50 protein-coding genes and 2 pseudogenes (1 of these 52 cut by a window edge) are annotated in these 55741 nt (G+C 74.4%); 17 read left to right on the plus strand and 35 right to left on the minus strand.

Annotated features, from left to right (window positions below; genetic code table 11):
* A pseudogene (locus IEX99_RS15905) lies at window positions 1-707 on the plus strand (phage tail protein); the annotation flags it as partial.
* A gap of 12 nt (window positions 708-719) precedes the next feature.
* Window positions 720-2549: a glycosyl hydrolase family 28-related protein gene (locus tag IEX99_RS15910; RefSeq protein WP_188902068.1), complete on the plus strand. Its 1830-nt coding sequence runs from the start codon at window positions 720-722 to the stop codon at window positions 2547-2549.
* Between the two features lie 35 nt (window positions 2550-2584).
* On the opposite strand, the gene IEX99_RS15915 is transcribed toward IEX99_RS15910, so the two are convergent.
* From IEX99_RS15915 to IEX99_RS22765, 8 genes and pseudogenes are all read right to left on the minus strand, one after another.
* The gene (locus IEX99_RS15915; RefSeq protein ID WP_188902070.1) at window positions 2585-5908 is read right to left on the minus strand and encodes an error-prone DNA polymerase; all 3324 of its coding nucleotides are present in this window, start codon (window positions 5906-5908) and stop codon (window positions 2585-2587) included.
* Entirely contained in the window at window positions 5905-7455 is a 1551-nt protein-coding gene (locus tag IEX99_RS15920) for a Y-family DNA polymerase (protein WP_188902072.1), read from the minus strand. The genes IEX99_RS15915 and IEX99_RS15920 overlap by 4 nt, the downstream gene beginning before the upstream one ends.
* The gene (locus tag IEX99_RS15925) at window positions 7452-8222 is read right to left on the minus strand and encodes an ImuA family protein (protein WP_188902074.1); all 771 of its coding nucleotides are present in this window, start codon (window positions 8220-8222) and stop codon (window positions 7452-7454) included. The genes IEX99_RS15920 and IEX99_RS15925 overlap by 4 nt, the downstream gene beginning before the upstream one ends.
* 86 nt (window positions 8223-8308) lie before the next feature.
* Entirely contained in the window at window positions 8309-8503 is a 195-nt protein-coding gene (locus IEX99_RS15930; RefSeq protein WP_188902076.1) for a hypothetical protein, read from the minus strand.
* Between the two features lie 555 nt (window positions 8504-9058).
* The gene (locus IEX99_RS15935) at window positions 9059-9958 is read right to left on the minus strand and encodes a plasmid partitioning protein RepB C-terminal domain-containing protein (protein WP_188902078.1); all 900 of its coding nucleotides are present in this window, start codon (window positions 9956-9958) and stop codon (window positions 9059-9061) included.
* Between the two features lies 1 nt (window position 9959).
* Complete coding sequence (locus IEX99_RS15940; protein WP_188902080.1) at window positions 9960-10850, minus strand: plasmid partitioning protein RepB C-terminal domain-containing protein; 891 nt, start codon at window positions 10848-10850, stop codon at window positions 9960-9962.
* The gene (locus IEX99_RS15945) at window positions 10850-11953 is read right to left on the minus strand and encodes a recombinase family protein (RefSeq protein WP_308421500.1); all 1104 of its coding nucleotides are present in this window, start codon (window positions 11951-11953) and stop codon (window positions 10850-10852) included. Before IEX99_RS15945 ends, IEX99_RS15940 begins: the two co-directional genes overlap by 1 nt.
* A gap of 133 nt (window positions 11954-12086) precedes the next feature.
* Window positions 12087-12344 (minus strand): annotated as a pseudogene (locus IEX99_RS22765) (recombinase family protein); the annotation flags it as partial.
* Window positions 12345-12544: 200 nt separating this feature from the next.
* Here IEX99_RS22765 and IEX99_RS15950 point away from each other — a divergent pair.
* Window positions 12545-12931: an XRE family transcriptional regulator gene (locus IEX99_RS15950; protein ID WP_188902082.1), complete on the plus strand. Its 387-nt coding sequence runs from the start codon at window positions 12545-12547 to the stop codon at window positions 12929-12931.
* A 30-nt stretch (window positions 12932-12961) separates the two neighbouring features.
* On the opposite strand, the gene IEX99_RS15955 is transcribed toward IEX99_RS15950, so the two are convergent.
* From IEX99_RS15955 to IEX99_RS15965, 3 genes are all read right to left on the minus strand, one after another.
* Complete coding sequence (locus tag IEX99_RS15955) at window positions 12962-13384, minus strand: type II toxin-antitoxin system VapC family toxin (protein ID WP_188902084.1); 423 nt, start codon at window positions 13382-13384, stop codon at window positions 12962-12964.
* On the minus strand, window positions 13381-13671 hold the full coding sequence (locus IEX99_RS15960; protein ID WP_188902086.1) for a hypothetical protein: 291 nt from the start codon (window positions 13669-13671) through the stop codon (window positions 13381-13383). The genes IEX99_RS15955 and IEX99_RS15960 overlap by 4 nt, the downstream gene beginning before the upstream one ends.
* A gap of 387 nt (window positions 13672-14058) precedes the next feature.
* Entirely contained in the window at window positions 14059-14847 is a 789-nt protein-coding gene (locus IEX99_RS15965) for an HsdR (protein ID WP_188902088.1), read from the minus strand.
* A gap of 15 nt (window positions 14848-14862) precedes the next feature.
* On the opposite strand from IEX99_RS15965, the gene IEX99_RS15970 reads away from it, so the two are divergent.
* A complete protein-coding gene (locus tag IEX99_RS15970) occupies window positions 14863-15099 on the plus strand; it encodes a hypothetical protein (RefSeq protein ID WP_188902090.1) in 237 nt (78 codons plus the stop codon).
* Window positions 15100-15114: 15 nt separating this feature from the next.
* Here IEX99_RS15970 and IEX99_RS15975 read toward each other — a convergent pair whose 3' ends face one another.
* From IEX99_RS15975 to IEX99_RS16050, 16 genes are all read right to left on the minus strand, one after another.
* Entirely contained in the window at window positions 15115-16518 is a 1404-nt protein-coding gene (locus IEX99_RS15975; protein WP_188902092.1) for an outer membrane protein, read from the minus strand.
* 44 nt (window positions 16519-16562) lie between these two features.
* Window positions 16563-17771: a sigma-54 interaction domain-containing protein gene (locus IEX99_RS15980; RefSeq protein WP_229678072.1), complete on the minus strand. Its 1209-nt coding sequence runs from the start codon at window positions 17769-17771 to the stop codon at window positions 16563-16565.
* A 629-nt stretch (window positions 17772-18400) separates the two neighbouring features.
* Window positions 18401-18745 (minus strand): hypothetical protein, encoded by a 345-nt coding sequence (locus IEX99_RS15985; protein ID WP_188902094.1) that lies wholly within the window; start codon window positions 18743-18745, stop codon window positions 18401-18403.
* Between the two features lie 569 nt (window positions 18746-19314).
* Entirely contained in the window at window positions 19315-19947 is a 633-nt protein-coding gene (locus IEX99_RS15990) for a hypothetical protein (RefSeq protein ID WP_188902096.1), read from the minus strand.
* A gap of 19 nt (window positions 19948-19966) precedes the next feature.
* Window positions 19967-20716, minus strand: a complete 750-nt coding sequence (locus tag IEX99_RS15995) for a C39 family peptidase (RefSeq protein ID WP_188902098.1) — start codon at window positions 20714-20716, stop codon at window positions 19967-19969.
* A gap of 24 nt (window positions 20717-20740) precedes the next feature.
* Window positions 20741-21076: a hypothetical protein gene (locus IEX99_RS16000; RefSeq protein ID WP_188902100.1), complete on the minus strand. Its 336-nt coding sequence runs from the start codon at window positions 21074-21076 to the stop codon at window positions 20741-20743.
* 95 nt (window positions 21077-21171) lie between these two features.
* Entirely contained in the window at window positions 21172-22173 is a 1002-nt protein-coding gene (locus IEX99_RS16005) for a hypothetical protein (protein WP_188902102.1), read from the minus strand.
* Between the two features lie 636 nt (window positions 22174-22809).
* Window positions 22810-23628, minus strand: a complete 819-nt coding sequence (locus IEX99_RS16010; RefSeq protein WP_188902104.1) for an ABC transporter permease — start codon at window positions 23626-23628, stop codon at window positions 22810-22812.
* A complete protein-coding gene (locus tag IEX99_RS16015; protein WP_188902106.1) occupies window positions 23625-24800 on the minus strand; it encodes an ABC transporter substrate-binding protein in 1176 nt (391 codons plus the stop codon). The genes IEX99_RS16010 and IEX99_RS16015 overlap by 4 nt, the downstream gene beginning before the upstream one ends.
* Before the next feature lie 14 nt (window positions 24801-24814).
* Entirely contained in the window at window positions 24815-25579 is a 765-nt protein-coding gene (locus tag IEX99_RS16020; protein ID WP_188902108.1) for an ABC transporter ATP-binding protein, read from the minus strand.
* Complete coding sequence (locus IEX99_RS16025; protein WP_188902109.1) at window positions 25576-26658, minus strand: acyl-CoA dehydrogenase family protein; 1083 nt, start codon at window positions 26656-26658, stop codon at window positions 25576-25578. The genes IEX99_RS16020 and IEX99_RS16025 overlap by 4 nt, the downstream gene beginning before the upstream one ends.
* 5 nt (window positions 26659-26663) lie before the next feature.
* Window positions 26664-27236, minus strand: coding sequence for a carboxymuconolactone decarboxylase family protein (locus IEX99_RS16030; protein ID WP_188902111.1), 573 nt, complete (start codon window positions 27234-27236; stop codon window positions 26664-26666).
* 584 nt (window positions 27237-27820) lie between these two features.
* The gene (locus IEX99_RS16035; RefSeq protein WP_188902113.1) at window positions 27821-28270 is read right to left on the minus strand and encodes a TonB-dependent receptor domain-containing protein; all 450 of its coding nucleotides are present in this window, start codon (window positions 28268-28270) and stop codon (window positions 27821-27823) included.
* A 941-nt stretch (window positions 28271-29211) separates the two neighbouring features.
* On the minus strand, window positions 29212-29724 hold the full coding sequence (locus IEX99_RS16040; RefSeq protein WP_188902114.1) for a universal stress protein: 513 nt from the start codon (window positions 29722-29724) through the stop codon (window positions 29212-29214).
* A gap of 5 nt (window positions 29725-29729) precedes the next feature.
* Window positions 29730-30515: a TIGR02186 family protein gene (locus tag IEX99_RS16045; RefSeq protein WP_188902116.1), complete on the minus strand. Its 786-nt coding sequence runs from the start codon at window positions 30513-30515 to the stop codon at window positions 29730-29732.
* Entirely contained in the window at window positions 30512-31420 is a 909-nt protein-coding gene (locus IEX99_RS16050) for a sulfite exporter TauE/SafE family protein (protein WP_188902118.1), read from the minus strand. The genes IEX99_RS16045 and IEX99_RS16050 overlap by 4 nt, the downstream gene beginning before the upstream one ends.
* Window positions 31421-31640: 220 nt before the next feature.
* Here IEX99_RS16050 and IEX99_RS16055 point away from each other — a divergent pair, with 220 nt between their 5' ends.
* Window positions 31641-33290, plus strand: a complete 1650-nt coding sequence (locus tag IEX99_RS16055) for a bifunctional metallophosphatase/5'-nucleotidase (RefSeq protein WP_188902120.1) — start codon at window positions 31641-31643, stop codon at window positions 33288-33290.
* A gap of 132 nt (window positions 33291-33422) precedes the next feature.
* On the plus strand, window positions 33423-34391 hold the full coding sequence (locus IEX99_RS16060; protein WP_229678073.1) for a hypothetical protein: 969 nt from the start codon (window positions 33423-33425) through the stop codon (window positions 34389-34391).
* Between the two features lie 242 nt (window positions 34392-34633).
* On the opposite strand, the gene serB is transcribed toward IEX99_RS16060, so the two are convergent.
* Window positions 34634-35527: a phosphoserine phosphatase SerB gene (gene serB / locus IEX99_RS16065; RefSeq protein WP_188902122.1), complete on the minus strand. Its 894-nt coding sequence runs from the start codon at window positions 35525-35527 to the stop codon at window positions 34634-34636.
* Window positions 35528-35553: 26 nt separating this feature from the next.
* Between serB and miaA the strand changes: the two genes are divergently transcribed.
* The 5 genes from miaA to IEX99_RS16090 all read left to right on the plus strand — a co-directional run bounded on the left by miaA (window position 35554) and on the right by IEX99_RS16090 (window position 41960).
* Window positions 35554-36525 carry a tRNA (adenosine(37)-N6)-dimethylallyltransferase MiaA gene (miaA, locus tag IEX99_RS16070; RefSeq protein ID WP_188902124.1) on the plus strand — a complete coding sequence of 324 codons (972 nt, stop codon included), beginning with the start codon at window positions 35554-35556 and terminating at the stop codon, window positions 36523-36525.
* Window positions 36526-36611: 86 nt separating this feature from the next.
* Window positions 36612-38408 carry an acetolactate synthase 3 large subunit gene (locus tag IEX99_RS16075; protein WP_188902126.1) on the plus strand — a complete coding sequence of 599 codons (1797 nt, stop codon included), beginning with the start codon at window positions 36612-36614 and terminating at the stop codon, window positions 38406-38408.
* A 79-nt stretch (window positions 38409-38487) separates the two neighbouring features.
* Window positions 38488-39012: an acetolactate synthase small subunit gene (gene ilvN / locus IEX99_RS16080; protein WP_188902128.1), complete on the plus strand. Its 525-nt coding sequence runs from the start codon at window positions 38488-38490 to the stop codon at window positions 39010-39012.
* 33 nt (window positions 39013-39045) lie between these two features.
* Window positions 39046-40062, plus strand: coding sequence for a ketol-acid reductoisomerase (gene ilvC, locus IEX99_RS16085; RefSeq protein WP_188902130.1), 1017 nt, complete (start codon window positions 39046-39048; stop codon window positions 40060-40062).
* Between the two features lie 314 nt (window positions 40063-40376).
* Window positions 40377-41960 carry a 2-isopropylmalate synthase gene (locus IEX99_RS16090; RefSeq protein ID WP_188902132.1) on the plus strand — a complete coding sequence of 528 codons (1584 nt, stop codon included), beginning with the start codon at window positions 40377-40379 and terminating at the stop codon, window positions 41958-41960.
* 140 nt (window positions 41961-42100) lie between these two features.
* Here IEX99_RS16090 and dapB read toward each other — a convergent pair whose 3' ends face one another.
* Window positions 42101-42880, minus strand: coding sequence for a 4-hydroxy-tetrahydrodipicolinate reductase (gene dapB, locus IEX99_RS16095; protein WP_188902134.1), 780 nt, complete (start codon window positions 42878-42880; stop codon window positions 42101-42103).
* A 177-nt stretch (window positions 42881-43057) separates the two neighbouring features.
* Window positions 43058-43498 carry a PRC-barrel domain-containing protein gene (locus tag IEX99_RS16100; protein WP_188902136.1) on the minus strand — a complete coding sequence of 147 codons (441 nt, stop codon included), beginning with the start codon at window positions 43496-43498 and terminating at the stop codon, window positions 43058-43060.
* 417 nt (window positions 43499-43915) lie between these two features.
* On the opposite strand from IEX99_RS16100, the gene IEX99_RS16105 reads away from it, so the two are divergent.
* The 5 genes from IEX99_RS16105 (at window position 43916) to IEX99_RS16125 (ending at window position 49152) form a co-directional block, all read left to right on the plus strand.
* Complete coding sequence (locus IEX99_RS16105) at window positions 43916-44887, plus strand: lysophospholipid acyltransferase family protein (RefSeq protein ID WP_188902138.1); 972 nt, start codon at window positions 43916-43918, stop codon at window positions 44885-44887.
* Between the two features lie 189 nt (window positions 44888-45076).
* Window positions 45077-46510: a tRNA (N6-isopentenyl adenosine(37)-C2)-methylthiotransferase MiaB gene (miaB, locus tag IEX99_RS16110; protein ID WP_188902141.1), complete on the plus strand. Its 1434-nt coding sequence runs from the start codon at window positions 45077-45079 to the stop codon at window positions 46508-46510.
* 134 nt (window positions 46511-46644) lie between these two features.
* On the plus strand, window positions 46645-47628 hold the full coding sequence (locus tag IEX99_RS16115) for a PhoH family protein (protein ID WP_188902299.1): 984 nt from the start codon (window positions 46645-46647) through the stop codon (window positions 47626-47628).
* Window positions 47629-47662: 34 nt separating this feature from the next.
* Complete coding sequence (gene ybeY, locus IEX99_RS16120; RefSeq protein ID WP_229678074.1) at window positions 47663-48145, plus strand: rRNA maturation RNase YbeY; 483 nt, start codon at window positions 47663-47665, stop codon at window positions 48143-48145.
* The gene (locus tag IEX99_RS16125) at window positions 48145-49152 is read left to right on the plus strand and encodes a hemolysin family protein (protein WP_188902145.1); all 1008 of its coding nucleotides are present in this window, start codon (window positions 48145-48147) and stop codon (window positions 49150-49152) included. The genes ybeY and IEX99_RS16125 overlap by 1 nt, the downstream gene beginning before the upstream one ends.
* A gap of 247 nt (window positions 49153-49399) precedes the next feature.
* Here IEX99_RS16125 and IEX99_RS16130 read toward each other — a convergent pair whose 3' ends face one another.
* Together IEX99_RS16130 and IEX99_RS16135 are read right to left on the minus strand one after the other, a co-directional pair.
* A complete protein-coding gene (locus tag IEX99_RS16130) occupies window positions 49400-51610 on the minus strand; it encodes a protein-disulfide reductase DsbD family protein (protein WP_229678075.1) in 2211 nt (736 codons plus the stop codon).
* A gap of 207 nt (window positions 51611-51817) precedes the next feature.
* Window positions 51818-52690 (minus strand): isocitrate lyase/PEP mutase family protein, encoded by an 873-nt coding sequence (locus tag IEX99_RS16135; protein ID WP_188902147.1) that lies wholly within the window; start codon window positions 52688-52690, stop codon window positions 51818-51820.
* A 146-nt stretch (window positions 52691-52836) separates the two neighbouring features.
* Here IEX99_RS16135 and IEX99_RS16140 point away from each other — a divergent pair, with 146 nt between their 5' ends.
* Window positions 52837-53121, plus strand: coding sequence for a hypothetical protein (locus tag IEX99_RS16140; protein ID WP_188902149.1), 285 nt, complete (start codon window positions 52837-52839; stop codon window positions 53119-53121).
* Between the two features lie 125 nt (window positions 53122-53246).
* On the opposite strand, the gene IEX99_RS16145 is transcribed toward IEX99_RS16140, so the two are convergent.
* The 3 genes from IEX99_RS16145 to IEX99_RS16155 form a co-directional block, all read right to left on the minus strand.
* Complete coding sequence (locus IEX99_RS16145) at window positions 53247-53843, minus strand: hypothetical protein (protein WP_188902151.1); 597 nt, start codon at window positions 53841-53843, stop codon at window positions 53247-53249.
* Window positions 53844-53907: 64 nt separating this feature from the next.
* On the minus strand, window positions 53908-54999 hold the full coding sequence (locus IEX99_RS16150; protein ID WP_229678076.1) for a malate/lactate/ureidoglycolate dehydrogenase: 1092 nt from the start codon (window positions 54997-54999) through the stop codon (window positions 53908-53910).
* A gap of 92 nt (window positions 55000-55091) precedes the next feature.
* Window positions 55092-55741: the 3' portion of an SDR family oxidoreductase gene (locus tag IEX99_RS16155; protein WP_229678077.1), read on the minus strand. 124 nt of this gene lie beyond the right edge of the window; 650 of the gene's 774 nt are visible here — the last part of the coding sequence; its start codon lies off the right edge, out of view — the gene reads right to left on this strand; it ends in the stop codon at window positions 55092-55094.

The following is a 55741-nucleotide window of genomic DNA, read 5'->3' on the forward strand; positions in this document are numbered from 1 at the left end:
ACCGGGTCGGGCCCTTCCCGGCGCGGGTGACGGGCTGGCGGCTGTCGCCGGACGGCGGCGTGGACCTGACGCTCGCCGAGGAGGACGCGGCGGTTTGGGACTGGGACCCGGCGGTGGACGAGCGCGCCACCGGCGACAGCCCCTCCGTCGTGCTGCCCAACCCCGGCGTCATCGCCGCGCCGGCGGCCATCACCGTCGAGACGCCGCTCGGCAGCGGGTTCGCCGCCCTGGCGGTGTCCTGGGCGGCGGTCCCGAGCGCGCACCTCGCCGGCTATGAGGTCGAGTTCCTGCCCGCCTCGGTCGCCACCTGGCAGGGCTACGGGGCGGGGCTGGGCGCCACCGCGGCCGCGATCCCCTCCGCCGAGCCGACCGCCGTCCGGGCGCGCGCCGTGGCCCGAAGCGGGGCGGTGTCGGGCTGGCGCACCGCCCCGGTGCCGGCCACCGTCTCGGTGCCGACGGCGACCGGCATTGCGGGCGGGGTGCGGATCTCCGGCGGCTTTCCGGCCGACGCGGTGAAGCTGCAGATCTTCGAGGCCGCCTCGAACAGCCTGGCCGCCGCCAACAAGCTCCCGACCGAGCCGAACAGCCTGTTCTTCGACCGCACCGGGCTCACTGCCGGCCAGACCCGCTGGTACTGGCTGCGCGCCGTCTCGGCCGAGGGGAACGTCTCGGCCCTCGCCGGGCCCGTCTCCGCCACCGCCCTCTGATCTGGAGGCGCCATGCCCGCCCGCATCGACGACCTGCTGGTGCTGAACCAGCACATCTCCAAGACCGAGCTCGGAAAATACCTGCGCGACCGCGAGGCGGTGCTGCCCCGCGACTTCGGCGGGCTCGGGGACGGCGTGGCCGACGACCGCGCCGCCATCCAGGCCGCCTTCGACCGGGCCGCCGCGGACGGCAAGATGGCGGTGATCCCGCCCGGCACCTGGAACGTCTCCGGCGGTGTCACGCTCGGCGGCGGCGCCCGCGGCCTGATCATGCGCGGGGTGCTCCGCTACACCGGCACCGCGCCCGCGACGGTGCTGACCCTCGGCGATGGCGGCACCATCCGCAACGGCGAGAAGCTCTATGCCAACCTGCAGGTGGTGCGGCAGACCCAGTCCGACTGGAGCAGCGAGGCCGACATCGGCATCCTGGCCCGCAACCTGGATGCCAGCGTGCTCGATGTCCGCCTGGTGCAGGGCTTCACCATCGGCCTGCGAACCCTCGGGGACGGCCGCGGCTTCGAGGACAGCACGCTCCATCTGCACCGCTTCCTCAACAACAGGATCGGGCTCGACGTCCACTGCGCGACCGCGACCGCCTGGAACACCTCGGTCCGCTACTACGGCGGGCACTTCGCCTGCGCGACCGGCATCAACCTCAGCCTGGACCGCTTCGGCATCCGCCTCTCGGCGGAGCCGGGGGCCTACACGAACCACAACCGGCACGTCTTCGACGCGCCGAACTTCGAGCTGCGCCAGCTCGATCCCAATATCGCCATCCCCTTCCTGAACGAGACCAATGGCAGCGCCATCATCGGCCGGGCGCTGCGGATGGAGGCCTGCTCGCCCATCGTCGCCCGGCACACCGGCGCGGCGCAGGACTGCGAGTACGAGGTCGCCTGGGCCAACACCTATCAGGTCGGCATCGACTACGCCGCGACCGCCACCCGCTGCGGCAACGCCGTCCTCAACCGCCACCGCGCCCCGGCCTCGCGCCACCTCCGCCTGCTCGGCGGCGTGCCGAACCTCCGCGCCGCCGCCTTCCGCCACAGCGCCACCGAGGTCGGGGTGGAGGGCCTGGCCGCGGTTGCCACCTCGACCACCGCCGCCACCACCCTGGCCGGGCTGTCCTTCAACGGCCTGGACGACATCACGCCGACCGGCCGCGGGCTGCGGCTGGAGGCGCAGCGGGGGCTGGCCTTCGTGGTGGACTGCTCGCAGGCGAAGGAGTTCGCGCTCGCCCACTGGCTGGTCGGCGGCGCCGATGGCGGGCGGCTGTTCGTGCGCTGCTTCGACGCCGGCATGGCCGTCCGGGAGAACATCGCCGGCGACGTGCTGGCCTCGCTGACCACCATGCAGTGGAACACCCCCTCCAAGGCCTGGACCGGCGGCGCGGTGATGGCGGACGCCTCGCTGAACCGGCGCATGACGGTGCGCCTGGCCGAGCCAGTCGCCTTTGCCCAGATCGGCATCGTCGGCTTCGACGGCCAGATCGAGCTCGAGGCGCTGCGCCTCTACGGCCTGCCGGAGCACGCCCCGGCGCTGCTCTGCGGCACGCCCGCCCTGCCGGTCGGACAGCGGGAGTTCGTCGCGGAGACCAGCTGGGACCTGCCCTCGCTCGCGCCGGGTGCAACCAGCCTGCTCGACGTCACGATCACCGGCTGCCGGCAGGGCGACCTGGCCGACGCGGCGCTGGCCTCCTCGACGCGCTTCATCGAGCTCGACGCCGCCGCCTGGACCACCAACACGGTCCGGGTGATGGCGCGCAACATCTCGCCCTCCGCCACCTTCGACCTCACCGCGGCGACGCTCTCCGTCGCGGTGACGAAGCGGCGGATGCCGTAGCCGGCAGTCACGCCCCTGGCCCTCTCCGGCGACCACTACCGGAAGTCGCGGCTCGCCGGCAGCCTGGCGCGGGGTGGCCGGCGCGCGCCGGGCTCGGGGCGCCGGACCTCGTCCGCGCGCCCCAGGCTGCGCGCCGCCCAGGCGGCGTCCCCGCGCTCCGGGGCCTCCTCCCCCTGCGGCAGGCCGTCCAGCAGATCGGAGCGGTCGGTCAGCCGGCGGACGATGAGGTGGATGATCGGCACCTCGGCGTGCTCCGCCTCCCGCTCCACCCGCCCCTCGACCAGCAGCAGGCGGGCCGAGACCAGCGCCGCCCGGTCGCGCGCCGCCACGTCCGGATAGACGACGAGATTGCCGATCCCGTGCTCGTCCTCGACGGTGACGAAGACGATGCCCTTCGCCGTGCCCGGCCGCTGGCGGATCAGCACCAGCCCGGGCAGCCGGAGCCGCGCCCCCGGCCGCGCCGCCTGCAGCCGCCGCGTGTCGGCGCAGCCCAGGCGGTCGAGCATGGGCCGCAGCAGCGCCAGCGGGTGCCGCCGCAGGCTCAGCCCGGTGGCCAGGTAGTCGTCCACCACCGCCTCCCCCTCGGACTGGGCGGGCAGGGTGACGGCGGGCTCCGGGAGCAGCGGGGAGCGGTCCGCCATCGCCGCCTCCGCCGCGCCGCCGGCGATGGCGAAGAGCGGCAGGTCCCGCGGGCCGCCGGCCACGCCGCGCGCCTCCCACCCGGCGCGCCGGCGGTCGGCGCCCAGGCCGGCGAAGGCGTCCGCCGCGGCCAGCGCCTCCAGGGCGCGGCGGCCGACGCCGGCGCGCAGGGCGACCTCCTCCACCGCGCCGAAGGGCACGCCGTTGCGCGCGCGCCGGGCGGCGACGATGGCCCGCGCCTCCGCCTCCGGCAGCCCCGCCACCAGCCGCAGGCCGAGCCGCAACGCCAGGCCGCCGGCGCTGTCCGCAGCGTCCTCCAGCGTGCAGTCCCACTCGCTGGCGTTCACGTCCACCGGGCGGACTTCCACCCCGTGCGCGCGCGCGTCGCGCACGATCTGCGCCGGCGCGTAGAAGCCCATCGGCTGGGAGTTCAGCAGCGCGCAGGCGAACACCGCCGGGTGGTGGCACTTGATCCAGGCCGAGGCGTAGACGAGGTGGGCGAAGCTCGCCGCGTGGCTCTCCGGGAAGCCGTAGGCGCCGAAGCCCTCGATCTGGGCGAAGACCCGCTCGGCGAAGGCCGGCTCGTAGCCGCGCCGGACCATGCCCTTCACCAGCTTGTCGCGGTAGCGGCTCACGCCGCCCGCCCGCCGGAAGGTGGCCATCGCGCGGCGGAGCTGGTCGGCCTCCTCCGGCGTGAAGCCGGCGGCGACGATGGCCAGGCGCATCGCCTGCTCCTGGAACAGCGGCACGCCGAGCGTCTTGCCGAGCACCCGCTCCAGCTCGTCGGCCGGGCCATGCTCCGGGGCGGGGGATGGGTAGTCGGGCTGCTCCAGCCCCTGCCGCCGACGCAGGTAGGGGTGCACCATCGCGCCCTGGATCGGCCCAGGACGGACGATCGCCACCTCGACCACCAGGTCGTAGAAGGTCTCGGGCCTGAGGCGCGGCAGCATCGCCATCTGCGCCCGGCTCTCCACCTGGAACACGCCGAGGCTGTCGGCCCGGCGCAGCATGGCGTAGGTCGCGGGGCAGTCGCGCGGCAGCGCGGCGAGGTCGAGATCGAGCCGCGCGTGCCGCCGCAGCAGGTCGAAGGCGCGGCGCAGGCAGGACAGCATGCCGAGGCCCAGCACGTCCACCTTCAGGATGCCGAGCGCGTCGATGTCGTCCTTGTCCCATTCCAGGACTGTGCGGCTTTCCATCGCCGCGTTCGTGACCACCGCCAGCTTGGTGAGAGGGCCGCGGGTGATGACGAAGCCGCCGACATGGGTGGCGAGATGGCGGGGGAAGTCGAGCAGCTCCTCGGCCAACTCCAGCGTCATGGCCAGGCGCGGATCCGCGACGTCCAGCCCTTCGGCTTTGGCCAGTGCGGCGAGGCTCATCTCCCGCCCCGGTCCCCAGCTCGCCTTGGCGAGGCGCGCCGTGATGTCCTCGGTGAGGCCCATGGCCTTGCCGACCTCGCGGATGGCGCTGCGCGGGCGGTAGCGGATGACGGTGGCGCAGATCGCCGCGCGGTCGCGGCCGTAGCGCTCGTAGAGGTGCTGGATCACCTCCTCGCGCCGCTCGTGCTCGAAGTCGATGTCGATGTCGGGCGGTTCGCCGCGGGAGGCCGAGACGAAGCGCTCGAACAGCAGGTCGTGCCTGGCCGGGTCCACCGCGGTGACGCCGAGGACGTAGCAGACGGCGGAGTTCGCCGCCGAGCCGCGGCCCTGGCAGAGGATGCCCCGCGTCCGCGCGAAGCGGACGATCTCGTGCACGGTCAGGAAGTAGGGCGCGTAGCCGAGTTCGCGGATGAGGCGCAGTTCGTGCGCGACGCGGCCACGGATGTCCTCCGGGGCGCCGTGCGGCCAGCGTTCGGCCAAGGCCTGCTCGACCCGCGCCTCCAGCGTCTCCTGCGCGCTGCGGCCGGGCTCCAGCACTTCTTCTGGGTATTCGTAGCGCAATTGATCCAGCGAGAAGCCGGACGCCGCCTCCAGCACCCGCAGGGTGTTCGTCACGGCCTGCGGGTGCCGGGCGAAGAGCCGCGCCATCTCGGCGGGCGGCTTCAGATGCCGCTCGGCATTCGGCTCGGCGGCATGGCCCAGCGCGTCCACGGGGGTGCGCAGCCGAATGGCGGTGAGCACATCGGCGAGCCGCCGCCGCGCGGGGTGATGGTAGCGCACATCGCCGGTGGCGAGCAGCCAAGTGCCGGCCCGGGCTGCCATCTGCGCCAGCCGATCCAGCCGCCGCTGGTCGTCCCCCCGGTAGGTGCAGGCGACGGCCAGCAGCAGCGGCAGGGCCAGGCGGCCCCGCAGCGCCATGGCATCGGCGCGCAGCCGGACGGCGAAGGCGGCGTCCGGCTCCGCGGGCGGCACGGCCGCCAGCGCCCAGCCCGCGGCGGCGGCGAGCAGGTCGTCGCGCCCGAGCCGGCATTCGCCCTTGGGGGCCTGCATGCGCCCGTGCGAGAGCAGGGCGGTCAGCCGGCCATAGGCCGCTCGGTCCGTGGGCCAGGCGAGCCAGGTGCTGCCGTCCCGCAGGACCAGGCGGCAGCCGACCACGAAGCGCAGCCTGGCCGCCTTGGCGGCGACATGGCCGCGCACCACCCCGGCCAGCGAATTGCTGTCGCAGAGCCCGAGCCCGGCGAGGCCGAGCGCCTGAGCGGTCTGCACCAGCTCCTCCGGATGCGAGGCCCCGTCGAGGAAGGAGAAGTTGGAGCGGGCGGCGAGTTCGGCAAAGGCGATGGTCATGGCAGGTGGCCATGCAGCAGCCAGCGCGCCGCCTCCGGCGGACCGGTGCGGCAGACCCAGAGCCGCACACCGGAGGCAAGCTCCACCCGGTAGTAGTCGCGCCGCCGCAGATCGGGGCGAGCCCGCCACCACTCCGGCTCCAGCCGCAGCGGCCCTTCCGCCCAGTGCAGGCGGTGCGCCATGCCGCACCAGCGCAGCAGTGAGGGCGGATCATCCGACAACAGGGCCATGGCCTCCAGCGGCTCCGGCTGACGCCGCAGCAGGACTGGCAGCCCCGGCGTTGCCCATCCCGCCGGCATGGCCGGGACGGGCGCGTGCGGGTCGAGGGCGGCGACCGCGCGTTCCGGCCAATGGCTGGCGACGGGCGCGACCCGGTGCACCCGCAGCCGCTGCGCCAGGCGATCGAGCAGTTGCGCCAGGGCCTCGGCCATTGCTGCCGCATCGTGCCGGCCGCCGATCTCGAGACCAGTCTGCGTGCCCGCCGCCATCGGCTCCGTCGCCCGCGCCTCGAGCATCATTCGCTCGAAGCCGAGACCGGGCTCCAGCTGCTCCAGCCGCTCGGCAAAGAGCCGGCGGAGATGCGCCGGCGCACGCGTCGGCTGGCCGGTGCCGATCGCCACCTCCTGCACCACGCCATCCACCCTCCAGGCCGAGAGCACGATGCGCCGCGCGCCCAGCCCCGTCTGCCGCAGCCGGGCGCAAAGCGCCGCGAGCAGCCGGTCGAGCACCGCGTCGATGCTGGCGCGGGTGATGATCGGCTCCAGCAGATCCCGGGCGACGGTGAGGTCTGGCGGTGCGGTCGCAGGCCGGATGGCGGTCCGCCGCTGCCCGGTCACCGCATCGAGCCGGTCCATCAGCTCCGGCCCGAAGCGCCGGACAAGCGGGGCGCGGGGCTGGTCGAGCAGGTCGCGCACCCGGCGCAGGCCCAGGCGGGCGAGGTCCGCCAGCATGGCCGGGGGCAGCCGCAGGGCAGGCCCGAGCGGCAGCGGCGCCGCCACCGCTGCCTCGATGCCGGAGACCACCACCGGATTGTCCAGCCGGGCCCGTGCCAGGGCGGCGCTGGTCGCGGCGGCGCCGGCCACCGCACCGCGGGTGGCGATGCCCGCCCGCTGCAGCCGGGCCAGCGCGTCGCGCAGCAGGTCTGCCTCGCCGCCGAGCAGATGGGCGCAGCCGGTGATGTCGAGTAGCAGCCCATCAGGCGGATCAGTGGCAGCGAGCGGGGTATAGCGCCGCGCCCACAGCGCGAGAGCCTGCAGCGCCTGGGCATCGCCATCCGGGTCGGCAGGACGGAGCACCAGATCGGGCGCGATCGCCTCGGCATCGGCCAGCGCCTGCCCGGGCCGGAGGCCGATGGCTGCCGCGGCTTGGTCCACGGCCACCAGCACGCGACGGCTGCCGGAGGCCGCCCAGGTGGCGAGCGGCTGGTCGGTGGGCAGATCCGGCTCTGCCCGGCGGATCCGGTCGGTGGCGAGGCAGGGCAGGTGCAGCGCCAGGAAGCGGCGCGATCCCGGTCCGCCCGCCGGCAGAAGGCAGGGCTGGCCCGTCATGCGGAGGCGCCGCGGCTGGCCCTGGCGGCGGAGGCCGTCTCCTCCCGCTCGAGATCCAGCCGCCCCTCGGCCGCGCGCCAGGTCACCGCCCAGGGGCCGCCCGGCGTCCCGCCGCGGACCCGCAGCAGTTCCAGCTGCCAGCGCGGCTCATCCAGGCCAGCCCCAGCCTGCGCCGTGGGCAGCGGCCCGATCCGCCAGCGTGTCACCGCCGCGGTGGGCGCCGGATGGGCGGTGTCCGGCCGCAGCAATAGGCCGAGCGCTCCGCCCGCCTCGGCCGCCAGTTGCAGCCGGCGGGTCGCCGTCAGGTCCAGCCTATTGTCGCCCTCCGGATTTGGCTCCCAGGTCAGGGCCAGCACCGCGCCGGTCACCGCGGGGCAGCGCAGCGCCTCCTCCATCGCCCAGAGCGCGTCCGGCCATCGCTCGGCCCGGACCAGGATCAGGTTGGCAGGGACCAATCCGCAGCGCGCGAGGCCCGGTGGCCAGGCCAGCAGTTCGTCCCTCCTGCCGGCGATCCAGAGGACGGTCCCGCCGGTGCGGGCCAGCAGCAGGGCGCAGAAGGCAGCGCCGCAGCCCGGGGCCATGGCCAGCACCTCATGCACCGCGGCGCGCGCCAGCCCGCCGCCGGGCAGCGGCAGGTCGTCGCAGACCGGGATGGGGCGGGCCTCCTGCGGCGCTCGGCCCGTGCCTTCAAGTCGCGCCACGCGAGCGCGCAGGGTGGCGAGGATGGCAGCCTGATCGAGCGGGGCGTCGGGGGCGGCTGAGGACATCGGTGGTGCGTCCGCGAGGCCAGTGCGAATCTCCCGGCAGGATGAGGCCAAGCCTGTCGCCGCCTGGTGAGCGAGCGGGAAGCCGTCTATCCGGCGCCGTGCGGCGGCTGCGGTGCCTTGCGCATGACCACGAAATTCGCCCGCTCCAACTGCGCCGCGAGCTGCTCGGCCAGCAATGCGGCGGCCATCTCCCACACGCTGCCTCGGCGCGGCCGGCCCCGCTCGTCGAAGCGGAGCGCATAGGCCAGGGCCGAGGCGACGTCCGCTGGGTCCGCTGGCACCAAGGGCGTTGTCAGCGGGCCAGGAGCCGCAACCGTGCTGCTGCCTGGGGGTGGTTCGGGGTCGGGAGAATCGGACGGGCGCATGGCGGCCGACGATGGCGAAGCAGAGCGAACGAATCAAGAACAAACCACCGCGCCGCTGTTGCTCGCGAAGCAGACTGCATACTGAATCGCTTTGCTGGGCTGAGTGGGAGCGTATGGGGGCACATCTCACCATCATGAACAGCAGCAGTGGGAACCTTCAGCAGGACGGCCTGGTCCAAGCATGTCCTCGAACACGTCAGCGGCCATCGGCTTCTGGGAAGAGGGCGTGCCGACACTCGGCCGTGCTGGGGTTCGTGGCATGGCACCGGCACGCCCTTCTCACCCGGGCCTGCCGTCTCATGGCAGCCCGCCGGCCGGGCCTATGCCGCCCGGCCTGGTGGGCTCCGCGCGGGTTCGCCGCCATCCCCACCACCGCGCTTGATCCGTCCCTCGTGCGGCGTCTCCCGCGGTCCCCGCGCTTATCGGGTCCGGGTCCCCATCCTGATGGCCGGCCCCGCCCGACCAACCGGCTCAGGCCGCGGCGATGTCCGTCTCCGCGATCTTCCGGAACTCTGTCAGCATCTCGGGCTGATGCTGCTGAAGCCAGCGCGCGACGCGGGCATTGGCCACGAGCTTCGCCACGTAGCCGCGCGCCAGGACGAGCCGCAGGTGGTCGGGCCCGTAGGACTGCTCGGCGGCCTTGATCTCGCGGTCGAGCTGCGCCGTCTCCCGTTCCATCAGCGCCACCTGCTCGGCGCTCAGGCCCTTGACCGCCTTCGGCTTCGCGTCCGGCACGAGCTGCGCCTCCGGCGTCGCCGCGAGGATGGCCCGGACGTAGCCCTTCGAGTAGCGGTTCATGCCCGCCATCGTCTCCGCGGCCTCGATCTGCCGCAGCGGAACCATCCGCTTCAGCAGCGCGAAGACGCCGAGCGAGACCGGCTTGTCCTTCAGGATCTCGATCGCCTCGGGGCAGACTCCGTGGAGGGCACGCTTCTTCTGCCGCAGCGTGCCGATGTCGATGTTGAGGGCGCGCGCCAGCCGTTCCTCCGGCACCTTGCGGTCGATCGCCTGCAGGATCATGCGGTGTTCCTGCACCGCCGCCAGCCGACTGATGCGCTTGTTGTAGGTGAAGGCCTCGTCGTCGGTCGCGATCAGGCAGAGCACGTCCGTCTCGCCCCCGTCGCGCAGGACCTCGACGCGCAGATGCCCGTCGAGCAGCAGGAAGCGCCCGCGCTCGGTCGGGTGCCGGGCCACGACCGGCGGCTCGATGACGCCGACCTCCGCGATCGAGGCTGCGATCTGGGCATACTTCGACGACCGTCGGGTCTTCGCGCCGACCACGCGGAGGGGCTGGATGCGGTCGAGCGGCACGCGCAATCCCGTTGCCTCGAAGGCGCTTCCGACCGTGCGGCGTTCTTCCTTCCCGCCCATGTCAACCGCCTCCTGCACCGCTCCCGACGCGCTCGGCCAGCTTGGCCGGCATCGTGAGCAGGCCCTCGGCGCGCAGCAGCGTCACGAAGCCCTCGTCGGCCATCAGGGCGCGCAGCGCCTCCACCACGAAGAGCAGCCGCCCCCGGGTCGCGGCCGCGTCGCGCACGATCAGCCGCTTCTTGTCGACGTCCTGGCGGTAGGTCCGCACCAGCGCGTCCACGGACAGGGGCCGGGCTTTCCGTCCATCGGCCGGCTTGACACGCCGGCCCTGGCTGCGCCGCACCTCGATCAGTCGCTTCGCGGCGAGCAGGCTCTGGCCGCGCAGCAGGTTGCGTTCATAAGCCTCATGCAGAACCTGCTGCACATCGGCGTCTTCCGCCTCGGCGATTTCGACCGCGACGCTCACCGGGATCTGGCCCACCTCCACGGCGCGGAGCAGGCGCGTCTCGCCGCCCGTCAGCAGCCGCAGGACGCCCTTCACGTATTCCAGGGAAAGGCCGGTCTTGCGGGCGATGTCGGCATCCGAGTGGCCGCGCTGCCGCATGCCGTCGATGTCGTGCAGCAGGTCGAGGGCCTGGTGCTGCCGTCGGGCCACGTTCTCGACGAGGCTCATCACCAGGCAGTCCTCGCCGGCGGCCTCGATGACCACGGCCGGAATCGTCGCCTGCCCGAGCTCCCGGAACGCCTCGAGGCGGCCCCGGCCGCAGACGAGGTCATAGCGCAGGCCCTCTGGCCCCCGGCGGGCCGCGACGGTGATCGGCCGCTTGAGGCCGACGGCGGCGATGCTGTCCACGATCTCCTGGAACACCCGGCGATTGCGGGCACGGGGGTTCACGACGTCGATGGCATCGACCGGGATATGCTGGACCGTGGGGACGGGAGCATGGGTCATCACGAGGCCTCCAGGATGTCGGTGCGGGCGGCGAGGTCGAAGAGCGCGTCCAGGCCATCGAAGCGGAAGGCGTCGAGGAGGAGGCCGTTGACCTCGCCGAGCCGGAGCCTCGGCAAGGACGCGTCCCGGCGCGGCAGGAGGCAGTAGTCGCGCACCGCATCGTTGCCTGGCGCCATGCGGATCGCGACCGTGATGTCCGGCGCCAGTCCTGTGTCCATCCGGATATGCCAGCGTAGGGAGCCGGCAGCCGTCTGCTGGCAGCGCGCCAGCACCACCGAGGCGGTGAACTCACCGTTGACCGTCAGGAGGTCGGTGGCGGGATCCTGGACCACCTCGCCACCGGCACGGCGGATGCCTTCCACCGCCTCCGCGACGATGCCGGGGTGCAGCGCCCGCAAGGCGCGGTTCACCTCGATGTAGCGGTAGTCCCGATCCGGGGTGAAGCCGACGAGCTGATAGGCGCGCAGCAGGCTGCCGAAGCGGGACTGGTAGGCCCCGCTCGAGGGCGTGTCCTCGGCCTCGTCGATCACCAGCCCGGACAGGTAGCCGCGGCGCGCGAGCAGCCGGCGAAGGGCCTCCAGCATCTCCTCGTTCGTCAGGCGCCGGGAGCGCTCATGGATGATCACCTGCGCCGCGTCGAAGAGAAGCCGGTCCACCACCGCCTCGAAGGCACCGTCCCGGCGCACCCACATGTCGCGGCCGTTCCGCACCCGCGCACCCTGCAGCTTGCAGGAGACGCGGTTCCAGACATTGTCCCCGGCGTATTTCTCGTTGATCAGCACCTGGTGCACGGTGCCACGCGTCCAGGGCCGACCGAGGTCGGTGCGGATCCCGCGGCCATTCAGGATGTCGGCGATCTCGCGCTCCGGGCGCCCCTCTTCGACGAAGGCGCGGTAGATCCAGCGCACCGTCTCGACCTCCTCGGGTGGCCCGGGCACGAGCACGACGCGGTCGGTCTGGATGCTCTTCTGCTCGCCGCGGGACAGGTCGCCCTTCGGTGCGCCCGCGCCGTCGACCAGACGTCGGCGCAGCCCGTAGCCGGCCGGCCCGCCTTGGCGGAAGCCGAGCTCGATGAGACGGCACTGCCCGGCGAACACCCGCACGGAGAGCAGACGGCTGGACTCGCCGGCGAGGGCACGCTTGACCCCCCTTCACGATCGTCGCGACGGGGCTGCCGTCGTTATCGAAGCCGTCGATGCAGTACTCGACGGAGATGCCGGCGCGCCGGCACTGGTATTCGTAGAAGGCGCTCTCGTCGGCGTCCTGGAACCGCCCCCAGCGGCTCACGTCGTAGACCAGGATCACGCTGAAGTCGGCGCGGCCCGAGCGCACGTCGTCGAGCAGGCGCTGCAGGCCGGCTCGTCCCGCGATGCTGAGGCCACTCTTGCCGTGGTCCGCGTAGGTGCGGACGATCTCGATGCCGCGCGCCTCGGCGTAGCGCCGGATCGCGTCCGACTGGTTCTCCGTCGAATAGCGCTGGTGGTCGGTCGACATCCGGACGTACTCGGCGGCGCGACCGGCCCGCTCCTTGGTTTACCCGCAATGCCGGCCGGTTGTCGTCCCACGCGGCTGCCCTCTCGCTGGCGAGCCGCGTCGCGCTCCAGTGCCGGCCTTCCCCGCCCGATCCAGGGACGGCACTGCGGCGCCATCCGTGCCGCACCCTACCGCGCACCCTACAACGGCGGAGGCGGCGGGTGCGGACGAAAAAGGGCAGGATTCTGCACTCGAAGGGCAGAAAACTGCCCTTCAACGGCGAGGACATGGGACCGCCGGTGGACTACGCTGCTGAGTTGGCTGCGGCCCTCCGGCGCGAGATGGAGAGGCGGCGTGTGGCGGCCAAGACCGTCATGCGCTGGACGGGTGCGAGCGAGCGGACGGTGAAGGCATGGCTGAGCGGGATCAGCGTCCCGAGCGGGGAGCGTCTGATCGCGCTGATGCGCCATTCGGACGAGGTGTTCGTCACCGTCCTGCGACTTTCAGCGCGGCTCGACGGCGAGTGCGCTGGGCATCTCGACGACGTCCGGCGTCACCTTGCCGCAGCCTCCACATCGCTTGAGAAGGCGAGATCGTGGTTGAAATGATCCGGGTATCCTCGGAACCCTGAACGCAGGTCAGGACGAGGCGGACTCGAAGGGATTCAGCACCCGGACCCCGAGCCCCTCGACGTCGGTGGTGTTGCGGGTGACGAGCACGAGATCATGCACGCGCGCGGTCGCCGCGAGGAGGGCATCGACGACGGGAACGGACCGCAGCGCCGACATCCGGCCCCAGGCCTCGGCCACCGCCGTGTCGACGTCGAGCACGCGCGGTCCGAAGGCCTCGGCGACCTCGGCGAGCCAGCCTTCCAGCGCGGCGGCCTTCGCCGGGTCGCGGGGCCGGATCCCCTCGACGCCCTTGCGGATCTCGCCGAGCGTGAGGGCGCTGAGGAACAGGTCCCGGTCCTCGACGCCCGCCCACCAGGCGGCGACGGCGGGGTGGCAGCGAGGTCCCTTGCGGACCTCGGAGATGATGTTGGTGTCGATCAGCCAGGTCACAGGTCGACGGCGCGCCCGAGATCGCGGGAGCGATCGAGCTCGACGCCGTCGAGGGGGGCGGAGGCGAGGAGCTCCTTCAGGCTGCGCGCGGGCGCGGGGGCGAAGCGGCCGCGCAGCAGCGCGCGCGCCTCGGCCGCCCGCTCGGGGTCGGCCAGCGCCGCGGCCACGGCGCGGACCAGCGGCGCGTCCTCGCCACGCACCTGCACCTCGACCCGCTGCAGGCCGCGGCTGCGCAGCCGGCGGCGGTGCTCCGCGAGGGCAGACCTGGGCTTGGGCTTCGTCGGCACGAGCAGGCCTCCGATGAAGATTTCCGGAAACATATCCGGAAATCTGCTTGGTTTTCAAGTTGGCACGCGGCCACTCGCGCCGGCCCCAGAGAGCGTTCCTTCCCGGTTCCCTTTCCTACGCCACTTCCATGCACCGCGAATCGTCTCCCTGCTGGTGGGCCGCGCCGTGAGGCGCAGGTTTTCCGCGGTTCTCGCGCATAGGCTGGCGCCGAGCGGTCCTCGAACGCCCCCCGAAACCCTCTCTCGCAGGCCGGATTTCTCTGAACCTGGCGACTTCCCCGATTATGCCGCCAGCCCGAACGCTCGCCTCTTCAAGGGCTTGACAGGCAGCACCCGACCGCGAGTTGGTGAACCCGACGCCCCACCAAAGGTTGCCCGACGCCGAATCTATCGCGGATCGGCACCAGCCCCCGGCTCCTCCCCCTTCCGCAGCCCCTCCCACAGCGCTCCCGGACCGAGCAGCACGGCCAGCAGCCCGGCCTGAACCGCCTCCGAGTTCAGCGCCTGACGGCTCATGCTGCCGTGTGCCTCCATCGTCGCGATGATCGCGTTCAGCAGCTCCTCCCGCAGGTTCGGCGAGTTGCCGAACTGCTCGCGCGTGTTCGCCGCCGCCTGGGCGCGCAGGGTGGCGCTCTCCATCATCTTGGACCGGATGCTCTCGGCGAAGGCGACCCGGTCGCCGTCCGTCAACTCACCCTCGAAGAGATCGTTCAGCGCCCGGATGATCTCCCCGAGCCGCTGCTTCTGCCGGTCCTGCACCTGGCCGGAGCCGACATCGGTCGGCGGCTTCAGCCCCTCGGCGGGCTCGCCGCCGGCAAGGTTCAGCCGCTGCTGGCCGAGGTCGCGCATCCGGTGGTGCGTCAGCCGCAGCGCCGAGAGGTCCACCCCCTCCCGCTCCCGCCCGTAGTCCAAGAGCGGCAGCAGCAGCTTGCCGAACAGGTAGAGCTTCTCGAACTCGGTGTTCCCGTAGTCGAACATCTGCCCGAGGAACTCGTACAGCCGGACATAGCTGCCGAGGTCGCGCTTGAAGAGCAGCAGCACATCCATCTCGGCCTTTGCCGCCTCGCGCGCCTTCGTCCCGTCCGCCCCGGCCCGCCAGGCCTGCTGCGCCTGCCGGAAGCGCGTCAGCAGCCGGTTGCTCACCGGACCGATGGCGGCGTCCAGATCCACGTCCACTTCACGCCGACCTCGTTGATCCCCTTCGGGGCTCAACCCTGGATCAAGGCCGTCGAGGGCCTGTTCGCCACCCTGACCAGGCGCCGCCCGAAGCGCGGCGTCTTCCGCTCCGTCATCGAGCCGAGCCAGGCCATCCGCGCCTACCTCGACGCCCACAACGCCGACCCGAAGCCCTTCCGCTGGACCGCGCCCGCCGACACCATCCTTGCCAAGCACCAGCGCGGGAAACGTCTGCTGGAATCGCTCCATTAGGCGGTGTGGCGGGCGTCAGAGACTGAAGCGGATAGGCACGCGCAGGATGATGCGCGCGCTCGGGGCGTTCTCCGTCGCGCCGACGCTGGCGCCGAGGCTGACGCTGACGCGATCGGACGCGCGATAGGAAAGGCCGAAGTTGAACGAGCCGATGTCCAGCCCCGAACCGGGAATGGAGCGACCACCGGCACGGGACGACAGGACGAACACGTGATCATAGCCGAGGCTGAGCGAGGTGCGCTCGTTCAGGGCAAAGCCGACGCCGAAGTTCAGGCCGATGCCGTCGCCCGGATCGAGGCTGGTCGGCACGGCCGGGCCGCCCGTCGGATCCTGCAGGCCGACGGTGCGGCCGATGTTCCAGATGTAGCGCGCGCCCCCGAAGAACACCGCCGGGTCGGAGGCCCAGGCGACGGTGATGCCCGGCTCGATCGACCAGAAGCCGGTCCCCGTGGGGAGTTCCCGCTCCAGCCCGCGCAGGAACCCGCCCCGGGGATCGCTGACGAGGTAGATCGGCACCTCGAAGGGGCTGCGGCCGGTATCGCTCTTGACCCGGAGGTTGGCGACGAAGACCGGCCAGTCGTCGAGGCCGGAATTGAGCTGGTAGCTCGCGCCGAACTCGATGTCGCCGAGGCCGCTGCCGGTCGGGCCGATGGTGATGGGCGAGGCGCTGATGTCGGCGGGCGCGGTCTGGATGGTGTCGCTCCGGTAGACCCACGGGATGCGCGCGTTGACCTCGAGGCGGTCGGTGATGCCGTAGCGCAGCGTCAACGCCGCGATGGCGGTGCGCCGCGTGGCGCGGCGGATGTCCACGGTGCCGAAGGTGATGCCGGGGATGATGGAGAAGCCGTTGACCACGGCCTGGGTGCTCTGCGCGTAGTTGTATTCGAGCGACGTCTCGACCGAGACCATTCCGCGCGGGGTCAGCACGCCGCCAACCCGCGCCAGGGTGGGATCGGTCGCCAGCACGCGCTGCTCCTCCCGCCGTCGCGCGGCGGCGGCCTCCGCGGCGGTGGAGGGCGCCTGCGGATCGCGCGGGGCAGCGGTCACGGCCGGCGGTGCAGCGGGCGCCGCCGGCGCAGCGACGGTGGGCGCCGGCGGCGGGGAGGGAGAGGCGACCGCAGACGGCCGCGGGGGCGCGGCGGCGCGCGCCGGCGCCGGGAGGGCGCGCCGTAGCCCTTCGATCTCGCGCGCCTGCGCCTCGATCAGACGCTGCTGGCGGACCAGCTGGGCGCCCTGCTCCTCGAGCCGGCGGCGTTGCTGTTCGAGCATCGCCCGCAGCTCGTGCAGGGCCTCCGTCGCGACGGCATCCTGTGCGCGCGCGAGCGGCGACGCGACGACCAGCGAGACGACGGCGATCCCCAGCGCGAACGGCCGGACGAAGCGGTCGCGGGCCGCGCGGTGGCGGGCCGGCGCGGGCATCGGTTCCCGCTCCCGAAGGAGCGCGCGCCCTTCGACAAGGCGGCTCATGCGCGCGCACCGGTCATCCGGCGCGGGGGCGCGATCCCGTTGCGCCGAAGCATGCGGTACAAGGTCACCCTGGACACTCCGAGGATGCGCGCCGCGGCCGCGACGCAGTGGTTGCCCTGCTGCAGCGCCGAGGCGAGGAGTTCCTTCTCCTCCTCCGAACCGACCGCCGGGCTTCGTCCGCCTCGCCTGGCCGGGAGCGGCGCATCGTTGGCGGCGGCGTCGGCCGGATCGAGCGCCAGGTCCCGGAGGCGGATCCGAGGCCCGTTCGCCATCACCACCGCCCGCCTGATGACGGCCACGAGCTGGCGGACGTTGCCCGGCCAGCGGTAGGTGCGCATCGCCTCCAGCGCCTCCGGCTCGAAGCCTTCGATCCCGCGCTTGGTCTCGCCCGCGATCCGACGCAGGAACGCGTGGGCGAGCAGCTCGATGTCCGACCCGCGGGCGCGCAGCGGCGGCAGCTCCAGGGTCAGCACCGCCAGGCGGTAGTAGAGGTCCTCGCGGAAGCGGCGCTCGCGGATGGCGGCGAGCAGCGGCACGTTGGTGGCGGCGATGACGCGCACGTCCACCGCGATGGGCTCGCGCCCGCCGACCCGTATCACGCGCCGGTCCTGAAGGAAGCGCAGGAGGTGTCCCTGGATCTCGAAGGGCAGGTCGCCGATCTCGTCGAGGAAGAGGGTGCCGCCGCGCGCCATCTCGATGTGGCCGATGCGGCGCTCCACGGCGCCGGTGAAGGCGCCCCTCTCGTGGCCGAAGAGCTCGGCGCTGACGAGGCTCGGCGGAAGCCCCGCGCAGTTGATGGCGACGAAGGGACCCGTGGCCCGCGCGGAGCGTTCGTGGATGGCGCGTGCCGCCAGTTCCTTGCCGGTGCCGCTCTCGCCGCAGAGCAGGACCGGCGCATCCACGGTGGCGAAGCGGCGCAGCTTCTCGAACACGTCGAGCATGACCGGGCTGGCGCCGATCATGAATTCGTCCTCGCCGACGGGCTCGGCCTCGGCCGAGGGATCGGCCACCGGCCGCTTGCGCCGCGGCGTGTGGTTCCGCAGGGCTTCCTCGAGTTCGCGGAGCAGCGCCGCATCCTTGCGGGCGGCGGAAACCAGCATGTCGGCCAGCAGGCGCCGCGGCAGCCATTCGACGACGGACGCATCGACGTCGGCGAAGGCGGCGCTGGCCGCCGAACGCACCGGGAGAGCGGCGGGGCTCGGCAACACGTTCCTCCAGACGCATCCGATTCGGTGGGGCCCAGTGGTATCGCCGATCCCGGCGCCCCCTCGCGGGTCGTGCCCGCCGTTCAAAACGTTACTCGGCGACGCCCAATCGCACAAGATGAACACATTCCTAACAAGAGTGCTGCCGCGGTAACCAAACCGAGAGGCGATATCACTCGTGAATTTTCGAACGGGGCTTCTAACTTTTGTTATTAACTTTTGTTGGGGTGCGCCGCGCGGCTTCCGGCCCGCTCGTGCCTTTGTGGCCGAGGATCACGCAGCGACCTGGAAACGCCGGCACGACGCTGACCCCGTGCCCTCCCCGGACGCGCCGGTGGCGGAGTGTCCCCCGCGAGCGCGCTGACGCCGGCAATGGACATCGCCATCCCCGCGACCTCCTCCGGCTCGAGGAACCGCGTCGCGGTCCCGTCAGGCAGCCGGAACGGGCGACGCCCCCCTGTCCTTCGCGCCGCTGCCGCACGAGTGGCCATGCGCATCTTGCGGGACGGCGCGCCCTCCTCGTCGCGGCAGCGCGGTTCTCGCCGGCCGGCATGCCAGCGGACGGGCCGGCCCGCGCGGTCGAGCGGCGCTCCCCGACGGGGATGGCGCCCATACCGCGATGCCGCGCCTCAGATGCGTTCTGGGTTCCCGGGCAGAAGCTCGAAGCGGGTCGGGCTGATCGTCCCCGACACGTCGATCGCCACCAGGGATTCGCCGAGCCGGAACCAGGCGAAGCAGGTCGGCCGGCCTTCCTGGATCCTCTCCCAGCTCGAGCAGACCTCGTCGCCCTGAAGGACGAGCCGCCCGCGGTCGGTCGCCGCCTGGCCGTCCACGCCCACGAGCCGCAGCCGCTGCGAGCCGTCGGCAGCGACGTGCATGGTCAGCCGGCTGCCGTTCGGCAGCCGCCGGTCGAGGGTGTTCCCGAATACGAGCTGGCGGAACTCGTCGCCGGAAAGGCGGCGGCCTCCGACCACCTGGGGGACCGGTCGCGACGGGCGGGCCGGTGCGGCGGCGACCGCATCCGGCACCTCGGATGTGGCGGGCCGGGCGGCCGAAGCCGTGCCCGGCTCCGGCGGCGCGGCGCAGCCGGACGCCGCAAGCGCAAGCGCGCCGCTCAGCCGAAGAAGGAAACGGTGCATGGCCTCATTGGTCTCCTGGGGTCATCGCAGCACGCGGGAGGTCGAGCTCACGACGCCGTCCCGGGGCGGAAGCGGCTGCGGCGGGCGACCGATCTCGTCCCAGAAGCGGACGCGCGCGTTCACGCCGGACGGCGCGACCTGGTTCGGCGCGTCCTGCCCGCCGCGCATGCGCCCGAGCATCGCGGGCGCCAGGGGCTCCAGCCCCTCGAAGGCATCCGGGGCCGCGCGGCCGGCCCAGGCGGGGGCCAGGACCGGGACAGCCGCGTCCGGCGAGACGGAGACGCGGATGGGGAGCAGAGCGCGGGGCGCCTCCTCCGCACGCAGGGCACCGCCCGCGCCGCCGAGGGGAAGACCCAGCGCCAGCGCGGCGCCGAGCCCAAGAAGGCGAAGGGACCGTCCGACTCTCATCGTCCGAATCTCGACCGGGCCATGAGGGCACTCTCGAGCGCGAGCCGTGCCGCCGTGTTGTTCAGTAGCGACCGCATGCCGGCGATGTCGAGTGTCACGTTGGTGGTAACGCCGATGGCCTGCCCGTTCGCGCGGTTCTGCACGACGCCGACGATGCCGCCGCCTCCGACCGTGGTCCCGATCCGGGTTGCGCCGCCGTTGAGGACGCTCTCGACGACGATCGGGCTCGCGGCGGAAAGCGGCACCCTGCTGGTCCGGCCCTGCGCGTCGGTGACCGTCAGGTCGGGCGCCGGTCCCGCGCCGATGACGGTGGTGGGCAGGACGACCCGCTGCACCAGGTCGGCGCCGAGGCGCGCCTCGGTCTCGAAGCCGAACGCGACCGAGATCCCGTTCGGCAGCCGGAAGCCCGCGCGCATCGCGCCCAGGGCCTCGTCCGGCAGCGGATCGGCGCCGAGGGCGAGCGCCTGTGCCGCGGGGCCGACGCGCACCCCGAGCGCGTGCGCGTAGGCGGCGACGAGATCCCGGCCCGGCTCTCCCGCTTCCGCCCGATCGGCGGCGCGGGCCGGGCCGGGAAGCAGGCAGAGCCCCAGGGCCAGTGCGGAGACGCTGCGAAGGAGGGGGCCGTGCATCGGTTGTCTCCCTGCGCGCTCAGAAGAACCACCGCGTCGGCGGCTCGCCGCCGTTGAGGAGGATCGGCGAAGGCATGCCGAGCCCGTGGAGACCGCGATCCATCGCCTCGCGGACCAGCGATCCGGGCGCCCGCGGCCGCACGTTCCAGTCCTCGCCGAGGTTGAAGCTCGCCTGGGCGATCTCGGGGTGGTCGAGGATCACGAACAGCACGCCGCTCCACGCCTCCTCGAAGCGGACGCGCGGCATGGTGCGGGTACCGAGGTTGGGGTCGGCGATCAGGACGCGGTCCTCCGACAATCCCCGCACGACGACGAAATGGCGATAGCCGTTGTTGTCGATCAGGGCGATTCCCGGGATGCGCGCCTGCGCGAGCCGCGCCAGGGGCAGGCGGTAGCCGTTCGACCGCAGGCCGCGCCGCGCCAGGTAGTCGCGCATGTCGAGGAGCGAGAAGCCGGCGCTGCGGATCCGCTCGGCGTCGCCGTGCGTCATCATGTCGCGCAGCACCTCCTCCTCCGACGTCGGCATCCCGTAGTGGTACGTGAGCAGGGTCGCGAGCGCCGCCGAGCCGCAGGAGTAGTCGAAACGCTGCCGGACCGTGCGGGCGAACCGGCGCGAGCGGAAATCCTGCACCGGCAGCGTCAGGCTGGCGCCGCCGGTGGCGGTCTCGGTCAGCGCCACGCGCCCCGGCGCCGCCGCGCCGTCGCGCCCCGGCACGTCCGTGGCGCATCCGGCGAGCAGCGCCGCGGCAACGACCGCGACCCGGGCCATGGACCGGTGCTTCGACATGCGGCTTCAGCGCAGGGTGATGTTGATCGCGGTCGCGGCCTGGAAGACGGAGTTGTTGCCGGTGTTCTGGAAGACGGTCGTGACGCCCGCCGTGCCGTTGAGCGAGCCCGTGATGGTGTTGTTGCCGGTGACGCTGTTCGCGCCGACCTGGTTGTCCCGGAGCAGGGCGACGTTCGCGCCCTCGGGGCCGAGTCCGGCGCGCCCGGAGGCGCGCGCGAGCTCGGCGGCGTCCATCGGTGCGACGCCGGCGAAAGCCTCGCCGATGCCCTGCGGCTCGGAAGCGTCGGCGGCGCGGACGAGGGCGAGGGCGCCGAAGGCAAGCGCGAGCAGGCCGTACTTCATGGTGCGCAGTCCTTGCGTTCCCTGGCGGAGTCGCGACACGTGGCGGGTGTTCCAGAGCACGCCGGCGGCCGAGGCCGCCGGCGCCTCGGGACGTGTCAGCGGTTGTAGATGGCGCCGACCGCCACCGCGTTCTGCATCAGGCTGTTGGCGCCCGCATTCTGCGAGACCTGCGCCACGCCGGTGAGACCGTTGAAGGAGTTGGACATCCCGGCCTGGGCCGAGCCCCAGCTGGCGGTCGCGGCGTTGCCCCAGACGGCGCCGACATTGCCCGCCGCCGCGATCGTCGTGGAGAGATCCTCGGCCGCGCAGTTGCAGTAGGTGATCGCCGAGAGGGCGGTCGCGTTCTGCTGCAGGCTGTTCGCGCCGACGTTCTGGTTGACGTTGGCCGAGCCGGTGAAGCCGTTGAACGAGTTGGACATGCTGGCCGCGCTCTGGTGGCCGTGGTCGGCGGACAGGTTCCCCGAGCCGGTCACGATGCCGGCGTTCCCGGCGATCGCCCACGCGTCGCGGTCCTGCTGCCGCCCGCGGACGTTGTCCACCATCGCGACCGCCGTCGCGTTCTGCTGCAGGCTGTTCGCGCCCGCGTTCTGGTTGGCCTGCGCGATGCCCGTCGAGGAGTTGAAGGAGCCGTCCATCGACGCGCTCGCCGAGCTGCCCATGTTGCTGCTGGTGTTGCCGATCACGCCGCCGGCGTTGACCGCCACCGCATTGGCGTTGGCCTCGCCCGTGCTGCCTTGGTGCGGCGATCCCGGGGGAGCGATCACGCAGTCGCAGCCCTCGACATAGGCGACGGCGACCGCGTTCTGCTGCTGGCTATTCGCGCCGGCGTTCTGGTTCGCGTTGGCGACGCCGCGCAGGTTGCCGAAGCTGCCGCTCATGGACACGCGGTTGCTCTGGAAGTGGCCGGTGGCCGAGCTGTTGTTCTCGGTCGAGCCGAGGTTCACCGCGAGGGCCGCCGCGTAGTAGTCCTCGACGGTCGTCGGGACGTGGGGGGACGGATTGCCATGGCCATGGCCGCCGCCATGGCCCCCGCCGCTGGCGAAGGCCGTGCCGCCGAGGGCGATGACGCCGACCGAGGCGAGGAGAAGCGCACGCATGTATCGAACCCCTTGGTGTTGCGGTTTCCGGGCGGCCGATCGCCACCGCGCATCGACCGTCGCTGCCAGTGCGGCGGGGGAGACCGGAGGCATGGCGACGTCGCTCCCGCCCCACGCGCCTGACGCGCGCCTCCGGAACAGCAACGGCCATGCCAGCCCCCGCGCTCACGGCCGGCGGTCGCCGCAAAGCCGCCGCCTTCCTCGGGTTCACGATGCCGTGCGCAACCTGCGCGTCCATTAGGTATGCGGCTTTGAAATCGTCGCGGGCGGATCCGCCGGCCGAGGACGAGACGGTTTACGTATCGTTAACAGGACCGGTGACACGCGCGCGTGTCGCGATGCTGCGCGGCGGGGATCGGCAGCCGCATGCGGCCCCATCCGTGGCGAATGCGGGCCGGCGCGCGCACGCGGGCGATCGCCACAGGGACCGAACCGCACCGGGTCCGACGGCGGCTCCGACCGTTGGGGGGATGGAGCGAAGGCGGTGGAAAAGTCGGCGGCTAGAGGCTCAGGAGCGTGCGGTGCCTCCGGTGCTGCGTGGCGCCAGAGGCACGGCCCGCAAGGGACGGCGATCGGCCCGATCGCCGCGAAGATCGGCCGCACGGCGGAGACGCCGCGCCCGGTACCGCCGGCGCCTCAACCCCCGCGCCGCCGGCAGAGCGCCCGCGCGGCGGCATCGAGCGCGAAGCCGAGCGCGCCGACCAGCAGCACCAGCGCCGTCAGCTCCGCATAGGCGAGCCGGTCGCGCGCATCGAGGATGGCGTAGCCGAGGCCCGCCGAGACGCCGAGCATCTCGCAGGGCACCAGCACCACCCACAGAATGCCGATGGCCAGGCGCACCCCGGTCAGCACATGGCCGAGCACGCCCGGCAGCACCACGCGCCACAACGTCTCCCGCCGGCTGGCCGCGAGGCTCCGCGCAAGCATGATCCAGCGCGGATCGAGCGCGCGCACGCCGGCGGCGGTGTTCAGCATCACCGGCCAGACCGCGGCGAAGCCGAGCAGCACATGCACCGGCGCATCGCCCACGCCGAAGGCCATGACCGCGATCGGCATCCAGGACAGCGGCGAGATCATGCGCAGGAACTGGAAGGCCGGCCCCGTCGCCCGCTCGAGCCCGCGCCAGGCGCCGAGGGCGAGCCCGAGCGGCACGCCGATCAGGAGCGCCGCGCCGAGCCCGACCAGCACGCGGCGCAGGCTGACCCCGGCATGGATCAGCACCTCGCCCTCCGCGAGCAGCCGCGCGAGGGCCGCGGCCCCCTCCACGGGCCCGAAGGCACGCGCGATGCTGCCCGGCGCGGTCAGCAGCGCGATTCCCGCCCACCACAGCAGGACCAGCACGAGAAGCCCCGCGATCCCCGCCCCGGCGCGCGCCGTGGCGGCGCGCCAGCGCGGCGGCAGGGAGGGCCATCGCGCCGCCCCGGCCGCGGGCGGGGCGAGCACGCTGGCGCTCATGGCGCGATCGTCTCCGCGCGGGTGAAGGAGTCCGGCAGGCCGAAGGCGGCCATGCCACCCACCGCCGCCAGCGCCTGCCGCACCGGCCGCTCCTCCACCAGTTCGGCGGCGGCCGCCGCCGGATCGAGCGCCTCGAGGAAGCCGCGCTCGCCCTCGACCAGCGTGGATCTGAGCCGCCGGATGAGTTCCTCGGTGTAGCCGGGGAAGGGATAGGGCTGGAAATCGATGCGCGCATCGCGCCATTCCGCATGGCGCAGTGCGCCCGAGGCGAGGTAGGCGTCGCGGTCCGCCGCATCCGGGGCGAGCACGCGCGCGAGCACCGCCGGGGCATGCGGCGTGTAGCGGTTGGGATCCTCGCGCGAGAGGAGGCGCGCGGCCTCGGCGCGATTGCCGCGCAGCCAGAGCTGCGCCTTGACGATCGCCGTCACCACGGCCTGCGACCAGGCGGGGCGGGATTCGAGGTCGCGCTGGTGCATCACGACCACGCAGCAGGCGTGGTTGCGCCAGACATCGCCGGTGAAGCGCAGCACGCGACCGACGCCGAGCGCCTCGGCGGCGGCGACGAATGGCTCGGCGACGATGTAGCCGGCGATCTGCCGCGCCGCGAGCGCGGGCGGCATGTCGGAGGGCGGCATCACCACGAGGCCCACCTCGTCCGGAGCGAGGCCGCCGCGGCGGCGGATCACCGGCTTCAGCCCGGCCTCGGCGAGCAGCGCCTGCAGCACGACATTGTGGATCGAATACCAGAAGGGGACGGCCACCGTCCGGCCGCCGAGATCGGCGACGCGCGCGACATCGGGCGCGACCGCGAGCCCCGATCCGCCGACATGGTTCCAGGCCACCACCTTCAGCGGCACGCGGCTGCCGAAGCGCGCCCAGACCGCCATCGGCGCCAGCAGATGCACCACCTCCACCTGGCCGGCCACGAAGGCCTCGATCACCTGCGCCCAGGAGCGCAGCAGCGTCGGCTTCTCGGCGCCGATCCCCTCGGCCTCGAACAGGCCGCGGGCATGGGCGACGAGCAGCGGCGCGGCGTCGGTGATCGGCAGGTAGCCGATGCGCAGCGGCGCCGCCTGCGCACGCGCCGCGCGCGCGGCCGGCAGCGCGGCGGTTCCGGCGAGCATCGCCGGCAGCCCGAACAGGGCGCGGCGGGAGAAGCAGTGCAGGCACATGGCGGGCGGTCCGTTCAGTGGCGGCGGAGGGTGGTGCGCAGGGTGCGCAGGATCTCCACGCGCAGCGCGCCGAGCTCGGCGAGCAGATCCTCGCGCGGGCGCGGCAGATCCACCGTCCAGCTCCCGGCGATGCGCGCGGGGGCGCCGCCGAGCAGGATCACGCGGTCGGCGAGCAGCAGCGCCTCGTCGATGTCGTGGGTGACGAGCAGCGCGGCGACGCCCGAGGCGGCGACGAGCCTGCCGAGCAGACGCTGCATCTCGCCGCGCGTCACCTCGTCCAGCGCGCCGAAGGGTTCGTCGAGCAGCAGCACCTCGGGCGCGCGGGCGAGGCAGCGGGCCAGCGCGGCGCGGCTCGCCATGCCGCCCGAGAGTTCGGCCGGCCGGCGGCGGCGCGCGGCGGACAGGCCGACCGCGGCGATTGCGGCCGCCACCCGGGCCGCGCGCTCGGCGCGGCTGCGCCGTTCCTGGCCGCGGAAGTCGAGCCCGAAGGCGACATTCTCCTCCAGGGTGAGCCAAGGCAGCAGGCAGGGGTCCTGGAAGGCGATGGCCACGCGCGGATGCGGCGCGACGAGCGGCACGCCACCCACCAGCACCCGCCCCGCGCTCGGCGGCACGAGGCCGGCCAGGGCGCGCAGCAGGCTCGACTTGCCGACCCCGCTCGGCCCCAGCACCGCCACCACCTCGCCGCGGGCGAGGCCGAGATCGAAGTCCGCGAGCACCGGCTGCGCCTGGCCCGGATGATGCAATGCGAGGCCCTCGGCGCGCAGCGCCTCGCTCATGCCGCCCGCTCCCGGCGGCCCTCGGCGGCGGCGAGCGCGGCCTCGAGCTGCGTCAGGCTCGGCGTGATCACCGGCACGAAGGCGGCCTCGCGCCAGCGGCGGGCGAAGCCCTCGCCCTGCGGCCGCAGATAGGCGCGCCCGCCCGAAGCCTGGAGTTCGAGCCGCACCGCCTCGGCCACGAGGCCGGCGAGCGCGATGCGGATGCGGAACAGCGCCGCCGCATCGGCGTGGAACAGCCCCTGCGCGAGCCCCTCGCGCAGCGCGCGCTCCTGCCCCGCGAGCGCCGCGGCGAGGCCTTCGCGCGCGGGGCGCAGCACCTCCCGCGCCGGGCCGGCATGGCCCGCGGCCTCGGCCAGGGCGCGGCGGGCGAGGCCGATCGCCATGCCGCATTGCAGGCCGAGAAAGGCCGGGCGCACCTGCGGCAGCCAGCGCACGGCATCCGCATGCAGCACGTGCTGGGGGCCGACCGGTGTCCCGTGCAGCGCGATCGCCGCGGTGGCGGTGGCGCGCATGCCCATCAGCTCGAGATCGGGAGAGCGGACCAGGCCCGGCAGGTCGTGCGGCAGCGCGGCGATGAAGGGCGCCGCACCCGGCAGCGCGACGGCGGCGGCGACATGGAAGCCGCCGGGGGCAAGGTTCGTCACCCAGGGCAGCCGGCCCTCGATCCGCCATCCCGCGGCTTCGGGGCGGGCCGTGACCTGCAGCTCCTCGAGGCCCGAGAGGAATTTCATGGCGTTGGACAGGCCGGTCGCGCCGGCGACGCGGCCGGCGAGCAGGTCGGGCAGCAGGCGCACGCGCAGCGCCGCGTTCGGGCTCTGCAGCAGGTATTCGATGAAGGTCCGCTGGCTCCAGAAGAGGAAGCCGGCGGCCATGGAGTGCCAGGAGACGGCAGCGATGGCCTCCACCGCCTCGGTCACCGACCCGCCGGCGCCGCCCTCGGCGCGCGGCACGCCGAGCGCGAAGAGCCCCGCCCCCGCAAGCCGGCGCAGCACCGCCTCCGGATCGGCCGAGCCGTCATCGAGGCCGGGTGCGGCCGCCGCCAGCCAGCCGCCGAGCGCGGGATCGAGCGTGACGCCCATTCCGCCTACTCCGCGGCGAGGCGCGGCACGCCGGCCCAGCGGAAGGCCTCGAGCTCGGCGTTCAGCGGCGGATCGGCGAGGTTGTTGGCGAAATTGCAGAGGGTGGCGAGCGCCACGCCGAGCACGACCTCGAGCGCATGGGCCTCGGTGAAGCCGGCGGCGCGGAAGGCGGCAAGCTCGGCCTCGGTCACGCGGCCGCGGCGGCGGATCACCGCGGCGGTGAAGGCGGCGACGGCGGCGAGGCGCGGATCGGCCGGGGGAGCGAGGACGCGCAGCGCCTCGATATCGGCGGCGTCGAGCCCGGCCTTCCTGGTGGCGATGGCGGTGTGGCCGGCGACGCAGAAGCCGCAGCCATGGGTGGCGGCGGCGGTGATCTGCACCGCCTCGCGCTCCGCAAGCGAGAGGCCGGCGCGGGCATTGATGCCCGAGAGGGTCTGATAGGCCTCGAGCGCCACCGGCGCATTGGCGAGCACTCGCAGCAGGTTGGGCAGGAAGCCGTTGGCCTGTTCGGCGGCGGCGAGGCGCTCGCGCGCCTCGGCGGGGGCATCGGCGGGGCCGAGGAGGGGCAGGCGGGGCATGGGCGTCTCCGTCGCGGCAGGGGAGCCTCTGGAAATAGAATCTTTTTCTAAGACCGGGCAATCGTTCAGGACAAAAAACGAAACTTTTTCATGATTTGCCCGACTCCCGACAGCCCCGTCGCCCCGGCGGCGAGGCGCGGAGCACGCCGTCGCCCGCTGGGCGGCCACACGTCAGCAGCACGGCAGCCGCCGGAGCGGGCAGCGCCGTTCTGCTCGGCCGCGCTCGCCGCAACGGCCCTCGCCCGCCGTTTGTCGAGCCGATCCGCGCTCCCGGCCGTCCGGCATCGGCGCATCGCCGAGGTTCAGCGCCTTGCGCCGGAAGCGCAGGCCGCGCATCGGTCCGTCCCCCCTCCCAGGGGACGGCGGCGTCGTAGCGGAGATAGCTTGGCACTCGGACCGCGTTGGTCGTGTTGCCGTCGCGACGGTCCACGAAGGTGCGCCGCCACCGATCTGCACGCCATGGGGCAGGTTGCAAGTGGTCCGGGGCGAGAGGGTGTCGGGGGCGACATCGGCGAACTGGCGCCCCGCCTCGGCGCGGTTTTTCGAACGGACGATCTCCGATTCGAGCCGCGTGTAGTCCGCGATCAGGTTCCGGTTCTCGGGGATGCGGCCGGTAGCCGAGACCTCGAACCCATCCACCCGCACGATGCCGTCTCGGGCGCCAGGTTGGCGTCGTTGGCCGGGAGGGCGAGGGATTCGGCCGAAGGGTTGAAGGAGGTGCCCGCCGCGGCATCGGTGCGGACGGTGCTGGTGGGCTTGAAGACGAAGGCGGCGCGCCAGGCGAACTCGATATCGGTGCGCCCGAAGCGCTGGCGGGTGGCGCGGTTGTGGTGCTCGGCCTCGAAGTTGTCCCGGCGGCCGCCGAGGACAAGCTCGAACATCCTGCCGACATGGATGCGGTCCACGGCATGGAAGGCGAGGGTATTGGCCACCGTCCTGGTGTCAGAAGTGACGGTCTGCACGATGTTGCCGGTGGCGCAGCGGTCCGGGAACGGCAGGTTGGCGTTGGGCCCGCCGGTCTGGCCGAGGCGCACGGCTTCGGAGGATCCGCGGCCATCTCGAAGCCGGCGAGCAGTTCGTGGCGCAGGCCGAAGGTCTCGAAGCGGCCGAGCCCGTCGGGCAGCGCCTCGCCCGCCATCGCGACGCGGGGCAACCGCTCGCCGGGGTGGTTGCGGGTGCGCAGGTCGAAGCCGGCGCGCCGCAGCCGGCCGATCGCCAGGTCCTCGAAGGCATGCCCGACCGCGAAGATGCGCAGCGTCTGCCCGAAGACGCCGGCATCGGGGGTGGGCGGGACCTCCGGGAACTCGTACTGCAGGCGCCGCGCGACGACGCCGGTCATGTCGCGGAGGAGGGTCGCATCGAAGCCCTTCTCCGCCATCTCGCGAAGGGCGATCCCGTCGCCGGTCGTCGTGGCCGAGCCACGGTCCCGGGCCGCAGGCCGCGACAACCCAACCCTGCCTATGCCACAGGTTCGGTCCGAGACACGCTGGTGCCTGCGCCACGGCGCGAGGCTTACGCGCACGCCTCTTCGACCCTTCGCATCGTGTTCGGGGCCTTGCATCGCGCCGCCGGTCGCGCAACGGGCCGGGCCAAAGCGGCCGCGTCGCCCTCCCGCCGATACGGCGTCGGGCGGGCGCGACGGGCCGGGGGCGATATCGCCCTAGGGCCGTCGCGCCGGCATCGGCGAGGCGTGGGGCAGCCCGGCCACCACGCGCCGCGCCCGGCCAGGAGGCGGTGCCGGCAGGAGGAGGCCGCCCCTCGCGCCCGGCGGCGCGCGCCGATGGCGGCCAGGCCTCGCCGGCTCCGCGATCCGGTTCCGGATGCGCTCGGCGCGGCCGTCGAAGGCGCCGGGGAACGGCCGGACGATCGCCGGGCCGCCCGCCTTCGCGGCCGGCCGCGATCGGCCGTCCCCGTCGCGGCCCGCCACCCGGGGCAGCCGCCGCCCGGCACCGCGCCCGACCGCAGTCCGGCCGGCTCATGTCACCCGGTCGAGCTCCTTGTCGTCCAGCGTCCCCGGCACGATGGTCATCGGCACGGTCAGCCGGCTCGCATAGCGGCCGGTCAGCGCGGTGATCAGCGGGTCCTTCCCGCCGAGCCCCGCGCCGCTCGCCAGCACCAGCACGGAGATGCGGGGGTCCTCCTCGAGCAGCGCCAGCAGCTCCTCGCGCGGATCGCCCTCGCGGATCAGCAGGATCGGGTAGCCGCCGGTGATCTCCTGCACCTCGGCGGCGAGGGCGGAGAGCAGCTTCTCCGCCTCGGCGCGGCGCTCCTCCTGCATCATCGCGCCGACGCCGGCCCATTCGACGAGGCCGACCGGCTCGATCACGCGGAGCAGCGCGACGCGCCCTCCGCCCTTGCGGGCGCGCAGGCAGGCGTACTTCAGGGCCACCGCGCGCTCGGGGCTGTCGTCCACCACCACCAGGAACACCCGGTCGCGCTTCGCCGGCTCGCGGGCGGCGACGGCCTCCTCGGTCGGTTCGGCGGGCATGGGTCTCAGCTCCTCCGGAACAGCACGCTGCCGAGCCACCCGGCCAGCCCAGCGAGCACGATGCAGGTCAGACCGTAGAGCAGCGGGGCGGTGTCCGCGACATCGGCGATGCGCGCCGCCGCGCCCACGCGCACCACCTCGAAGTCGAGCTCCTGGCGGGCGACGATGCGGCGGGCGCGCACCAGCAGGACCTCGACCCGGTAGGTGCCGGGCGTCACGGTCGCCGGCAGCGGCACCCGCACGTGGAACAGCCGTCCGCCCGAAACCTCGACCGGCGCCGTGTCCTCGACCCAAAGCCCGGCGCCCTTCTTGAGTTCCAGCAGCGCGGCACGGAACGCCGGACCCTGGGCGCCGAGCGCGCGCAGCGGCAGCGCATCGAGGCCGAGCCGGCCCGACTGGCGCACGTCCTCGGGCAGCATCTGCCAGGCCGGGCGGGTGCCGGCGATGGCGTAGAAGCCCGGCACCTGGGGGAAGGTCGCCGAGGGCCCGTTCATCCAGAAGCCGAGGACCCTGATCTTGCGCCGCACCACCATCGGCTGCGGCGGGCCGGTGGCGACCACCAGCACCTCGTCGGAGGCCTCGCCGATCAGCCGTTCGGTGCTGCCGAAGACGAGGATGTCGGCGCCGGTGAAGCCCGTGGTGATCTCGATCCGGCGCTGCGACAGCTCCGCCACCAGCGGCGGCACCGCGAGGGCGGGCGCCGCGGGGGGCTGCGCCCGCGCGATCGGCGGCGCGAGCCCCCCCAGCGCGGCGCCGAGCAGGAGCGCCAGCCCGATCGCCGCGCGCCTCATGGCAGCGGCGCGATCGCGAACAGGCTCGGCGGCGGGCGCACGAGGTCCCAGAGCAGGCTCCCCGCCACCGCGAGCACCATCAGCCCGAGCAGGGCGCGCGTCTCCTCGCCGCGCAGCCGCGTGCCCATGGCGGCGCCGAACTGCGCGCCCGCCACGCCGCCGGCGAGCAGGATCAGCACCAGCACGATGTCCACCGCGCCGGTCTGCACGGCGTGCAGCAGCGTCGCGTTGGCCGTGACGAACACCACCTGGAACAGCGAGGTGCCGATCACCACCCCGGTCGGCATGCCGAGCACGTAGATCATCGCCGGCACCAGCATGAACCCGCCGCCCACGCCCATCACGGCCGAGAGCACGCCGATCGCGAAGCCCACCACCAGCGGCGGCACGACCGAGATGTAGAGCCGCGACTTGCGGAACCGCATCTTGAACGGCAGGCCGTGCAGCCAGGTGTGCTCGTGCAGCCGGGCCGGGGCGGCGCGGCGCCGGCGCAGGATCGCGCGCACGCTCTCCATCACCATCAGCGCGCCGACGGTGCCGAGCACGACGATGTAGAACAGCGCCACCACCAGATCGACCTGGCCGAGCCGGCGCAGCAGCACGAAGAACTGCACGCCGGCCGCCGACCCGGCGAAGCCGCCGGCGACCAGCACCAGCCCCATGCGCCAGTCCACGTTGCCGCGCCGCCACTGCGCGATCAGCCCGGAGACCGAGGCGCCGAGCGTCTGGTTGGCGCCCGAGGCCACCGCCACCGCCGACGGGATGCCGATCAGGATCAGCAGCGGCGTCAGCAGGAAGCCGCCGCCGACGCCGAACATGCCGGACAGCCAGCCCACGCCGAAGCCGATGCCGAGCAGGAGCAGGGCATCCACCGACATCTCGGCGATCGGCAGGTAGACCTGCATCGCGCGCGCCTTCTCGCCCGCTGTTCCGGCTTCGCTTCGGTTCGGGGTGGCGGCCGGGGTTTGGCCCGGGACGCCACCCCGCGCAAGGGGCGGCGGCGCCGCGCGACGGCGCGCCCGCCGCGATTCCGCGCGGGCGTTGCCGAGGCGCCGCGACGCCGCGCCCCAGGATGCGCGCGATTGTGGCGACGGCGCGGCCGCGCGGCGCTACCATCGCCGCGCCATGACGAGCCCGTCCGTCACGCCGCCCACGCGCCGCGCGCTGCTCCGCGGCGCCGCCGCGGCCGCCGCGCTCGCCCTGCCGGCGATCCGGCGCCCCGCCGCGGAGGCCGCCGCGCGCGTGTCGCTGATCCACCTCAACGACTTCCATTCGCGCCACGAGCCGGTGGAAGCGCGGAGCGCCGCGGGCTGCCGGGCCGACGCGGACGCCGCCGCCTGCCTCGGCGGCAGCCCGCGGCTGGCCGGCGCCGTCGCCGCCGCGCGCCGCGCCGCCGCGGCGGAGGGGCGCGCGCCGCTCGCCTTCGACGCGGGCGACCAGTTCATGGGCAGCCTGTTCTACACCCACTACCGCGGCGAGGCGGAGCTCGCGGTGATGCGGGCCTGGGGCTGCGAGGCGATGGCGCCCGGCAACCACGAGTTCGACAACGGGCCCGAGAACCTCGCCCGCTTCGCCGCCGCCGCGCCCTTCCCGCTGCTCGCCGCCAACCTCGACACCGGCGCCGAGCCGGCGCTCGACGGGCGGATCCAAGCCGGGCGGCTGTTCGGGCGCGGCGGCGCCCGCATCGCCCTGATCGGCCTGATCACCGAGGACACGCCGAACATCTCCTCCCCCGGTCCGCGGCTGCGCTTCACCGATCCGGAGGCGGCGGCCGAGCGCGCGGCGGCCATGGCGCGCTCGGCCGGCGGCGCGGGGCCGGTCACGGTGGTGCTGCTGTCGCACTGCGGCCTCGCCGCGGATCGGCGTCTCGCCGGGCGGGTGCGCGGGATCGACGTGATCATCGGCGGACATTCCCACACCCTGCTCGCCGACGGGCTGCCGGAGGCGGCGGGACCGCATCCGCTGGTGGTGGACGGGCCGGACCGCCCGGTGCGCATCGTCCAGGCCGGCGCCTTCGGGCGCTGGCTCGGTCGGCTCGACCTCGACCTGGCGCCGGACGGCAGGGTGGCGGCGCATGGCGGGGCGTGCCGGCCGGTCGGCCCGGACGCGCCGGAGGACGCCGCGGTCGCCGGCCTCGTCGCCCGGCTTGCCGCGCCGCTCGAGGAGACGCGGCGGCGGCCCGTCGCGCGCACGGCCGCCGCCTTCGGCATCGGCGGCTGCCGCAGTGGCGAGTGCGCGCTCGGCGACCTGCTCGCCGAGGCGATGCTTGCCGCCGCGCCGACCGCCGAGGTTGCCCTCCACAACGGCGGCGGGATGCGTGCCGGGCTGCCGGAAGGCGCGGTGAGCCTCGGCGACCTGCTGACCGTGCTGCCCTTCGGCAACACGCTGGCGGTGTTGCGCCTGCGCGGCGCCGACCTGCGCGCCGCGCTGGAGAACGGCCTCTCCGGCGCGCCGGCCCCCTCCGGCCGGTTCCCGCAGGTCGCGGGGCTGCGCCTCCGCTGGAACCCCGCGGCGCCCCCGGGGCGGCGGGTCGAGGCGGTGGAGGTCGCCGAGCGGGGGACCGGCCGCTTCGTCCCGCTCGACCCGGAGCGGGTCTACCGCATCGTCACCCACAGCTACTTGCGCCGGGGCGGCGACGGCTACGCCGTTCTGCGCGACCGCGCCCTCGACGCCTACGACGACGGGCCGCCGATGAAGGAGGCGGTGGCGCCCTACCTCGCCGCGCGCTCGCCGCTGGCGCCGCGCACGGACGGGCGGATCGCGGCGTCGCGCTGAGCCCCCGCGCCGCCGCCCCGGGGCGGGCCCCGCGGGGCGGCCGCGGCGGACCGGCCGGAGGATGCGGTCGCGGTCCAAACCTTGCGCGCAACGCCGCGTTGCGGGCTCGAGTCCGGACCGGAGGATCGAGCCATGCAGAACCGTATCGGCGCCGGCACGACGACGCCGGGGCAGGGGCCCGCCACGGCGGAGGTGGCGGTGCCGGAGGGGGCGCCCAGCCTGCCGTCGCGGATCTCTTGGGGGGCCGTGTTCGCCGGGGCCGTCGTCGCCGTCGCCGTCGGCGCGATGCTGAACATCCTCGGCCTCGCGGTCGGCGTCAGCGCGATCGACGCGATGGTGCCCGGCGAGACCCCCGCGGCCGCCACTTTCGGCATCGCCACCGGCGTCTGGCTGCTGCTCGCCAATCTGATCGGCCTTGCCGTCGGCGGCTATGTCGCGGCGCGGCTCTCCGGCACCGCGGACGACACCGACGGCGTGCTGCACGGGCTGTCGGTCTGGGCGGTCGCCTACCTGATCTCGGCGGTGCTGCTCGGCAACGTCGTCGCCGGCACGGCAGGCACTGCGTTCCAGGGCGTGACCACCGTGCTCGGCGGCGCGGCGCGCGGCGCCGGGGTGGCGGTCGGCGAGACGGCGCGGGCGCTCGCCGACGAGACCGCCCTCGACCCGCGGCGCGTCGTCGAGCGCGCGCATGCGGCGCTGCGCGGCGCCGGCGGCGACCCCGCGCAGATGACGAGCGAGCAGCGCAACGCGGAGATCGCGCAGATCCTCATGCGCAGCGCCACGACGGCCGGGCCGCTGCCGCAGGCCGACCGCGACCGCCTCGCCCGACTCGTCGCCGCCGAATACAACCTCAGCCTTGAGGAGGCGCAGGCGCGTCTGCAGGAGGCGGAGCGCCAGGTCGCCCAGACCGCGGGCGAGGCCGAGCGGCTGGCGCGCGAGGCGGCCGACGTCGCGGCCACCGGGACCGCGATCGCCGCCTACTGGATCTTCGCCGCCATGCTGCTCGGCGCCGCGGCGGCGGTGATCGGCGCACGGATCGGCACCCGCAACGTCCGCTGGATCCTGGCGCGGCGCCAGGCGCCCGCCGCCCCTGCCGTCTGATGAGGCCCGCGCGGCGGGCTTGCGGGGTGCGGTTGACGCCGATCCCATGGCCGCGGCGGCATGACGCACCGTGACGCCGCGCCGCGTGAGCGGCGCGGAGAGGCCGAGGATGGGCCAGGCCCCTCGCGGCGGCGCGACGCCGGAACGCCGGCCGCCCCGAGCGGCCGGCGGCCGGGAGCGCGGATCTGCCCCAAACAACGAGCCGTAGCCGCGCAGCGAGCGCAGCCGAGCGGGAAACGGCCCTAGCGGCGCAACTCTTCCGCGCGGTATCCCTGCGCGAACAGCAGCGCGCGCAGGTCCGCGTGGTCCACCCGCGCCCGCGCCGCGGCGGCCACCATCGGCTTGGCGCGGAACGCCACGCCGAGGCCGGCGGCCGCAAGCATGTCGAGGTCGTTCGCGCCGTCGCCCACCGCGAGCGTCGCGCTCAGCGGCAGGCCCTGCTCCGCGGCGACCCGCTTCAGCGTCGCGAGCTTGGCCTCGCGCCCGAGGATCGGCTCGGCGACCTGCCCCGTCAGCGCCCGGCCGTCGTCGAGCAGGGTGTTGGCGACGTGCTCGTGGAAACCGAGCTTCCGGGCGACGCGGCTCGTGAAGTAGGTGAAGCCGCCGGAGACCAGCACGCAGCGTGCCCCGTGCGCACGCATGGTGGCGACCAGCTCCCGCGCCCCCGGCGTCATCGCGGTGGCCTTCCAGGTGCGCTCGAGGGCCGAGAGCGGCAGCCCCGCCAGCATCGCCACGCGCTCGACCAGCGCGGCCCGGAAGTCGAGCTCGCCGTTCATCGCGCGCCGCGTGATCTCCGCGACGCGCTCCTTGAGGCCGGCATGGGCGGCGAGCTCGTCCAGCGTCTCGGTGGTGACGATGGTGCTGTCCATGTCGGCCACCAGCAGGCGCTTGCGCCGGCCCTCGGCAGGCTGCGCGATCGCGTCCACCGGAGCCGCAGCGAGCGCCCGGCGCGCCGCGGCGGTCGCCTGCTCGGCGGCGAGCTTCTCGAAGGGCAGGTCGGCGGCCTCGTCCGGCGCGAGCCAGACCGGCCCGTCCGTCTCGGCGCCGAGGGCGCGGAGCGCCTCGCGCACCTGTGCGATGTGGGCCGCCGCGAGGCCGCCGGGCGGCGCGACGAGGGTGAGGACTTGGGGCGTCATGCGGCCGGGGGTATGCCCGTCCCCGAATGGGCGATCAACAACTTCCCTTCGCGCTCCTGATCGCCGGCCCGACGGCGAGCGGCAAGTCGGCGCTGGCTCTCGCGCTGGCGGAACGTCTCGGGGGCGTCGTGATCAATGCGGACTCGATGCAGCTCTACCGCGAGCTGCGCATCCTCACCGCCCGCCCGACCGCCGAGGAGGAGGCGCGCGTGCCGCATCGCCTCTACGGCGTGCGCCCGGCGGCCGAGCCGGCGAGCGTCGCCTGGTGGCGCCGCACCGCCCTCGCCGAGATGGAGGCGGCGCGGTCGGCCGGGCGGCTGCCGATGCTGTGCGGCGGAACGGGGCTGTTCTTCCACGCGCTGACCGCGGGGCTCGCCGAGATCCCCCCGATCCCCGACGAGGCGCGGGCCGAGGCGCGCCGGCTGCTCGCCGCGATCGGGCCGCGGGCGCTGCACGCCCGGCTGGCGGCGGAGGACCCGGAGACGGCGGCGCGGCTGCGTCCCACCGACAGCCAGCGGATCGCCCGCGCCTGGGAGGTCTGGCGCGGCACCGGCCGGGGCCTCGTCGCCTGGCAGCGGGAAGGGACGACGACCGGTCCGGCGCCCTGGCGCTTCGCCGCGCTGCTCCTCGACCCGCCGCGTCCGGCGCTGCGCGCGGCGATCACGGCGCGCTGGGAGGCGATGCTGGCGGCGGGCGCGGTCGAGGAGGTGCGCGCGCTGCTCGCGCTCGGGCCCGATCCCGCGCTGCCGGCGATGCGGGCGCACGGCGTGCCGGAACTCGCCGCCCATCTGGCCGGACGGATCACGCTCGAGGAGGCCGGGCGGCGGGCGGTGCTGGCGATGGGGCGGTACACCAAGCGGCAGGCGACCTGGTTCCGCCACCACCCGCTGGCCGCTCCGTCCGATACGCATACGATCCATGCGCGATTCACCGATCTGGAGCAATTTTCGGAAAGCAAATGGCGCGAGGTCGTGCAATTTATTGACGCGCGGCGTTGACGCGCCGCAGCAAGGAGGATAAGGCTCTTGCCGCCGGCCGGGGCGCGTCCCGGCCGCACGCCGTTTTGAGGAAAGCCGGAACCCCCATGTCCGCCACCGCTCCCGCGACCGCCGCCGACGCCCGGACCATGACGGGCGCCGAGATCGTCCTGCGCGCGCTGAAGGAGCAGGGCGTAGAGGTCATCTTCGGCTATCCCGGCGGCGCGGTCCTGCCGCTCTACGACGCGCTGTTCCAGCAGAACGCGATCCGCCACGTCCTGGTCCGCCACGAGCAGGCCGCGGTGCACGCCGCCGAGGGCTACGCGCGCTCCACCGGCAAGGTGGGCGTCGTGCTCGTCACCAGCGGCCCGGGCGCGACCAACGCCGTGACCGGCCTGGTGGACGCGCTGATGGACTCGGTCCCCGTGGTCTGCCTCACCGGCCAGGTGCCGACCCACCTGATCGGCAACGACGCCTTCCAGGAGGCGGACACCACCGGCATCACGCGCCCCGCCACCAAGCACAACTACCTGGTCAAGGACATCCGCCGCCTCGCCGCGACGGTGCACGAGGCCTTCTACGTCGCGAAGAGCGGCCGGCCGGGGCCGGTGGTGATCGACCTGCCGAAGGACATCCTGATCGGCAAGGGGCCCTACACCGACCCGCCGGCGGAGCCGCACCGCAGCTACCGGCCGCAGACCGAGCCCGACGCGGAGGCGATCCGCCGCGCCGTCGCCCTGCTCAAGCGCGCCGAGCGGCCGGTGGTCTACGCCGGCGGCGGGGTGGTCAACTCCGGCCCGGAGGCGAGCCGGCTGCTCACCGAGTTCGTGCGCATGACGGGGATGCCCTGCACGACGACGCTGATGGCGCTCGGCGCCTTCCCGGCGAGCGATCCGCAGTTCCTCGGCATGCTCGGCATGCACGGGCTCTACGAGGCCAACCTCGCGATGCACGGCTGCGACGTGATGCTGAACGTCGGCGCGCGCTTCGACGACCGGGTGACGGGCAGCCTCGCGCACTTCTCGCCGGGCTCGCGCAAGATCCACGCCGACATAGACCCCTCCTCGATCAACAAGAACGTCAAGGTGGACGTGGCGATCGTGGGCGACGCCGCGCGCGTGCTCGCGGCGCTGATCGAGGCCTGGAAGGCTGACGAGACGCCGCAGGACAAGGCGGCGCTGACCCGCTGGTGGCGCCGGATCGACGAGTGGCGCGCGCGCGACTGCCTGCGCTACCGCCAGGAGGGGCGGATCATCAAGCCGCAGCACGCGGTGAAGCGGCTCTACGAGATCACGAGGGAGCTGGGGCGCGACACCATCATCACCACCGAGGTCGGCCAGCACCAGATGTGGGCCGCGCAGTTCTTCGGCTTCGAGAGGCCGAACCGCTGGCTGACCTCGGGCGGCCTCGGCACCATGGGCTACGGCCTGCCGGCCGCGGTCGGGGCGCAGATCGCCCATCCGGACGCGCTGGTGATCGACATCGCCGGCGAGGCCTCGATCCTGATGAACATCCAGGAGATGGGCACGCTCGCGCAGTACCGCCTGCCGGTGAAGGTGTTCATCCTCAACAACGAGTACATGGGCATGGTGCGGCAGTGGCAGGAGCTGCTGCACGGCGGCCGCTACAGCGAGAGCTACTCCGCCGCGCTCCCCGACTTCGTCAAGCTCGCCGAGAGCTTCCACGCCGTCGGCCTGCGCGCCGAGGCGGCGGACGACCTCGACCGCGTGATCCGCGAGATGCTGGCGGTGGACCGGCCGGTGATCGCCGACATCTGCGTGGACAAGGAGGAGAACTGCTTCCCGATGATTCCCTCCGGCGCGCCGCACAACCAGATGATCCTCGGCCGCGACCAGGAGGGCGGCGCCGCGGGGGTGACGGACGAGGGGAAGGTCCTGGTCTGAGCGGCGCCGCCGCCCGCCCGCCGCGGGGCGGCTTGCCCGCCCCGCGCCTTTTCCCTACACGCCCCCCGCGATCCGTCCCATGCCCGATCCCGCCGACACCGCCCCGCGCGCCGCCACCATCGCCGTCCTCGTCGAGAACGAGGCGGGCATCCTCGCCCGCGTCGTCGGCCTGTTCTCCGGCCGCGGTTACAACATCGAGAGCCTGACCGTCGCCCCGGTGGACGAGGCGAAGCGGATCTCGCGCATCACCATCGTCACCTCGGGGACCGAGATGGTGATCGAGCAGATCAAGGCGCAGCTCGACCGCCTGGTGCCGGTGCACAAGGTCGCGGACCTGACGCTCGAGGGGCCGCACGTCGCGCGCGAGATGGCGCTGATCAAGGTGGTGGGGCGGGGCGAGAACCGGCTGGAGGCGCTGCGCCTCGCCGACGCCTTCCGCGCCTCGGTGGTGGACGCCACGATCGGGAGCTTCGTCTTCGAGCTGACGGGATCGAGCGACAAGCTCGACGCCTTCATCGCGCTGATGCGCCCGCTGGGTCTGGCGGAGGTGTCGCGCACCGGCGTGGTCGCGATCGCGCGCGGCCCCGCCAGCATCCATTCCTGACCATCCACGGCGAAGAGGGGGAAGGGCCCAGCCATGCGCGTCTACTACGACCGCGACGCGGACGTGAACCTGATCAAGGCGAAGAAGGTCGCCGTGATCGGCTTCGGCAGCCAGGGGCACGCCCACGCGATGAACCTGCGCGACTCCGGGGTGAAGGAGGTCGCCATCGGCCTGCGCCCCGGCGGCTCCGCCGGGAAGGCGGAGGCCGCGGGCTTCAAGGTGATTAGCCCGGCCGAGGCCGCGAAGTGGGCCGACGTCGTCATGGTGCTGACGCCGGACGAGGGCCAGGGCGACCTCTACCGCGACCACCTCGGCCCGAACATGAGGCAGGGCGCGGCGCTGGCCTTCGCGCACGGCCTCAACGTCCACTTCAACCTGATCGAGCCGCGCGCCGACCTCGACGTGTTCATGATCGCGCCGAAGGGCCCCGGCCACACCGTGCGCAGCGAGTACCAGCGCGGCGCCGGCGTCCCCTGCCTGGTCGCGGTGCACCAGAACCCCTCCGGCAACGCCCTCGAGATCGCGCTGAGCTACGCGAGCGCCATCGGCGGCGGCCGCGCCGGCGTGATCGAGACCACCTTCAGGGAGGAGTGCGAGACCGACCTGTTCGGCGAGCAGACCGTGCTCTGCGGCGGCCTCGTCGAGCTGATGAAGGCCGGCTACGAGACCCTCGTCGAGGCCGGCTACGCGCCGGAGATGGCCTACTTCGAGTGCGTCCACGAGGTGAAGCTGATCGTGGACCTGATCTACGAGGGCGGCATCGCCAACATGAACTACTCGATCAGCAACACCGCGGAGTACGGCGAGTACGTCACCGGCCCGAAGATCATCACCGACGAGACCCGCAAGGCGATGCGCGAGGCGCTGGCGAACATCCAGTCCGGCCGCTTCGCCCGCGACTGGATGCTGGAGAACAAGGTCAACCAGGCGTCCTTCAAGGCGATGCGCCGCCGCCTCGCCGAGCACCCGGTCGAGCAGGTGGGCGAGAAGCTCCGCGCCATGATGCCCTGGATCAAGAAGGGCGCGCTGGTGGACAAGAGCCGGAACTGAGGCTCCGCCCCGCCGGGCCTCCCCCTCCGCGGGGCGGGGAGGCCCGGTCCGCCGGGCGGCGCGCTCCGCCCGCTCCGCGCTTGCCCCGCGCGCCGCCTCGCGTTACCCTCCCGCCACGATGTCTCCGCGCGCCACCCTCGCCGGCCTGCCCGCCGGGCTTCCCGTCCGGCGCCCGGTCTCGCGCGCCCTCCTTCCCCTCCTCCTTCGACTTAGCCGCCCCTGGGCGTGACGTCCGGCCGCGTGCCGGCACCGCTCAGGGGAACCTGGGAACCCCTGCGTTCACTCAGACGGCAAGTCGCGAAGGACCGCCACCCATGCCCATCCAACACCCGAGCTTCGGCACGCTCGCCGACGACCGCATCATCATCTTCGACACCACGCTGCGCGACGGCGAGCAGTCGCCCGGCTTCTCCATGAACCTCGAGGAGAAGCTGCGGATGGCCGAGGCGCTCGCCGAACTCGGCGTGGACGTGATGGAGGCCGGCTTCCCCATCGCCTCCCCCGGCGACTTCGAGAGCGTGCGCGCCATCGCCGAGCGCTTCGCCAAGGACGGCCCGGTGATCTGCGGCCTCGCCCGCACCTCCCCCGCCGACATCCTGCGCGCCGCGGAGGCGGTGAGGCCCGCCGCGCGCAAGCGCATCCACACCTTCGTCTCCACCTCGCCGCTGCACATGCGCGTCAAGCTGCGCATGGAGCCGGAGGAGGTGCTGGAACTGGTCACCAGCAGCGTCACCCTCGCCCGCCAGCACGCCGACGACGTCGAGTGGTCGGCCGAGGACGGCAGCCGCACCGAGCCCGACTTCCTCTGCCGCTGCGTCGAGGCGGCGATCAAGGCCGGCGCCACCACCATCAACATCCCCGACACCGTCGGCTACGCGCTGCCCGAGGACATGGCGCGCATCTTCACCATGATCCGCGAGCGCGTGCCCGGCGCCGACCAGGTGGTGCTCTCCGCGCACAACCACAACGACCTCGGCCTCGCCGTCGCCAACACGCTGGCCGCCATCCGCGCCGGCGTGCGCCAGGTGGAGTCCACCATCAACGGCATCGGCGAGCGCGCCGGCAACGCCTCGCTCGAGGAGGTGGTGATGGCGCTGCGCACGCGCCGCGACGCCCTGCCCTACCGCAACAACATCCACACGCCGCACATCCTCAGGACCTCGAGGCTGCTCGCCACCATCACCGGCTTCGACGTGCAGCCCAACAAGGCGATCGTCGGCCGCAACGCCTTCGCCCACGAATCGGGCATCCACCAGGACGGCGTGCTGAAGGACAAGTCCACCTACGAGATCATGACGCCGGAGAGCGTCGGCTGGTCCACCTCCTCGCTGGTGATGGGCAAGCACTCCGGCCGCGCCGCCTTCCGCGACAAGCTGAAGGCGCTCGGCTACGAGGGGATCGGCGACAACCAGCTCAACGACGCCTTCCGCCGCTTCAAGGACCTCGCCGACCGCAAGAAGGTCGTCTACGACGAGGACATCGTCGCCCTGGTGGACGACGAGGTGATCCGCCAGCACGACCGCGTGCGGCTCGCCGCGCTGACGGTCGCGACCGGCCTCGGCACCCGCCCGACCGCGACCCTGGCGCTCGAGGTGGACGGCGCGCGCGCCGAGGGGGTGGCGACCGGCGACGGCGCCGTGGACGCCACCTTCAACGCCATCCGCCAGGCCTTCCCGCACGAGGCGACGCTCAAGCTCTTCTCCGTGCAGAGCGTGACGGAGGGCACCGACGCCCAGGCGCGCGTGACCGTGCGGCTGGAGGAGAACGGCAAGATGGTGGACGGCCAGGGCGCGGACAGCGACACCATCGTCGCCTCCGCCCGCGCCTACGTCCACGCGCTCAACAAGCTGCTGGTGAAGCGGCTGCGGACGGAGCCGCCGGCAGCGCTCCGGGCCTAGAGCCGTTTTCGCTCGGCCGTGCTCGCTGCAACGGCTCTCGCTCGTCGTCTGCCGAGCCGATTCACGCTCCCGGCTGTTCCCGGCCGTCCGCGATCGGCTCTAGGGCTGCCGCGCGGGGCGAAGCCCGGCCGGCCCGGGCTTCACCCCATCTCGAGCACGTCCATCATCCCGTAGAGGCCGGGCGGCTTCCCGATCAGCCAGAGCGCCGCGCGCACCGCGCCCGTCGCGTAGACCCGCCGGTCGAAGCTGCGGTGGCTGAGGGCGATGTGCTCGCTCGTCCCGGCGAAGAGCAGCGTGTGCTCGCCCACCACCTGGCCGCCGCGCAGCGCCGCGAAGCCGATCGCGCCCGTCCGGCGCGCGCCGGTGTGGCCGTCGCGCCCGCTCTCCCGGCCCACCTCCTCGAGCGTCGTCCCGCGCCCGCGCGCCACGGCGCGGCCGAGCGCGATCGCGGTGCCGGAGGGCGCGTCCACCTTCTGGCGGTGGTGCATCTCGACGATCTCGGCGTCGTACTGCTCCGCCGGCAGGGCGGCCGCCATCCGCTCGGCGATGGCGAGAACCAGGTTCACGCCCGGGGCGAAGTTCGCCGCGTAGCAGATCGGGGCGCGCCGCGCCGCCTCGACCACCGCCGCCTCGTCCGCCGCCGAGAGGCCGGAGGTGCCGAGCACCAGCGGCCGGCCGGTGCGGGCGGCCAGCGCGGCGTGGGTGGCGGCGGCGGAGCCGTGGGTGAAGTCGATCACCGCCTCGCTCGCCGCGAACAGCGCCTCCGCGTCGGGCAGCACCGTGATCCCCGGCGGCGGCGCCTGCGTCGAGCCCGGACGCATCGTGCCCCCGACCAGCGTCGCGCCGGCGGCGACCACCTCCTCGGCCAGCAGCCTGCCCATGCGGCCGGCGATGCCGGCGATGCCGATGCGGACGGACATGGCGGGACGGGCCTCCCCGTGCTGGTGCTGATCGCTCGGTCGAGGCGCGACACTCCGCGCCGGCCCGCCCCCGGTCAAGCCGCCGCCGCGGGCGCGATCAACTCTTCTTCATGGCGGGACGCGAAAGGGGCGGGCCCGCCCGGGCCCGCCCCCGCCAGCCGATCCCGGACCGGCCGCTCAGGCCGCGTCCCAGTAGGGCCGCGTGCCGTAGTAGTCGGACACGCGCTGGCCCCAGGCGCGGTCGTTCCAGTCGATGTCCTCGTTCGCCGCGTAGCTCGGCGCGCCCTCGAGCCGGCGGCGGTCGAGGTCCACCACGTAGCCGCCCAGGGCGGTGTCGCAGTCGAGGACCGACCACGGCAGCGGGTGGTAGCGCTCGCCGATGCCGAGGAAGCCGCCGAAGCTCATCACGGCATAGGCGACCTTGCCCGAGACCTTGTCGATCATGACGTCGTACACGGTGCCGAGCCGCTCGCCGGCGCGGTCGTAGACCGCCGTGCCGTTGACCTTGTCGGCGGCGATCAGGCGGGCGGTCTCGTCGCGGGCCACGTCGCCGCGGGCGTCGCGGGGGGCGTCGGCGGCATGCGCGCCGCCGGCCCCGGACCTTGTCCGGTCGCTCATGGGGGTCTCCTGTCGGGATGGGGGGAGAGGGGGGCGGGCGGCGGCACGGATGGGACCGCTTCCGCACCGCCGCCTGCCGAGACCGCCGCTGGGGGGATGCGGCGGATGCCACGCAAACGCCGCATCCCCGCCAGGGTTCCGGATGGCCGAATCGGCCGGAACGGCGGAGGCCCGCGCCGAAGGCGCAGCAGGGGCCGGGGGACATCCCCACCGCTCCGGCCGCAGCCTTCACCGCCCTGTCACGGTCCGGTCATTGCCGCGTCACCCCGACGGCGGTAGAGCGGATCCGGCCGACGGGGCCGGCGGGGGATGGATTGGCGGGCCTGCGTCTCTGCCCGATCGCGCCTTCGCCGGCCGGTCCACTCCGCGGCCGCCCGCCGCTACCCACCGCGCCACGCCAAGACCCGCACCGCCGAGATGGACGCCGCCGCCCGCATCTCGCCCGAGGAGGCCCTCCGGCCCCGCCGGCTGCGCCGGCGCAAGCCGCTGCGCTTCACCCCCTGGCTGCCCGGCGCCGCCTGGTCGGACGTGCTCGATGTGCGGCCGCAGGGCGGGCGGCTGCGCGCGGTGCGGCGCATCGCCCTCGCGCTGGCGCTGACCGCCCTCTGCATCCCCGTCCAGGCCCTCCTCCTCCTGCTGCCGGGGCGCGGGCGGATCGTCTTCCCCCGGCTCTACTGGGCGGGGATGTGCCGCGCGATCGGGCTGAAGGTGCGGGTCGTCGGCCGCCCCGCGGCGGAGGCGCGGCCGGTGCTCTACCTCGCCAACCATTCCTCCTGGCTCGACATCCTGGTGCTCGGCGGCGTGCTGGAGGCCTGCTTCGTGGCGAAGACCGAGGTCGGGACCTGGCCGCTGGTCAGCACCGTCGCCAGGCTCGGCCGCACCGTCTTCGTCAGCCGCAACCGCAGGCGGACCGGCACGGAGGCGGAGCAGATGCGCGCCCGTCTCGCCGCCGGCGACAGCCTGATCCTCTTCCCCGAGGGGACGAGCAGCGACGGCACGCGCGTCCTGCCCTTCCGCTCCTCCTTCCTCGCCGTCGCCGACGCGGCGCGGCAGGTCCAGCCGGTCTCGCTCGTCTACGACCGGCTGGGCGGGCTGCCGGCCTGCCGGCGCGACCGGCCGCTCTTCGCCTGGTACGGCGACATGGACATCGCCACCCATCTCTGGCGCCTGGCGCGGCGCAGCGGCGCGCGCGCGACGGTGCTGCTGCACGAGCCGGTGGACCCCCGCGCCTTCCCCGACCGCAAGGCCCTGACCACCGCGGTCGCCGAGGTGGTGGCCGAGGGCGCCGCGGCGCTGCGCCAGAACCGCGCCGTCGCCCCGCTGCGCCCGACGCCGCCGGTCGCCGGCCGCCCGGCGCCGGCCGGGCTCGTCGCCGAAGCGGCGCAATGACCGAGGAGCCGCGGCCGGCGACGGCCGCGCAATTCGGCGCTTGACCGGGGCGGGCCGCATCCCCGAGGATTCGCGCCATGGGACGCCGCCACGCCCCGCGCCGGATCGCTTGACCCGGGCCCGTGCGGAACGCATCTCCCCCGTCGTGACCCGCCCCCTCGGAGGCGGTCGGGCGGAGCTTTCCCCGGCATGACCGAATCCCTCGCCGGCGCCCCCGCGCGGATGCGGCGCCTGTTCGTCCGCACCTGGGGCTGCCAGATGAACGTCTACGACAGCGCCCGCATGGCGGACGTGCTGGCCCCCCTCGGCTACGCGCCGGCGGAGGCGCCCGAGGGCGCCGACATGGTGATCCTCAACACCTGCCACATCCGCGAGAAGGCGGCCGAGAAGGTGTTCTCCGAGCTCGGCCGGCTGCGCGCGCTCAAGGAGCGGCGCGCCGCCGAGGGCGGGCGGATGGTGATCGCCGTCGCCGGCTGCGTCGCCCAGGCCGAGGGGGCGGAGATCACCGCCCGCGCCCCCTGGGTGGACATCGTCCTGGGGCCGCAGACCTACCACCGCCTGCCGGAGATGGTGGCGCGCGCCGCCCGCGCCGCCGGCGCCGTCGTCGAGACCGACTTCCCGGTCGAGGACAAGTTCGACCACCTGCCGGAGCAGGCCGCGCCGCAGGGGGCGACCGCCTTCCTCACCGTGCAGGAGGGCTGCGACAAGTTCTGCTCCTTCTGCGTCGTCCCCTACACGCGCGGCGCCGAGTTCTCCCGCCCCGCCGCCGCGGTGATCGCCGAGGCGCGGCGCCTGGTCGCGCAGGGCGCGCGCGAGATCACGCTGCTCGGCCAGAACGTGAACGCCTGGCATGGCGAGGCGCCGGACGGCGCCGGGGAATGGCGGCTCGGGCGGCTGCTGCGGGCGCTGGCGGAGATCCCGGGCCTCGCGCGCCTGCGCTACACCACCTCCCACCCGCGCGACGTGGACGCGGAGCTGGTCGCGGCCCATCGCGACCTCCCCGGGCTCATGCCGTTCCTGCACCTTCCCGTGCAGTCGGGCTCGGACCGCATCCTGCGCGCGATGAACCGCGGCCACACGGCCGCGGACTACCTCCGCCTGGTCGAGCGGCTGCGCGCGGCGCGGCCCGACCTCGCGCTCTCCTCCGACTTCATCGTCGGCCACCCCGGCGAGACGGAGGCGGATTTCCGCGCCACGCTCGATCTCGTGCGCGCGGTCGGCTTCGCCCAGGCCTTCTCCTTCAAGTACTCGGCGCGGCCTGGAACTCCGGCCGCGGCGGCGCCACATCAGGTGCCGGAGCCGGCCAAGGAGGCGCGCCTGGCCGAGCTCCAGGCGCTGCTCAGGGAGCAGCAGCAGGCCTTCAACCGCTCGCGCGTCGGCATGGGCTTCGATGTCCTGTTCACCGGTCCCGGCCGCCATCCGGGCCAGATCGTCGGGCGCTCGCCCTGGCTGCAGCCCGTCCACGTCCGCGGACCGGCCGCGCTGATCGGCCGCGTCGCGCCGGTGACCGTGCTCGCCGCCCATCCCAACTCCCTCTCGGCCGCGCTGCGGGACCAGCACGAGGCGGCCGCGGAGACCACCCGCCACCCCAACCCGGAGGAAGAGGAGCGCATCAGCGCTTGACCACCATCCCCGCCATCCCGCTGCGCAACCCCGCGGAGGCCCGGCTGTCGCCGCGCCCCGCCCCCGTCGCCCCCCTCGCCGACCACCAGCACCGTTCCGTCACCCTGCAGTTCGACGACAACGCGCTGCTGCCGATGCTCTACGGGGAGCACGACCGCCACCTCGCCCGCATCGAGCAGGCGCTCGGCGTCCGCCTGGCCTCGCGCGGCAACCGGCTCTCCATCGCCGGCAGCCCGGAGCGGACGGAACTCGCCGAGGCGGCGCTGCTCGCCCTGTGGAAGCGGCTCGAGCGCGGCCAGCCGGTCGGCACCGCCGAGGTCGAGGCGGCGCTCCGCCTCGCCGAGGGCGGCGCCGAGCAGGGCGAGCCGCGCCTGCCGCTCGCCGACCTGCCGGCGATCCGCACGCGCAAGGGCGCGATCGCGCCGCGCAGCGCCGGCCAGGCCGCCTACATCGAGATGCTGGCGCGCCACGAGATGGTCTTCGGCATCGGCCCGGCCGGCACCGGCAAGACCTACCTCGCCGTGGCGCAGGGCGTGGCGCTGCTGCAGACCGGGCGGGTGGACCGCATCGTGCTCAGCCGGCCGGCGGTCGAGGCGGGCGAGCGGCTCGGCTTCCTGCCGGGCGACATGAAGGAGAAGGTGGACCCCTACCTCCGCCCGCTCTACGACGCGCTGCACGACATGCTCCCCGCCGAGCAGGTCGCGCGCCGCATCGCCTCGGGCGAGATCGAGATCGCGCCGCTCGCCTTCATGCGCGGCCGCACCCTCGCGCACTGCTACGCCATCCTCGACGAGGCGCAGAACACCACGCCGGCGCAGATCAAGATGTTCCTCACCCGGATGGGCGAGGGCTCGCGCATGGTGATCACCGGCGACCCGAGCCAGGTGGACCTGCCCCCCGGCCAGCCGAGCGGCCTCGCCGAGGCGCTGCGGACGCTGGAGGGGGTGGAGGGCATCGCCGTCGCGCGCTTCGGCGACCGCGACGTGGTGCGGCATCCCCTGGTGGCGCGCATCGTCGCGGCCTATGACCGGGCCGAGGCGGGCCGCGGCCCGTCGGAGTTCGACCGGCGCCCGGGCGGAGGGGGCGCGAAGAAGGAGAGGGATGGAACCGCGAAGTAGCCGTCCCGGCCGCGCGCCCGCGGAGACGCGGGCGGTGACGGCCGGGCCCCGGAGGGAGGCGCCGCCGGAGGTGGACGTCTCCGTGATCCTCGCGGCGCCGGGCTGGCGCGCCGCGGTGCCCCGCGTCGAGCGCCTGGCCCGGCGGGCGGCCGAGGCCGCGCTCCGCGAGGCCGGGCGGGGCGGGGCGATCACCGTGCTCCTCGCCGGCGACCGCGAGTTGCGCCGCCTGAACGGGCGCCACCGCGGCAAGGCGAAGCCCACCAACGTGCTGAGCTTCCCGGGCGCGGCGCCGCCGCATCTCGGCGACCTCGCGCTCGCGCTCGGCGTGGTGCGCCGCGAGGCGCGGGCGAACCGCCGGCCGACGCACGCCCACCTCGCGCACCTCGTCGCCCACGGCGCGCTGCACCTCGCCGGCCACGACCACCTGCACGCCGGCGAGGCGCGGCGGATGGAACGCGCCGAGGCGCGGGTGATGCGCCGCCTCGGCCTGCCCAACCCCTGGCGGGGGGCGACGTGATGGGCGAGGACGGACCGCACCCGCCGCGCGACGGCGGCGGCAGTCCCACCGGGCCGGAGCGCGGCCTGTTCTGGCGCCTCCAGGGCCTGCTGCGCCGGCGCGAGGCCGAGAGCGTCCGCGACCGCGTCGAGGAGCTGATCGAGGGCCGCGCCGAGGACGCGAACGGCGGCCGCCGCGCCGCGGCCGAGGAGCTCGACGCGCACGAGCGGGTGCTGCTGCGCAACGTGCTGCGCCTGCGCGGCAAGACCGCCTACGACGTGATGGTGCCGCGCGCCGACATCACGGCGATGCCGGAGAACCTGACGCTCGACCAGGCGATCCGCCTGATCCAGCGCGAGGGCCACAGCCGCTACCCGGTGTTCCGCGAGAACCTCGACGACATCGTCGGCATGGTCCACATCAAGGACGTCTTCGCCGCGATCGGGCGCGAGCAGCAGGGCCAGCCCTTCAGCCTGAAGGCGATCCTGCGCAAGCCGCTCTTCGTCGTCCCCTCGGTGCCGGTGCTCGACCTGCTGCTGCAGATGCGCCAGGCGCGCATCCACATGGCCCTGGTGGTGGACGAGTACGGCGGCATTGACGGCCTGATCACCATCGAGGACCTGGTCGAGACCATCGTCGGCGACATCAGCGACGAGCACGACGAGCCGGCGCCGCCGCAGATCGTCGAGCGGCCGGACGGCACGCTGGAGCTCGACGCGCGCACCCCGGTCGAGCTGTTCGAGAGCCGGCTCGGCGCGGTGCTGACCGCCGAGGAGCGCGCCGCCGACATCGACACGGTGGGCGGGCTCGTCTTCACCCTCGCCGGCCGCGTGCCGGCGCGGGGCGAGCTGATCTCGCACCCCTCCGGGCTGGAGTTCCAGGTGCTGGAGGCCGATCCGCGGCGCATCCGCCGGCTGCGGGTGCGCCGCCCGGGCATGGGGCCGCCCGCCGGCGCGCCGCAGCCGGGTTCCCTGCCCCCGGGCGCCTCGCCGCCGCCGCCGGACTCGATGCCGCGGGCGGCGGAGTAGGCGGCCCGCCCACCGGCGCCCCGCCGCGTCCGTTCCGGACCGGGGAGGTCCGCACGGGACGGGTGGACGCGACGGGGCGGCCTCGAGGGGCGCTCGGCAATCCGGGCATGCCGGTCTGGCTCGGCCTCCTGCGTTAGGAGGGCAGATCGCGGACGGCTGGAACGGCCGGAAGCGCGACCCTGCTCGGCCAACGACGAGCGGGAGCCGTGCAGCGAGCACGGCCAAGCGAAAACGGCGCCAGCGAGCGCTATCGCCGCGCCGCCGCCTCCGCGACCGGGGCCGACCCCCCGACGCCGGCCGCCGCCAGCGCGCGCAGCACGATGCCCTCGGTGAGGATCTGCGGCAGCACCTCAGGCGGCCCGCCGTCGGCGGGATAGATCAGGTAGAGCGGCACGCCCTCGCGCCCATGCGCGCGCAGCAGGGCGCCGACCGCCGGATCGCCGCGCGTCCAGTCGGCCTTCAGGTAGGCGACGCGGCCGGCGGCGAAGGCCGCGCGCACCGCCGCGGCGCGCAGCGCCACGCGTTCGTTGACCTGGCAGCTGAGGCACCAAGCGGCGGTGGCGTTGACGAAGACCGGCCGGCCCTCCGCGCGCAGCGCGGCGAGGCGGGCCTCGGACCAGGGTTCGGCGCCGTCCGCCGCGTCCGGGGCGGCGGCGGAGGCCGCGGCGGAAGCGGAAGGGGCGACGGTCAGGCCGGGCAGCAGGGCAGTGGCGGCGAGCGCGGCGGCGAGCGCGAGGCCGGCACCGATCCGGCCGGCGCGGACCCCGCCCGCGCGCTGCGCCGCGCCGAGCGCCCAGGCGCCGAAGCCGACCAGCACGCCGCCGAGCAGCGCGACCAGCACCCCGTCCGGCCCCGCCTGCTGCGCCAGCACCCAGACGAGCCAGGCCGCCGCGCCGAACATCGGGAAGGCGAGGCCCTGGCGCAGCCGCTCCATCCACGGCCCGGGCCGCGGCAGGGCGCGGGCGAGCCCGGGCGCGGCCGCCAGCGCCGCCGAGGGCGCGGCGAGGCCGAGGCCGAGGGCGAGGAACACCGCGAGCGTCGCCGCCGGGTCCATCGCCAGCGCCGCGCCGATCGCGGCGGCCATGAAGGGCGCGGTGCAGGGCGTGGCGAGCAGCACCGCGAGCACGCCGGTCGCGGCGCTGCCGAGCAGCGTGCCGTGGCGGCGCGCGGCGATCCCGCCCGCAACGTTGGCCGCGGCGGCCACCGGCGCCCCGCCATGGCCCAGCGCATAGACGCCGGCGAGGTTGAGCCCGACGGCGAGCATCAGCCAGGCCATGCCGGCGACGAAGGCCGGGGCGGTGAACTGGAAGCCCCAGCCGGCCGCCGCCCCGGCCGCGCGCAGCCCGAGCAGCAGCCCGCCGAGCGCCGCGAAGGCGGCGACGACGCCGAGCGTGTAGCCCATCGCCTCGCGCCGCACCGCGCCGCGCGCCGCGCCGGCGAGCCGCGCCAGCCCCAGCGCCTTCATCGCCAGCACCGGGAAGACGCAGGGCATCAGGTTGAGCAGCAGGCCGCCGAGCAGCGCCAGGCCGATCGCCTGCCACAGCGCCGACGCAGCCGCGGGCGCCGCCGCGGCGGCCGCGACGGGGGCGGCCAGGGCGAAGGCGGCGCGCCGCCCGCCGCCATCGGTGATCGCCAGCACGCCGGAGAGGGATCCGGGGAGGGCGGCGGCGCTCTCGGCGCGGGTGAGGGCGAGGGCGAGGCCGCCCACGCGCACCGTCAGGCGCTGCGGCGCGGCGTGGTCGAGCGCGTCGGGCGCGTCGGGGAAGAAGAAGGCCTCGCGCACCGTGGCCGGCGACAGGCCGGGGCCGTCGAGGAGGAGCCGCGCCGCCCGGCCGGGCCCGGCCTCGACGCGTGCCGCCCAGGGCGCGGGGCGGGGCTGCGCCGCCTCGGCGGCGGCGAAGAGCGGCGCGAGGGCGGGATCGGGGCGGGCCGCGGCCGCGACCGGGAGGTCGAGACGGAACCGGCCCGTCTCCGGGATGCAGATCTGCTCGCAGACGAGCCAGGTGGCCTCGGCCTCGACCGGAAGCGAGCCGCCGGGGGCGAGCCCCGCCGGCGGGGTGACGCGCAGCGGCAGCAGGACCTCGCCCTGGTAACCGAAGTTCACGAGCGGGCCGTAGGGGATGCGCTGCGGGGCGGGCCACTCGATCGGGCCGGCGGCGGCGCCTTCCGGCAGGCGCAGCATGATCTCGGGCGGGGCGCCGGCGTCGCCGGCGTTCTTCCAGTAGGTGTGCCAGCCGGGGGCGAGGCGCAGGCGCAGCCCGATCCGGAACGGTTCGTCCGGCGCGACGGCCGCGGCCTCCGCCGCCAGGGTGGCGGTGGCGCGCGGCGAGACGACGGGCGCGCTCTCGAGCGCCAGGGCGGGCGGCGGGACGGCGCCGAGGGCGGCGAGCAGGGCCAGGGCGGCGAGGAAGAGGCGCATCGCGGCCGGATAGAACGGGACGGGAGGCGCCCCGGACAAGCCCCGATCGGCGCGGGACTGCCGCGCCCGCGCCGCACCCCGCCCGGGGCGGCCGGCAGCGCCGTCCGGGGCCTGCCATGCCGGTCGCCGTGCCTGCCGGCGATCGTGCGCGCGAGCGGAACCCCTGCCCGCGGCCGGTCCCGCCGCCGCGCCAGGCGCGCGGGCGCAGGGGTCGGCCGCCGGTGCGATCGCGCCCCCGGCCGGCGGCTACTCCCCGCCGAGGAAGTCGCGGGTCCAGGCGGCGTAGCGCTCCTCCCGCATCAGGCGCGCCATGAAGCCGGAGGGCGGCAGGCCGGGGAGGTCCGCCGGCTTCACGCCCTCGCGCAGCGCCTTCAGCGTCGCGTGCACCGCCTGCGCCGCGGCGGCGATTCCCTGGTGCCCCTGCAGCGCGATCCGCACCCGGTGCGCGGCGAGGAGCGCGCGGTCGGCCAGCTCGCCCTCGATGCTGCCGAGGATCAGCGGCAGCCGCGTCGCCTCGGCGATCGCGGCGAGCTGCGCCCGCGTCTTCACGCCGGTGAAGAAGAGCGCGTCGGCGCCCGCCGCCTCGTAGGCCCGGGCGCGGGCGATCGCCTCCTCGACGCCGGCGATCTGCACCGCCCCGGTGCGGGCGACGACGAGGAAGGCCGGATCGTCCCGCCCGGCCAGCGCGGCGCGGATCTTGCCGAGCCCCTCCTCGCGCGAGACGAGCTGCGGCTTGGCGGCGCCGTGGGGCTGGGGGAGCAGCGTGTCCTCGATGGTGGCGGCGGCGATGCCGGCGGCCTCGACCTCCTGGATCGTGCGCATGGCGTTGAGCGCGTTGCCGTAGCCGTGGTCCGCGTCCACCAGCACCGGCAGGTCGGGGGCGGCGCGGCAGATGCGGCGGCACTGCTCGGCGAACTCGGAGAGCGTCACCAGGATCAGGTCGGGCGCGCCGAGCACCGCGAGCGAGGCGGTGGAGCCGGCGAACATGCCGAGCTCGAAGCCGATGTCCTGCGCGATGCGCGCCGAGAGCGGATCGTACACCGACGCGGGATGGTGGCACGCCGCGCCGGCGAGGAGGGCGCGCACGCGCTCGCGGCGGCGGGTGGCGGTGGTGGACATCGGCGGCGTTTCCCCTGGCGGTCGGTCCGGCTGGCGCGCCACTCTGCCCGAGGGCGGGCCGGCCGGCGAGTGCCGCGGCGCCGGTTGCCCGCGGCGCGGCCAGGGCGCTTGATGCGGCTCCCCGCGTCTGCGACACAGGAAACGGAATGAGCGGCAAGGTCGTCAGCCTCGTCCGGGCCAGCGGCTCCGACGACACGATGTGGGCGGTGGTGGCCCGGGTGGGGAAGGCAAGCCAGGTGGCCGAGATCTACCGGAGCCGCGCCGCCGCCCTCGCCGATCGCGACTGGCGCGAGCAGCAGGTGCGGGCCTACGCGTCCTTCCTGCAGAGTTGCGGACGGCCGGTGCCGTTCTACAGCGTCGCGCCGATCCGGCGTGCCGACCTGCCCCGGCGCTGGCGGCCCCTGCCGGCGCTCGGCTTCCTCCAGGGCTGAGGGCCGCTTTCGCGCGGCCGTGCCCGCGGCAACGGCTCTCGCGCGTCGCTTGTCGAGCGCCAGTCCGCTGGCGATTGGCCCCTTGCCGGTCGCGGGCAGACGGCACCAGGCCGCGCGGCGGTTCCTCAGGCGCCGCCTTGCCGGCCGGCCGGCGCGCCGCCGCCGTGCACGACGCCGAGCTCCAGCGCGGCGCGGTGCAGCCGGGCGGCGAATTCCCCCTCCGGCCCGAGGTCGGGCGGCGGCGGCAGGGCCCTCATCGCGTCGAGCAGCGCGGTGCTGGCCGGGATCAGCACGCCGCAGGCGACCGCGAACTCGGGATCGGCGTCCGCCACCCGCGCCGCGAAGGGCAGGCCCGGGCGGGCGATGGAGGCGAGCGTCTCGTCCATCAGCCGCACCGGGGCGCCCGCGCCCATCTCGTCGAGCAGGACGCCGCCTTCCGGGTGCCGGTCGCGGATCCGGAACAGCGACAGGCGCGAGGCGCGCAGCGCGGCGAGCAGGCGCGCGCGCTCGGAGCCCGCCTCCGGCCGCGGGCGGAGCTGCGCCGCGTAGCGGTCGATGCCGCGCGGCAGGCGCCCGACCGCGGCGTAGAGGCCGAGATCGTAGAGCAGCACCGCCGCCGCCTCGTGCGGCACCGCCGGCTGCCGCCCGTCCCAGAGGCCGAGGTAGCGGGCATGGGCGACGACGCTCGGCCGCGGCACATGGGCGAGCGCGGCGGTCTGCATCTCCAGCCGCAACGCGGCGAGGCGGCGGTAGCGCTCGATCGGCGAGAGCGCGGGCGCGGCGGGATCAGACAGGGGGCCTCACTCCGAGCCGCCGCGCCGTGGCGAGGATCGAGTCCCAGGTGTCGCGCTGCAGCGGCACGCCGTTGGCGAGGCGCTCGGCGCGGGTGCGGGCCTCCGGCTCGCCGGGGGCGAGGACCTCGCCGCCCGGCGTGGCGGGGCGGCTCGCCTTGACCCAGTCCACATAGGCGCGGCCGGCGCGCTGGAATTCCGCCTGCGTGCCGAAATGCGCGGGCGAGAGGTAGATCGAGAGCATGCCGTTGGCGATGCGCCCGCGCTCCTCGACGGGGCCGGAGGTGCCGCCGCCGGTCAGCGCGCCGGCGAGCAGCTCGCACATCAGGGCGAGGCCCGAGCCCTTGTGCTCGCCGAAGGCGCGGATCGCGCCCCGGCCGTTGGCGGGGCTGCGCGGGCCGACGCGCTCGTAGGGGCCGTAGAGGGTGTGGGGGTCGCCGGAGAGGCGGCCGTCGGGCTCGATCAGCGCATCGGGCGGCAGCGGCTTGCCGCCGTTGGAGGCGACGAGGACCTTGCCCTCGGCGACGAGGGAGGTGGCGAAGTCGAGCACGACGGGGCGGCCCTCGAGCGGGACGCCGATGGCGATCGGCGCGGTGGAGAAGCGCCGCTCCACGCCGCCGAAGGGGGCGACCAGGCAGGAGCCGGCGACGTTGACGAAGTGGATCGAGATCAGGCCGGCGGCGACGGCGCGCTCCGCGTAGTCGCCGACGCGGCCGATGTGGCCGGCGTTGCGCAGGCCGACGATGCAGGTGCCGTGCCGCTGCGCCCGCTCGATGCCGAGGGCGACGGCCTGGGGGGCGACGGTCTGGCCGAAGCCCCACTGGCCGTCGAGGAGGAGGAAGGTGCCGCCGTCGGTGACGGTCTCGACCGTCCGGCCCTTCACGACGTAGCCGGATTCCAGCCACTCGACGTAGCGCGGCACGCGGGCGACGCCGTGGCTGTCGTGGCCGGCGAGGTTGGCGCCGAGGAGGTGGGCGGCGATGCGCCCGGCCTCGGCGGCATCGCAGCCGGCGGCGAGGAAGATGTCGCGCACGAGGGATTCGAGCGCGTCGGCGCCGATCCGCACCGGGGCGGCCTGGCTGTCCATGGGCAGGTGGTCCTGACTCGGTCCTTCGGCGTCCGGTTAGCAGGACGGGGCGGCGCCGTCATCCCGGCGCGGGCGTCGTCCGGCCCGCGCGCTCACGGCATCGCCGCGATCTTCCGCGCGCCGGCGGCGAGGTGGCGCATGTAGGTCGGCGTGGTCAGCATCTCCGAGACGCAGACATGCGGCGGCAGGGTGGCGACGAAGACCGCCATGGCGGCGAGGTCCTCGGGCTGGAGCAGCCGCGCGACGTCCTCCGGCGGCACCGGCTCGGGGCGGTTCTCGAGGATCGGGGTCGCGACCTCGCCCGGGCAGATGCAGGTGGAGCGGATGTTGTGGATGCCGTTCTCCTGGTTGATCGCCTCCGACAGCGCGACCAGGCCGTGCTTGGCGGCGATGTAGGCCGGGCCGGAGAGGAAGGAGACGCGCTTGCCGGCCATCGAGGCGATCTGGATGATCAGGCCCCCGCCCTTCGCCTTCATCCCCGGCAGCACCGCGACCGAGGTCATGAAGGGCGCGGTGAGGTTGCCCTCGATCATCATCCGGATCGCGTCCGGCGTGAGCTGGTGCAGGTAGCGCCGCTTCAGGTTCACGCCGGCGTTGTTGACCAGGATGTCGGGGGTGGCGCCGAGGGACTCCGCGATCGTCGCCAGCGCGCGCCCGATCTGCGCCGCGTCGGTCAGGTCGGCGGGCACGATCAGCGCGCTGCCGGCCGGCATCATCCCCGCAGTCTCGTGCAGCGGGGCCT

Origin of the sequence: Caldovatus sediminis (assembly GCF_014644455.1) — a bacterium.
Taxonomy (GTDB): domain Bacteria; phylum Pseudomonadota; class Alphaproteobacteria; order Acetobacterales; family Acetobacteraceae; genus Caldovatus; species Caldovatus sediminis.

What these genes read in the sequence shown, in the direction of transcription:
- IEX99_RS15910 (WP_188902068.1), top strand. Translation starts at nt 720, where the DNA reads ATGCCCGCCCGCATCGACGACCTGCTGGTGCTGAACCAGCACATCTCC.
- IEX99_RS15915 (WP_188902070.1), bottom strand. Translation starts at nt 5,908, where the DNA reads ATGACCATCGCCTTTGCCGAACTCGCCGCCCGCTCCAACTTCTCCTTC.
- IEX99_RS15920 (WP_188902072.1), bottom strand. Translation starts at nt 7,455, where the DNA reads ATGACGGGCCAGCCCTGCCTTCTGCCGGCGGGCGGACCGGGATCGCGC.
- IEX99_RS15925 (WP_188902074.1), bottom strand. Translation starts at nt 8,222, where the DNA reads ATGTCCTCAGCCGCCCCCGACGCCCCGCTCGATCAGGCTGCCATCCTC.
- IEX99_RS15935 (WP_188902078.1), bottom strand. Translation starts at nt 9,958, where the DNA reads ATGGGCGGGAAGGAAGAACGCCGCACGGTCGGAAGCGCCTTCGAGGCA.
- IEX99_RS15940 (WP_188902080.1), bottom strand. Translation starts at nt 10,850, where the DNA reads ATGACCCATGCTCCCGTCCCCACGGTCCAGCATATCCCGGTCGATGCC.
- IEX99_RS15975 (WP_188902092.1), bottom strand. Translation starts at nt 16,518, where the DNA reads ATGCCCGCGCCGGCCCGCCACCGCGCGGCCCGCGACCGCTTCGTCCGG.
- IEX99_RS15990 (WP_188902096.1), bottom strand. Translation starts at nt 19,947, where the DNA reads ATGCACGGCCCCCTCCTTCGCAGCGTCTCCGCACTGGCCCTGGGGCTC.
- IEX99_RS15995 (WP_188902098.1), bottom strand. Translation starts at nt 20,716, where the DNA reads ATGGCCCGGGTCGCGGTCGTTGCCGCGGCGCTGCTCGCCGGATGCGCC.
- IEX99_RS16000 (WP_188902100.1), bottom strand. Translation starts at nt 21,076, where the DNA reads ATGAAGTACGGCCTGCTCGCGCTTGCCTTCGGCGCCCTCGCCCTCGTC.
- IEX99_RS16005 (WP_188902102.1), bottom strand. Translation starts at nt 22,173, where the DNA reads ATGCGTGCGCTTCTCCTCGCCTCGGTCGGCGTCATCGCCCTCGGCGGC.
- IEX99_RS16010 (WP_188902104.1), bottom strand. Translation starts at nt 23,628, where the DNA reads ATGAGCGCCAGCGTGCTCGCCCCGCCCGCGGCCGGGGCGGCGCGATGG.
- IEX99_RS16015 (WP_188902106.1), bottom strand. Translation starts at nt 24,800, where the DNA reads ATGTGCCTGCACTGCTTCTCCCGCCGCGCCCTGTTCGGGCTGCCGGCG.
- IEX99_RS16020 (WP_188902108.1), bottom strand. Translation starts at nt 25,579, where the DNA reads ATGAGCGAGGCGCTGCGCGCCGAGGGCCTCGCATTGCATCATCCGGGC.
- IEX99_RS16025 (WP_188902109.1), bottom strand. Translation starts at nt 26,658, where the DNA reads ATGGGCGTCACGCTCGATCCCGCGCTCGGCGGCTGGCTGGCGGCGGCC.
- IEX99_RS16030 (WP_188902111.1), bottom strand. Translation starts at nt 27,236, where the DNA reads ATGCCCCGCCTGCCCCTCCTCGGCCCCGCCGATGCCCCCGCCGAGGCG.
- IEX99_RS16040 (WP_188902114.1), bottom strand. Translation starts at nt 29,724, where the DNA reads ATGCCCGCCGAACCGACCGAGGAGGCCGTCGCCGCCCGCGAGCCGGCG.
- IEX99_RS16045 (WP_188902116.1), bottom strand. Translation starts at nt 30,515, where the DNA reads ATGAGGCGCGCGGCGATCGGGCTGGCGCTCCTGCTCGGCGCCGCGCTG.
- IEX99_RS16050 (WP_188902118.1), bottom strand. Translation starts at nt 31,420, where the DNA reads ATGCAGGTCTACCTGCCGATCGCCGAGATGTCGGTGGATGCCCTGCTC.
- IEX99_RS16055 (WP_188902120.1), top strand. Translation starts at nt 31,641, where the DNA reads ATGACGAGCCCGTCCGTCACGCCGCCCACGCGCCGCGCGCTGCTCCGC.
- IEX99_RS16060 (WP_229678073.1), top strand. Translation starts at nt 33,423, where the DNA reads ATGCAGAACCGTATCGGCGCCGGCACGACGACGCCGGGGCAGGGGCCC.
- serB (WP_188902122.1), bottom strand. Translation starts at nt 35,527, where the DNA reads ATGACGCCCCAAGTCCTCACCCTCGTCGCGCCGCCCGGCGGCCTCGCG.
- miaA (WP_188902124.1), top strand. Translation starts at nt 35,554, where the DNA reads ATGGGCGATCAACAACTTCCCTTCGCGCTCCTGATCGCCGGCCCGACG.
- IEX99_RS16075 (WP_188902126.1), top strand. Translation starts at nt 36,612, where the DNA reads ATGTCCGCCACCGCTCCCGCGACCGCCGCCGACGCCCGGACCATGACG.
- ilvN (WP_188902128.1), top strand. Translation starts at nt 38,488, where the DNA reads ATGCCCGATCCCGCCGACACCGCCCCGCGCGCCGCCACCATCGCCGTC.
- ilvC (WP_188902130.1), top strand. Translation starts at nt 39,046, where the DNA reads ATGCGCGTCTACTACGACCGCGACGCGGACGTGAACCTGATCAAGGCG.
- IEX99_RS16090 (WP_188902132.1), top strand. Translation starts at nt 40,377, where the DNA reads ATGCCCATCCAACACCCGAGCTTCGGCACGCTCGCCGACGACCGCATC.
- dapB (WP_188902134.1), bottom strand. Translation starts at nt 42,880, where the DNA reads ATGTCCGTCCGCATCGGCATCGCCGGCATCGCCGGCCGCATGGGCAGG.
- IEX99_RS16100 (WP_188902136.1), bottom strand. Translation starts at nt 43,498, where the DNA reads ATGAGCGACCGGACAAGGTCCGGGGCCGGCGGCGCGCATGCCGCCGAC.
- IEX99_RS16105 (WP_188902138.1), top strand. Translation starts at nt 43,916, where the DNA reads ATGGACGCCGCCGCCCGCATCTCGCCCGAGGAGGCCCTCCGGCCCCGC.
- miaB (WP_188902141.1), top strand. Translation starts at nt 45,077, where the DNA reads ATGACCGAATCCCTCGCCGGCGCCCCCGCGCGGATGCGGCGCCTGTTC.
- IEX99_RS16115 (WP_188902299.1), top strand. Translation starts at nt 46,645, where the DNA reads ATGCTCTACGGGGAGCACGACCGCCACCTCGCCCGCATCGAGCAGGCG.
- IEX99_RS16125 (WP_188902145.1), top strand. Translation starts at nt 48,145, where the DNA reads ATGGGCGAGGACGGACCGCACCCGCCGCGCGACGGCGGCGGCAGTCCC.
- IEX99_RS16135 (WP_188902147.1), bottom strand. Translation starts at nt 52,690, where the DNA reads ATGTCCACCACCGCCACCCGCCGCCGCGAGCGCGTGCGCGCCCTCCTC.
- IEX99_RS16140 (WP_188902149.1), top strand. Translation starts at nt 52,837, where the DNA reads ATGAGCGGCAAGGTCGTCAGCCTCGTCCGGGCCAGCGGCTCCGACGAC.
- IEX99_RS16145 (WP_188902151.1), bottom strand. Translation starts at nt 53,843, where the DNA reads ATGCAGACCGCCGCGCTCGCCCATGTGCCGCGGCCGAGCGTCGTCGCC.
- IEX99_RS16150 (WP_229678076.1), bottom strand. Translation starts at nt 54,999, where the DNA reads ATGGACAGCCAGGCCGCCCCGGTGCGGATCGGCGCCGACGCGCTCGAA.